Below are 53,509 nucleotides of genomic sequence, written 5' to 3'. Positions count from 1 at the left end.
CTGACTCCTGCCGGTTCAGCTGTGCCTTTCAGCACGGGTTACCAGCTTTACCTGGCGTTACCGGCAGGCCTCCCCGGGTAAGAGCGTTAACCTTCGCCCCGCGCCCGCCCCATATACTCTACCGCCCCTTGGCAGCCTGGGATTTCGCTGTGTTATGCCAGCTCATCCGAACGGTCTAGCCTCCTATGGGGTTCTTGTTCATCAGGCCGTGGCTTTGCCTCCAACTTCCTTCAGATTCCACCTCGCAGTGGACACCCTTGCCTTCGGCTAGCAGGCTAGTGCTGCCTCGCCTGCAGTGGACTTTCACCACCGAGTTAACGCCCATGCCGGGCGCACATAAAAAGAGCAGGTTAGATTTTAACCTGCTCTTTTAAAAATCGATTATCCGCTCCCGGAAGTCCCGCTGAAGATCCTTCTGCAGGTAGGTTATAAACCTGTTTAAAAATGCGGCGGATTCGGCCCTGGTTACCGGGTCGTTGGGCCTGAAGCAGCCGGCCTCGTCTCCCCGGGCGAGTCCGATTTCCCTTCCGACGTAAACGGCATCTTTTGCCCATGCCGGTATTTCCGCATCGTCCCTAAAACCGGTGTGATACGGCACCGGCGGGGCGTTGTTTTCGAGGCCCAGGGCCCTCACCAGAATGGTTATCACCTGGGCCCGGGTCAGATTTTCCTGCGGGGAGAACCGGCGGAGCGACGTGCCCTCCATGATTCCCATCCCGGCAAGGCTTGTTATCTGTTCGGCATCCTCCGGCTGGACCTTTATGTCATCGAAGGGCAGCGGCTCCGGTTCCTGCTTCACCTTCTTCCTGCTTCCGCTATCGGAAGCCCCGGACCACCTCCCGGCGCGGGAAGCTGCATCTATGAGCCTTCCGACCGCTAGCGCAAAGGCGAGCCTTTTTCCGCTATCCCGGGCCAGAAATAATTTCCGTCCCCTTTGATGATCCCTAGGGCCAGGAGTTTTTCCGCGTCCGCCTGAGCCCAGTGCCCCGTCAGATCCAGCACCTTGGGGATGGAAGCCATCCGGTTTACCGGTGTAAGAGCAAGGCTTATTTTTTCAGTGCCCCTGTTTCTACCGCTCCCCGGCATTCCGTTTTTATCGAACCGGGGCAGGTCGTAGTAGTAGCCGGCCACCGATTCTTCTTTGACGACTTCCATGTACCCGCCTTTAAAGCTGATCAGTCTGGGCTCGTTGGCCACGTATGAAATTTCTCTGGTCCTGCTGCAGGATACCTCGGCCTCGACCCTGCCTGTCCACTCGTAAGCCTCGGTGCCTTTTTTGGCATCGGCCCTACGCTCGGCGGATATCAGGAATAACTGCCTGCGGGTTTCGGTGGCACCCCATGAGTGGTCGTAACCTACACCGCTGCCGGTCATCTCAACGGTAACGGTGCCCTGGCCGCCGTTCACGTCGTATATCTTCCTGCCCCTCATGACCAGAGTGTAGTAGTCCACTGCCGGCGTCACGTCGGTTACAGTGGAAGCCGACAGGTTGTAATTCTTTAAAGTATATCTTTCCTGGCTGGCCCGGTCCTTTTTCACGCTGACGGTCTCGCTGGAGCGCACGATTTCGGCAGTGGTAGTAACCTGCCTTTTGTCCCTCATTTCCTGAACCCTGATCTCCAGGGTTATACTCCTGGAAAGGCTTACGGTCCTGTCGTCGCTGTAAAGGCTGTAGCTGATCCTGTCCTGCCTTTTGCCGTCCTTCATCCTGCCCTGGGATACGGTAACCTTCCCTTTTAAAAGCACCGGCTCCCCGGTAATGAACAGGATTTCCGCGTACTCAACCTCGCTTTTTATGCCGCCTTCGTAACCGGGGATTTCGACCGCGAGAGCGGGGAAGGCCGCCATGTTTACCAGAAGTGCTGCGACCAGCAGTTTTACAAATGTTCTAATAAGCCCTTTTTTCAAAAACACCACATCCCGCTTTAAAACTCAAAGACGAAGGCCAGCAGGCCCGCGTTGTTCTCCCTTATGACATACAGAAGCTGCCCCGGCCTGAGGTTGTGCTTTTCCGCCGCTTCCCCGCGCTCCATAACCAGGGCGCCGCTCATGTCCAGCTCGAGCCTGTCCGGCAGTTCGGTGTTCCACCTTTCCCCGAACTGGCTGTAATCCAGCATATTTGCCAGGGTTACCCTGCTCCCGTCGTCAGCCACGGCCTCTATGGTCCCCAGGCTCACGGTATCGTCGTCCCTGCCGCCCTGCTTTATTATCATCGCCAGGATTTTGTCTCCCCGGCTGATCATATACGCGCTCCTGTAATAATAATTTTCAATGTACCTGTCTTTCAAGAAATCCTGCCTGGATATCTCTTTAGGGGAGCTGCCCGTGGCGTCGATGATCCGCACGTCGTCGGCCAGGGAGTACTCGTATTTATTGCTCTTGCTGCCGCTTGACCACAGGCTGCCTTCCAGCACGCTCCTGTACCTGATGACAAGCCCGTCCCGGGTTATCTCATAAATCTGCCCTTTCAGCACCTCGAAGGATTTATCGTAAAATTCCGGCTGATAGAGGATTGCGGCTTTTGACGCTGAACCGGACCTGTTCACCACTATGAACACTTCCCTGTCCTCTTCCAGATAATCGGGGTATACCGAAGTCCCCCTGAGGACGGATATCGTCAACCCGTCGAAGAGGGCCTCCACATCACCCACCTCTATTTCGCCGGTGGACCACCTGACTTCATCGATGGGGCCGTTGGCGACGTACTCGTCACCCGATTTCACCAGGATCTTTACGGCTTTTTTAACCCCGTATTCTTCGTTCAGCGCCGCGTAAATCTCCCGGCCCGTGTAGTTTGCGATCAGATCCTCCGGCGTCGCCGCCCCGGCCCCGGTGTACACTTCCGTATCCTTTGATAGGTTTACTTTCATTATACCCGCCTTTTTAAAGAAGGTGCCGAAATAGAATTCCATCACGTCGGAAAGAACTATACCCTCGCCGGGGATGCCTTCCACCAGCCTCCCCCTGACGATTTTATTAACCCTGCCGCCGGATGCCACCTTCACCCTCTCGGGGGCGGTCTGGCTTTGCGGCCCGAAATACGCCACGATGCGGTCTCCGGGCCTTATCTCACCGGGTTCCGCCGCCGCCCCGTTTTTGACCACTGCGGTGTCGGGGGCGAGGCTGATTTTAGTCTCTCCCTGCCCCGGGACTCCCACGGTTACTTCATACCATCCATCCTTTTCTCTTACTTCCTTTACCGTACCTTCCACAGGACCCCGCGCGGCGGGCATTCCGAAATCGTCCCTGCCGGATGAGACATCCAGCCTGTATACCGTTCCGTTCATCGCCGCAGCCGAAACTTCCACGCCCGGCAGCAGGTCGCTGAAACTGCTCTTTTTCCCGTCCACGTATACTTCGGGATAGGCTGCCAGCCTGAAGGAATGGACATTGCCCCTCGGGTCCTTAATGTATATCCGATCGCCTTCGGTCCCCATCAACTCCCCGGAAACCGCCTGCCTGCCGGCTCCGGTGACTTCAGCAAAGAGCACCTCGTCGTGTCTCAGGGCGAGCAGCACGTAATCGCCCTCTGCCAGGGCCCGGGAGTCGTATACCACCCCGCTTTTTATCACCGGAAAATCGATTTCGCCCCGGATGGCCTTCAGATCGTATACCGGCCCGTCTTCGGTCCGGACCGCATACACCGTATAAGGGGGCATCGCTGCGATGGAGGAAACCCATCCCCGTTTCACTATTACACCGCCGGGTATACCGGCCTTTAGCCTGTCCAGAAGGGCGGCCAGTTCGCCGCGGGTCATGGTTTTGTTAGGGTAAAACCGGCCGTTCCATCCGGAAGCTATCCCCTTCCCGGCCAGAGCGGCGATATACGGGAGCCTCCGGTTATCAATTTCCCCGTAATCCGCAAAAGCCGCCGCCTTCAGCACGTCGCTGCCCTTCAGCGGCTCTATCTTTAGAGCTCTGCCCGCCCACGTGAACACTTCCTGCCTGCTGACCCTTGCCCTAAAATCCATACCGCTCAATTCGGTCTGATCGAGCAAGCCGGCCCGGGCGGCGGCTTTTATATAGTCCCGGGCCCAATCCGAGGACTGGAAGTTTTCGGTGCCCGCCTTTCCGCCGGAGGTAGAAGCCGCCTCCATCCCGGAAAGTCTTACAAGGGCCGCCACAGCCTCCTCCCGGGTAACCGGCCGGTCGGGGAAAAACCTGCCCCTTTCGCCGACCATGACCGCCATGGCGGCTACCCTGGCGATGGAACTTTTTGCCCAGTGTCGGGCGGTGTCCGCGAAATTTATATTTTTAATCAGAGAACCGGCGTAGGCGGTGCCCCGGTATTCGACGCCCTGGGCACCCGCCGGATTTATGGAAATAAGGACGGCAATTAGAAGAAGAACGACAGTCCTGATAGCCCTGTACCGGATTTTCAGCACGTTATCAGCTCCCCGCACGCTTATCTGCCGAAGACCGAGTACCATCCCGGCGACTGGATGTATCCCCCCGAAGTGGAGTAGGGAACGAGGCCGCCGGCCGCTACCTCCCACCGGCGCTTCTCCGGGTTGTAGCGGTACAGGCCCGCGTCTTTGACTTTGCCGGAATAGACGGCGTCGTGATCGAAATCGATGTAAAGCCAGGCTTTCATGTACTCCAGCCTGCCGGTTTCCTTGCCTATCCTGTAGGAAAACTCGACGCAGACTATTTCTCCCAGCTGTTTCATGCCCTTTTCCCTGAACTTCAAAAGCTCGTCTTTCTTGGCCCCGTCAGGCCGCCGGACGGTTATCAACAGGGCCGAGTCCTCCTTTTCCCTGCCGGTGAGGTCCTGGAAAGCAGGTATGTTCAGGGAAGAGGGTGATATTCTCAGGCTTACTTCATCAAAGGCCAGAGTTAAGGAATTAACTTCAGACATAAGGCTGTAGGGCAGAACCGCCGAGTACTCCCTGTATTTGCCGATACCCCCGGTTTTTACAGTGACCCTGTAATCCTCTTTTTTCAGGTACTTCACATCCTTGACGATCACCGAGGCCCTGCCCCCGGCCCTATCTACCACCACGTCCGCGGGCAGTTCTACCAGCTTTTTCACTTCGCCCTCGTCGGTGTAGGCGTAATCGGCGTAGGTATAGCCGGAAAATCCCAGTTCGTTTACGGCCCTTATTCTGAAGTAGTATTTGGTGTCGGGCTCCAGGCCGGTGACGATATAGTGGGTATCAGCGGTCTTGTCGATGTACTTAAAAGGACCGCCGGAACTGGTGGAGCCGTAAATTTCGTAATAATTGGCGTTCAGGGATGCCGACCAGGAGAGCATTACAGCCGTCTCGTCAATGCGCCTGGCCCAGAAATCCTCGGGCGTATCGGGCCTGGTCCTGGGGGGTCTATAGTAAAACCCGTCTTTCAGGGTGGCTTCGCCTCCGTCCGGGTTTATAACGGTCACGTCCTTGTATCCCGCCGAATGCGGCGGCGTTTTTGCCTTTATAGTGGTATCGCCGATTACGGTGACGTCTGAAGCGTTTTTCCCGCCAATGAGCACCACGGCGCCGGGGTTGAAAAGTTTACCGGTGATGGTTATCTCGGTGCCGCCCTCCACGGGCCCTTCGGCAGGCTCCACCTTTTCTATTTTTGGATAATCCACGTAGGTGAAGCCCTCCTCCAGAACGTCTAGACCTGTATCGGGGTTAATGACTATGACATCCTTGGGGCCCAGAGTGCCCTGGGGCAGGATTATCCTTATCTGCCCCGGCTGCACCATAAGCACCTCCGCCCGGTTTTCGCCTATATATACTGCCGCATTGCTCAGGAAGTTCTCCCCGTATATGTTGACCTCGATGCCGCCGTAGGCGGGGCCCCGGTTGGGGTCCACCTGGATTATTCGCGGGTATTTTTCCGGCACCTTGTACTCAAAGCCGTCCTTTAAGGCCCCCGACAGGCCGTTGCCGTTCAACACCACCACGTCCTTTTTGCCCGGGGTGTTGGCCGGGGTTCTGCCGGTTATCGTATTGGAATCCACAGCAGTGGCCCCTTTTGCCTCTTCGCCTCCGAAATAGACGGTAACCGGGTTGACGAAACCGCTGCCCTTGATGGTGAAGGGAGTGCCGCCGGATACGGCCCCTTCCGTGGGATTTATGAAATCCAGCGCTATCTGGCCGGTAATGCTTAAGTATTCATAGCCTTTTGAAAGCACCGCCAAGCCCCCGTCGGGGTTTATAACCCTTACGTCCACCTTGCCCGGGGTTCCCGGCGGCGTTACAGCCGTTATCCTGGTGCCGGTGACGAAGGCCGGGTCGCCGGAAAGCCTGCCGTTTTCGTCCTCGATCTTTTCCACCAGGGCTTCGGCGTTCCCGAACATGACCGCAGCACCGGGGCGGAAATCAAGGCCTTCAATCGTCACCAGCGTGCTGCCCGAAGCAGGCCCCTTGGCCGGCGCTATACCGGTGATCTTCGGGCTGCTCTCCGGAATCGTGAACTCAAAGGCGCCGTCGAAGGTGACAAGGCCGCCGTCGGGGTTCACCAGCACCACCTTCACCGGGTACCTGCCATCTACAGCCGTATCGCCGCTGCCGGTTTTGTACGCCGGGGTTACGGCAGTGGCGAGGGTTCCGGTGTCGTCCACGGTCACCTCGGGGGCTTCCACCCCGCCGAAGTACACCTTTGCGCCTTTAACAAACCTGGCGCCGGTTATTTTCACCAGGGTACCGCCGTATATGGTGCCCTGTTGGGGGGTTATACCGGAAATCACCGGAATCGTAGCGGGCGGCACGTACTCGTAGCCGTTTTTAAGGGTAAACGTGCCGCCGTCCTCGTTGACGACCACCACGTCCTTTTTGCCGTAGCTTTGGGCTCTCGGCGTCACGATCCGGATTTCGGTGGGGCTTATGAGGTTTACATCTTCAGCGGGCACCTCCACACCGCCTATTATTACCGATATGTTCTCCCGGAAGTCTGTACCGGTTATGGTCACCGGAGTGCCTCCCTCGGAGCTGCCCACCGGCGGTGTAACTTTTGTTATGGTGGGGCTGCTCCTGGGCAAGGTATAGGTGAATCCTCCGGCTTTCACCGCAAAACCGCCGTCCCCCTGGTTTATGACCTGTACGTCGGCGGAACCCTCTTTGCCCGGCGGGGTTTTCGCCGTCAGTGTGGTGCTGTCGACGTACTTCACATCGGTAGCGAAGGCGTCCCCGATGGCAACCAGGGCGTCGCTTTCAAAATCCTGGCCCTTGATCGTTATTTCGGTGCCTCCCTGCACCGGCCCCCTGTTAGGGGTTATAGAGAAAATATGGGGTTGCGTATAAGTATTTTTATAAAGGTATGCGCTCTGCTTTACCCCCCTGCCGCCGTCGGGGTTTATTACCTCCAGGTCCACGTAACCCGTATAGCCGCCGGGCGATGCGGGCACCTTCGCTTTTATGAGGGTATCGCTGACAACCTTGACATCCTCTAAAGGTATATAGTTGTTACCGCCGTAGACGAAGTTGCCTACAAAATGAACATCGGCCTGAGTCTCAAAGTTTTTACCCCTGATTTCGATAAACATGCCACCGGTCACCGGGCCCCGGGCCGGAGTGACCGATTCTATCACCGGGCTGCTGATGTATAAAAAGCCTCCCGGCAGGACGGCGGTGCCTTCGTCGGGGTTGACCACAGTCACATCCCGGTAGCCGGGGGTACCGGCCGGGCTTCTGGCAGTTATCTCCGTGGTGCTCTTCACCACCACGCCGGTAGCTTCGACCCCGCCTATCAGCACTCTGGCACCGCTCATGAAATTCTCTCCGGTAATCGTCACGAGCTCACCCCCGGCGGCGCTACCCCTGTCGGGAGTTACCGCATCTATCGAAGGCCTGCTCTGCTCAACGTAGTACTGAAACCCGCCCTTTAAGGTGGCACTGCCGTAAGCGTTGGACACCACCACATCCTTGGTACCCGGAGTGTTCGCCGGCACTATCAAGGTGATCCTGGTGGAATCCACCACCGTCACGTTGAGGGCGGCCTCGCCACCGATGGTGACCTGGGTGCCCTGGATGAAGTTGGCGCCGGTGACGGTGGCGTAGACCATTCCCGTCACGGTGGCGCTGTTCGGGGTGATGGATGTTATCACCAGGTTGTTGCCCTTGTATATGAACCCTCCCCAGAGCACCGCTTCGGCGCCGTCGGGGTTCACCACCTTTACGTCGACGGCCCCCACCTGAGTACTGGGCGGTGAAACGGCCTGGATCAGTCCGGGATTGACCACCTCCACGATGGAGGCTTTCCTGGTGCCGAAATAGACTTCCAGGGTCTTTCCGCCGGACTGGGCTATAAAGTCGCTGCCGTATATCCTCACGATGCTCCCGCCGCCGGTGGGGCCGGTCGGGTCTTCTTCCTGTTTTGTCTGGGGGTTGTAAATCTTAACGTAATCTATTTCCGGCCGGCTCTTCGGCAGCTCGTAGGTGAAGCCGCCCTTTAACACCGCCTGGCTTTCGATTTCAATTTCGGTCTCGGGACTTGAGGATTCGTCCATCTTCACCACCTTAACTATGACGTCCTGGGGGCCTACCCTGCCGCCCGGGGTGACGGCGGTGAGAGAGGTCAGGTCGTCGCTCACCACCACGCCGGAGGCTTCGTTACCCCCGATGGTGAGCCTGGTCTCCCTGTATACCGAATCCGAAAGCTGGGTCCTCTTGACGAAGTTGGCGCCCTTCACGGTTACCTGGGTGCCGCCCAGCACAGACCCCTTGTTGGGCGTGATGCTGGTAATCGACAGGGCCTTCTCGGGTATCCTGTACGTGAAGGGTTTCGGCGAAACGGCGTAATTGCCGTCCGGGTTCACCACCTTTACTTCCTGGTCGCCGGCGCTGCCGGCGGGGGTAATACCCTTCAGCACGCTCTTGTAAACTCCGTCGATTTCCTGTACCTCAACGCTGATGACCGTAGCCGGATTTCCGCCGATATACAGTTTTGCCCCGCTCCTGATGTCGTGCCCTATTACCGTTATCTCCGTACCTCCGGCGGTGGATCCCGAGGTGGGCTCGATGCTCTCGATGGAAGGGTTACTCGGGGGCAGCACGTAGGTAAAGCCGGACTTTTTGACAAAACTTCCGTAATCGGTGAGGTTGATTACCGCTACATCTTTCGCCCCTTCCGAATTGGCCGGGGTCATCACGACAATCTGGGTGGAGGAGGCGGAAAGGACCTCTGCCTCGGCCCCTCCGAAGAAAACCTTGACCTGGTTCGGGTCCGTCGCAAAGCCTGTGCCGTCGATGACGACGGTGGTACCGCCTTCGGTGGTGCCTGTATTGGGGGTTATACCCGTTACCGTCGGAGCCACCACGTACCTGAAGGTCGTGCTGGCGCTGCCGCCGTCGGGGTTTGTCACGACGAGGGTCTTGTCTCCCACGTCGTTGGCCGGCGTCGTTGCCGTGATTATATGTTTATTGGAATCTTCCTTAACAACCTTTACGTTGGCAGCGGGTTTGCCGCCTATGGTCACCTGGACGGCATTTGAAAAATCCCTTCCCTCTATGCGAATGGGGGTCCCCCCGGCGGTGCCGCCGGTGTTGGTCTCTACGCCCATAAGGGATTCTATATCGACGTTTATCACTTTGTCGATCGCCGGATTGCTTTTCTCGTACTGGAATTTGGTCGCGGCCGTGGCGGTGCCCTGGTCGGGGTTCACCACCTTGAGGTCCACCAGACCCGCCGACGAAGCCTCCGGTATGGTGGCTGTTATACTGGTTCCATCCGGAGATACAACGACGTTTTTGGCCTCCAGGACGCCAAAGTACACCTTTGCGCCCTCCATAAAATTCTGGCCGTTGATGGTAATAGTGTCCTGCTTCACAGTGGACGAGTTTTTGGGATTGAAGTCGTTAATGGCGGGCTTGCTCCTTATATACGTAAAATTGGCAGTGGCGGTTCCGCCGTCCTTATTCACCACCTTTAAAGTCGTAAGGCCTTCAGCCGTACTGGAGGGTGTTACCGCCGAAATTATGTCCTCCCCCGTCCCCTTGTTGAGGACCACGTTGGTGCACAGTTTACCTCCTATGTATACCTTAACCTCATCAGGGTAACCGTCGGAGCCGAAGCCGGTCCCCTTTATGTAAATCGTTTCTCCTCCGAGGACGCTTCCCTCGGCAGGGCCGGTGCCGTCGAGGGTGTTGGAGATGGACGATATCAATGGGGAGCTTTGGGTATATGTAAACCCGTTGTTCAGCACAGCCGTACCGCCGTCGGGATTCGTCACTGTCACCGCCACACTGCCGGGCGTTGAAGTGGCCGGTACCGTGGCGGTAATTACGCTGTCGCTCTTCACCGATATGTTTTGCGCCAAAAGTCCGCCGAACTTCACCTGAGCCCCGGCCATAAAGCCGGAGCCGTTAATAGTGACTGTGGTCCCGCCCAGCACGCTGCCCTGGGAGGGACTTACTCCCTGAGGAGTATCCGACAGTGAATTGATAACCGGCTTTGAGATGAAAGTAAAACCGTTTTCTTTAATGGCATTTACCCCGTCGACCGTCACTATGACGTGCTGCGGGCCGGTTATCGATATATTGGACGGGGTCTTGGCCGTAATGGTGTTTTCGTTCACCACCACCACGTCGAGGGCGGGCTGGCCTCCAATGGTGACGGTGGTAACCGGCGTGGAAGTGTCGGGATAATTGCCCGCGATAAAATTTGTGCCCTTTATAGTTATGGGAGTGGCGGTATTTACAGGTCCCTTATTGGGATCCACGCTGGTTATCGTGGGAGTGCTCTTCTGGTAGAAGAATTTCTTGCTGTCCTCGACGGGAAAATAGGTATACGATCCACCGTCGGGGTTTTCCACCCTTATCTCCTTGTAGCCGGACACCTGGGCGGGAACAACCGCTTTAATGGTCGTCGGACTGACGAAGGTGACCTTGGTAGATAGTATCCCGCCGATCAGCACCAGCAGCTTTTTGCTTGAGTCGATGTCCTTCATGAACTCGTTGCCGGTTATGGTTATTTCCGTGCCTGCGGTGCCGGAAAGCGGCGATACACCGGTTATTTGGGGTGAGCTCTGTTCGTATTTGTAGCCGTTAGTTACTACGGCCGTCTCGGTCTCGGAGTTTTTGACAGTGACATTGACATGCCCCAGCTGGGGGTAAGAAGGTGTGGTCACGGTTATGACGGTACCGTCGGAACTTACCGAAACCACCTTGCCCTCGGCGCTGCCGAAAAGCACCTTTACCTGGTTGGCCGGGGCGAAGTTTGTACCCTCTATCGTCACCAGAGTGCCGCCGGCTGCGGTGCCGCTGGTAGGGTTGATGCCTGTAATAGTGGGAGCGGCGGCCATAACGCGCGCCGCCGGCAAACTATTGAACACGAAGGAAATAGTTATAAAAATTATAATAAAAGCTCTTAACCGCCTTGAAAGCATCTATGTTCCCCCGTTTCCTATCATCGTTTCACCCCTCATAAATTCGACAACCGCTCTCCAAAATCCTCCTCTTTTGACAAATTCGGGATAGGTCTTCCTGGGTAATTTGTCGCATAAAAATTTAGTTCTTTTTATCCACGTTATCCACAAAGTTATCCACAGGTGTTGATAAGTGTATTGCCCTGTCCCCGGCGAAAGACATAAATTCGAGGCATTTATCCCCATTGGGGATAACTTATCCACATTAACCACATACCTCTGTGAATCATGACCCTGGCCTTAATACCTGGGTTTCGGGACAAAAAAATACCGCCCGCAATTGCGGCGGTCAGAACTTAAGGCATTTTTACGATAACCGGTCATGCGAATAGACCGATGGCATATTCCGCCATTTGCCCTCAATTTCAGGCCGATCCGGCCATCTCCAGGAAGAACCTGTGAAAGCTCGGATCTTCCGTCACTTCCGGGTGAAAGGCTGTCGCCAGCAGGTTCCCCTGCCTGGCGGCCACTATTTTCCCGTCCACTTCCAGCAGGACCTCTACGCCGGGACTGACTTTTTCCGCATAGGGAGCCCTTATGAACACCAGATCCAGCGGTTTTTCCGAAACGCCTGGAACCGGCCGCCTCACGATGAAACTATCCAGCTGGCTGCCGTAGGCGTTCCTCCTCACCCATATGTCCATCAGCCCCAGGTGTACGTAATTCTCGTTCACTATGTGCTTCGCGAGCAATATCATGCCGGCGCAGGTCCCCCATACCGGCATACCGCCCTCCGCTCTGCTGACGATGTCCTCTCCAAGTCCCGTCTCCTGGAGGAATTTCCCGATTACGGTGCTCTCTCCGCCCGGCAGGATAAGGGCATCCACGGAGCAGAGGTCTTCCCTCCTTTTTACAGCTACTGCTTGGGCACCGGCCATCGTCAGCATCCTCAAGTGTTCCCTCACGGCGCCCTGGAAAGCCAGGACTCCGACCCTCATATTACCACCCGCGCTCGGCATAGCGATCCTCCAGCCGGTCTATCTCCAGGCCCGGCATGGCTTCTCCCAGGTCCTCGGAAACCTCGGCCAGCACTTCGGGATCGTCGTAGTAGGCCACCGCTTTAACTATGGCCTTTGCCCTTTTGCCCGGATCTTCGGACTTAAAAATCCCCGACCCCACGAAAACGCCGTCGCACCCGAGCTGCATCAGCAGGGCCGCATCGGCGGGCGTGGCCACTCCTCCCGCAGCGAAGTTTACCACAGGCAGCCGGCCGTGCTCGGCCACGTAAAGCACCAGTTCGTAAGGCGCTCCCATCTCCTTGGCGGCGGTAATCAGTTCTTCCCGCGGCGTGTTCTGAAGCTTCCTTATTTCACCCATGATCGTCCGTATGTGGCGCACCGCCTCCACCACGTTGCCGGTACCCGCCTCGCCCTTGGTCCTTATCATGGCGGCCCCTTCCGCAATACGGCGCAGGGCTTCTCCCAGATTCCTGGCCCCGCAGACGAAGGGAACTTTGAATTTTTTCTTGTCTATATGGCAGAGTTCATCGGCCGGGGTCAGCACCTCACTCTCGTCGATGAAGTCCACTCCCAGGGCCTCCAAAATCTGGGCCTCCACAAAATGCCCGATCCGGCACTTGGCCATAACCGGTATGCTCACCGCCTGTTTTATGGCTTTTATCACCTTGGGATCGGACATGCGCGCCACACCGCCCTGTTTCCGTATATCCGCCGGCACCCTCTCCAGGGCCATAACCGCCACGGCTCCGGCTTCTTCGGCAATTCTGGCCTGCTCAGGCGTGGTGACGTCCATTATAACCCCGCCCTTAAGCATCTCGGCCAGGTTTTTGTTGAGAGCGTAGCGATCGGAATTCGCATTGGTGTCCTGTTGATATCTTTCCTGTGGCATAATCGCGCCTCCTTTTTAAATTATTAGTTTCAGGATCGGTACTTTTGTGGTATAATTGTAATTGTTTCGTAACAATATTTTGGTAAGGGAAAAATTGTATGTACTTATTATGCCATTACAAGCAATTGTTTGTCAATACAATTTTTAATTAAACCAGGGAGGTAATTTAATGGATAGTTATGTATCGATACATTTAGACCGCAGTTCCAGCAAGCCCCTTTACGCGCAGGTTTACGAAGGCATGGTCCGTCTGATAAGGGAGGGAAAGCTGGCCCCCGGCGAAAAGCTTCCCCCCATCCGCAAATTGGCGTCGGCGCTTCACGTAAATACCGTGACTATCATAAACGCCTACAGATTGCTGGAAAGAGAGGGTTACGCCGTTTCGCGCGTGGGCAGCGGCACTTATGTGAGGCCTGCCGCCGGCGCTGTCGATGAGGAAGGCTTAAAGGTGCAGGACGGCGGCACCGGCAAAACCCCCGGCCCGGGGGGAGATTCCGCCTTTGCAGCGGGCGTTCCACAGCCGGGAGGCAGCGGGTCCCGGGAGGTGGATTTCGACTTCGCCGGCGCTTCGGTTTCTCCTGAATACTTTCCGGTGGAGATCTTTAAAGAATCCCTGAACCGGGTGCTGGACCGGGACGGAGGGTATGCCTTCGCCTACAGCGAAAGCCCGGGTTACCTCCCCTTCCGGCAGTCCCTCAGGGAATATCTCGCCCGGGAGTACGGAATAGAAGCTCCGGTGGACTCCATACACGTGGTGTCGGGAGCCCAGCAGGGCATCGACATAATATCCAAGGCCTTCCTGGACTTCGGCGACGTGGTGTACGTCGAAAGCCCCACCTATCCGGGGGCCATCGACGCTTTTAAATCCAGAGGCGCCAGAATAGTGGAGATTCCCATGGCAGAAGACGGCATTGACCTGGAGGATTTGCATTCAAAACTCCGCTCAAAACCGCCGAAACTCTTTTACACCATGCCCAATTTCCAGAACCCCACCGGACGTTCCTATTCAGAACAAAAAAAGAAAGAGCTCCTGGCTCTTTCTCGCAAGTACGATTTTCTGATAGTGGAAGACGACCACATGAACGACCTCTACTACGTGGAAAAACCCGTGCCCTTAAAGACTCTGGACGGGGACGGCCGCGTTTTTTATATCAAGAGCTTTTCCAAACTGTTCATGCCCGGTCTCAGACTGGGCTTTATCGTGACGCCCGCCCGTTTTTCGAAAAAGATAGCCGAGGTCAAGTATTTCTCGGACATTGCGTCGTCGGGCCTGACCCAGCGGGTACTGGACGTAATACTTCGGGACGGCACTTTTTACGAACACGTGAAAAAGATAAGAGGCCTTTTCCGGGAAAAGTGGAATCTCATGAGGCAGGCCCTGAAAAAACACATGCACCCGGAGGTATCCTGGACCGAGCCGCAGGGAGGGCTGTTTTTCTGGGCTGCACTCCCCGACGGCTGTTATTCTATGAACCTTTACGGCAACGCCCTCAGAAAGAGGCTCTTAATCCTGGCCGGGGACTTTTTCTACCCCGACCGCCGGCCGTCACCCGGGTTCAGGCTCAGCATAGCACAAGTCCCGGCGGACAAACTGGAAGAAGGTATAAAGCTGCTTTCCAAGACCGCCGGGGAGCTGTTGGAAGAATTCCGCATACACCCCATCAGGGGGAACGAATACCGGCCGCTGCTCTAGAATATACCTAGGTACTGGTCCAGTTCCCACTGGTGAACCTGGGTCCTGTAGGTATCCCACTCGATGAGCTTGGCTTTTACGAAATGCTCGTATACGTGGGGACCGAGGGCCTCTTTGATTACTTCGTCCTTAGACAGATACTCCAGCGCTTCCTTCAGGCTGCCGGGCAGGTCTTCTATCCCCGCCGCCATCCTTTCTGCCGGCGTCATCTCGTAAATGTTGTCGAAGGTTTGGGGCCCCGGGTCTATGCTGTTCTTAATCCCGTCAAGGCCCGCCGCCAGAATTACGGCCAGCGCCAGATACGGGTTAGCCGACGGGTCCGGACTCCTGAGCTCGATCCGGCTGGCAATCCCCCGGGCTGCCGGTATCCTGACGAGAGCGCTGCGGTTTTTGCTGGACCAGGAAATATATACAGGGGCCTCGTATCCGGGGACCAGCCGCTTGTAGGAATTCACCGTGGGGTTAGTCACTGCCGTAAAACCTTTCACGTGGCGCAATATGCCACCAATGAAGTACCTGGCCACTTCGGAAAGGCCGGTTTCCCTGTCGTTCTCATCATAGAAAGCGTTTACTCCGTCTTTAAACAGCGACATGTTCAGGTGCATGCCCGAACCGTTTTCGCCGAATATGGGTTTCGGCATGAAGGTGGCGTAAAGGCCGTGTTCCATGGCGATGGCCTTGGTGACGAACTTGAAGGTGACGATGTTATCGGCGGTCCTCAGCGCCGGTGCGTATTTAAAGTCGATCTCGTGCTGCCCTGGCGCCACTTCATGATGGGCTGTCTCCACCTCGAATCCCATTTCCTCCAGGGCCAGCATTATGTCCCTTCGAGCATTTTCGCCCAGGTCCACCGGCGATAGGTCGAAGTAACTGCCTTTGTCGTTGGTCCTGATGGTAGGCCTGCCGTTTTCATCCATCTCGAAAAGGAAGAACTCCGGCTCCGGCCCCACGAAAAATTCATAACCCATTTCTCTGGCTTCCTGGCACACCTTCTTTAAGATCCCCCTAGGGCAGCCGATGAAGAGTTCGCCGTCGGGGGTATAGATGTCGCACATCATCCTGGCCTCAGCGCCCTTCCTGGGCTTCCAGGGCAGTATGGCAAAGGTGTCATAGTCGGGCTTCAGGTACATGTCGGACTCTTGAATTCTGGTAAATCCTTCTATGGACGAGCCGTCGAACATGATCTTGCCGTCAAGGGCGTCCTCCAGCCGCTCTACGGTAATAGTCACGTTCTTAATTATACCAAGAATGTCGGTGAACTGAAGGCGTATAAACTTGACATCCAGCTCCTGGGCTTTTCTCAGGATGTCGCTCTTGGTGAACTTCGGCATTAAAGCTCCTCCTCCGCGTTTTTTTATTCCACGGAAATACTATCACAGCCAGAGAGTTCATGTCAAATGTTTGTAAGGTTTTTCAAATTTACTCTAAAAACCTTACATAGTCATTGACCGTGGTATTAATTTTTGTTAGAATAATGTTAAAAATGGGGAGGTTAAATCCATGACTTCCGCGGAAAAGGACCTTTACCCAATAGGCACCGTCGAGAAAAAGACAGGGTTGTCCGCCAGGCAGATCAGGTACTACGAGAGCATGGGACTCGTTAATCCGGTACGCACTAACGGCGGGCAGAGGCGCTACACGGAAAACGATGTATTAAGGCTCATCCGGATAAAACAGATGAGGGACAGCGGGTTTGACCTCAAATCCATAAAGGAGAAAATACAGGTCTTCGAGCAGAAGCTGGAGGAGATTTCCCTTCCCAGCGTTAATCCCGCCCAGGTGAAGCTCTCTTCGCTCTACCCGGTTTCAAACAGGGCGGTGCTGATGAAGCTGCTGGAAAAAAAATAAAATCCTTGCTTTTTCTGCAAGGACTTTAATAAACTTTATGACCTTCCAGATAAGGGTGGAGGTTGATCCTGGCCTTTTCTACGTGTTTTATCATGGCCTTTTCCGCCGCATCGGGGTTCCGCGCCGCCAGAGCGTTGTAAATCTCTTTGTGCTCTTCCAGCGAAACCGGTGCCCTGCCGCCGCTTTTGATGGATACCAGCCGGGCCCTCTGGATAAAGTGATGAAAATTGGTGAGCACCGATTCCAGGGGCCTGCTCTTGCACGACCTGAAGATGATGTCGTGGAACCGGGTGTCCAGTTCCGAAACTTTGTCTATTTCCCCTTTTGCTGTGTAAAATTCCATAAGGTCCAGCACGTCTTTAAGTTCTTTGAGCTGCTCGGGGGTTATCTTTTCGGCGGCCCACCGGGCGGCTAGTCCCTCAATCATTTTTCTAATCGTATATATGTCTTCCACGTCCTGTTCGGTGACGCCCTCAACTATTACACCCTTGTTGGGGATGCTCGATACCAGACCTTCCAGCTCCAGCTGCCTTATGGCCTCCCTCACCGGAGTACGGCTCACACCCAGTTCCCTAGCTATCTTCATTTCTATAAGGCTTTCACCGGGCTTATAGACGCCGTTAAGAATGGCGTTTTTCAGGTGCTGGTATATTTTGTACCTGAGGGAGTACCCGGCTTCCTGGGTTTGGGTTAACATAGAATTTGCCCTCCTCGCTCCACACCTTCTATTACTATTTTACTACAGTTTTTTTTATTTTGAAAGCAGGGATTTTCCGGGGCCCGAAATGGTATAATTATAAAGGCATGTGCCGGCGGTCGTGCCGGCACATAAACATCCCATGAACATATCTATAAGGAGGATACGACATGAAATCCTATATATTCGCCCTGCTCACGGCTGTGTTCTGGGGAGCCGCACCCATTCTGGGAAAAATGGGCCTTGCAAAGCTGCCGCCCTTTCTGGCCCTGTCACTGCGTTCCTTTACGATAAGCGCCGTCCTGCTCGCCGCCGGTGTGCTTTCGGGCAGTTTTAAAAACCTCTCAATAGAAACCAGATCCTTCCTCTTTATCGCCGGGGAGGGTTTAATGGCCTCATTGCTCGGACAGCTGGCCTATTATTACGCCCTCAAGTACAGCGAAGCTTCAAAGGTCGTCCCCGTAAGTTCTTCTTTTCCGCTGGTTACGGTTGCCCTGGCCTTTCTCTTCCTGCACGAGAGCCTGACGCTTAAAAAAATTTTCGGCACCCTGCTGGTCATACTGGGAATTATCCTTATAAGGGGTTAGTCCTCATCCTTCATCCTGACAGCCAGTATCTCCCCGGAATAAAGGACGTGATAATCCCCGGTGCCGTAATATAAGGTCTTTATCTCGACCGGAATCTGCTCGGGATGAAGGGGGGACTTGTACAGGATGCCGCATTCCAGGTGAATGTCGCATCCGTCTATAATCGGGGTGTCCACCATTTTACCGGGCAGGAGTGAAAGGCCGCACTCCTTGAACTTGTCTACGTGCCTTCCCGATTTGGTGCCGCATAGGTTCAGGGCGTCCCTCATCCGGTCGTTCAGGGGAAAACTGACGGTGAAACTGGTGGCCTTTTCTATGAGGTCAAAGGTATATCTGGAAGGCCTGACCATGGCCGTGAAAACGGGCCTGTGCCAAATGTAGCCGATGGTCCCCCAGGCAATCGTCATTGTGTTTATCGTGTCGCCGCTTTTTACGGTTAAAAAAGCGCCCTTTTTCAGCTGTTCCAGGATCTTTCCTGCTACTTCTTCGATATGCACGTCTTTATACACCGGTCGTTCCCTCCCGTGACATCCTGATTGAGCGGCATTCCAACGTAGTATGTCGGTATTTGCCGCAGGTAAATCAAAGCCTTGTTTTCAGTGCAAAAATTTTCTTACGGTCCTCTTGCCGCTTTCGCCATTATAAAGTTTCTGCGGTAACACCGGTATTTATCAGTTTAGTGTGTTTTAAGATAATTTATTATCTCCCTCATGAAAGCCGGCAGATCCGGTGGTCTGCGGGAGGTTATCATGTTCCTGTCTACAACCACCTCCCGGTCCACGTATACGGCCCCGGCATTTACGAGATCATCCACTATAGCTTCCACGCACGTCATTGTGTATCCCTTTACGACGCCGGCGGATATGAAAACCCAGGGCCCGTGGCAAATGGTAGCCAACAGCTTTTTTTGCTCCGCAAACCGTCTGACCAGATTCTTTACCGTATCATACCTCCTCAGGCGGTCAGGCGCCCAACCTCCCGGAACTATTATGCCGTCGTAATCATCGGCTGAGATTTCGCCGGAGTTCCGGTCAACCTTCACCGGAACTCCGTGCTTGCCGGTGTATGTATCGCTGCTGCCGCTGCCAGCTATCGTCACTTCGCAACCTTCTTCCCTCAGCCTCAGGACCGGATACCACAGCTCCAGGTCCTCAAAGGCCTCTTCAGCGAGGACGACTATTTTCCTGCCCTTTAAATCCATCGATCTCCCTCCTTTTTTAATCATGCCGCCCACGGCAGTGGGATACGGCCCTGATGTATATATTGTAGCATTTTTTTGAAAATAACACAAATGCATATAAAAAACCGACCGGAATCCGGTCGGGTCGGCTGAACCATAGGAACCTTCGAAAGGCAAAAAAACCCGCGCTGCCGAAGGGGGATGTGGATTTGCTTTTATTTATTTCAAATAAATAAAAGCACCTCCGGCAGCCCGGCTGCCATAGCTATAAAAGCTTTAGATCCGCAGCTTTGCGCCCCAGCCTTCGATTGGTTTGCCGTTGCTGAACCTGTCCATCGTGATTTAATTATGCCATATATTGAAAATTTTGTCAATATCCACCTATTAACTATATAAATTTTTTGATATTTATGCCTGTATGCTAAGGCTTTTGTAAAATTCATTCACCAGAACCGATGCCGCCTCTTTCATAGAACCTTTCCTGATATTTATCAAGGGCTTTTAAAAGACATTCCTCCAGTTTTACACCGGTAACGTTTGCTAAGGAGATCAGGGAAAAAAGCACGTCTCCCATTTCGCTTTCCCAGCCTCCGGTTGTCTCAAAGGCCCTCTCGCCGTAATCCGTAGCCTTGAGGAATTCCTTGGACAGCTCTCCCACTTCTGCCACGAGGTCCATCAACCTGACGCCGGCCGGAACTTCTGCACCCAAAGTACCTTTTATAAATGCATCCACTTTCTCCTGCAGGTCCATCAAATCCATAATAGCCCTCCAGAAATAATTTATTAAACCGCCATATAAAAGCCTGTTCAGAGCATCGACCGGACGTGCGGTCACCTTTATTTTACCCGCTGACACCGGTTGTGATTCGGATTTCCCGCACCCGGGCAATTTCCGCAGAACCCTAAACGGATCGGTCTACAGCCCTGATGCCCACCTTAACATCGTACAGCGCAGCACAAGCCCCCATTTCGGTGGCGCGGGAAGGTACAAGAAAATTGGGACACGCACCGCTTTCCACGCTCCAGCCGGACTCCAGGCTGAGGGTGTCTTTTCTCATCATGGGGTCGAAATACACCCTGGTTCTTATGCTACCCGTGTCGTTGTAAACTTCCACTTCCTGGCCTTCTTTTAATCCCAGCCGGATCCCCTCTTCGGAATTGATATACACTTTGGGGAAGGGATTTAATTTTTTAATATATTGGGTCACCTGGAATTGAGAATGTATGCGGTACCGGGAATGAGGGGTTATGAAATGGTACGGGTAACGGTCGTCCTCGCACGCCGGCGCCACATAGGCGGCCGTGGGAGACTGCCCTTCGGCCAGGGCTTTTTGCGAATAGAACTCGAATTTGCCCGACGGCGTGCGGAATTTTTTGTCCTGCCAGGCCACCTCCGGCACAAAGGGGTTTTTTATATGCCCCTTTTTCCTGAGAAGGGAAAGGTCCACCCCGAATTTCCCGAAGGCCTCTGCAGCGTATTCCAGGAACTGCTCCCGGCTCTCCCAGGGGAAATCCTTGAGTCCTATTCTCCTTGCAAGCTCAATGAAGATCTCCTCATCGGGCCTGGCATCCCCGACGGGCTCGATGACCTTAGGGCAATAGTAAATCCAGGGGCTCCAGGAGCTTACCTTGACGTTTTCCTCCTCGAAAAAGGTGGTACACGGCAGCACCACGTCGGCCTCTTTCGCCGTGTCGGTCATGAACACGTCTATAGCGACGACGGTGTCGATGCTGTTCAGGGCTTTTCTCATCATGGCCGTGTCCGGCACGTTTACGACGGGGTTTGCATTGGTGATGAAAGCCATTTTTACGGGCGGGTCTTGGGCATTTAGAATCCCCCGCGCCAGATCCCACATGTAAATAGTCCGACCGGCCCCGGCCGGCGCCGCCCCCTTCACATGGCTCCCTACGTGCCAGTAGGTATCGCTGCAGTAGGATACCCCGGCCCCCGGCTTTCCGATGTTGCCCGTAACCGCTGCCAGGGCGTCCACGGCTCTTACGGCATTGCCGCCTCCCCTGTACCTCTGCAGCCCGAAACCGAGCAGGGTGGTGACGGGTGTATTTTCCGCGTAGAAGAGCGCAAGGCGCACTATGTCATCAACACCCACGCCGGTGATCTCCGAAACCCTCTCGAGCGGGTAATCTTCCAGAGCCTTCCGGAATTCGTCAAATCCATAAGTATATTTATCGATGAATTCGCGGTCGATTTCACCCCGTTCTACGAGGTACCGGCACGCCCCCAGAGCCAGGGCGGCGTCGGTGCCGGGTTTCGGCCTTACCACCAGCTCGGCGATGCCCTCCATCCCGGTGGGGAGCGGATTTACTACGGCGATCTTCCCACCCCGCCGCCTGCACTCCTTAATAAAGGGAAGCGAGTGGGCGTTGGTTGATTTTACGTTTCTGCCCCAGAGGACGCACCCCCGGGCGTTCGGCAGGTCTTCGATACTGTTCTGCATAAGGCCGCCGAAGTCGTAAATCTGTGCCGCCAGGCCACCGCTGAAGCAAAGATCTCCCGAGACCTTGGTAATGCCGTCCAGGGCGTTGAAAAACCTGGTGTCAAGGTGTTTCGTTGCGACTTCCGACCCGCTGTAGTGGTAGTGAAGGACGGCCAGAGGGCCGTATGTATCGACGACCTCGGTAAGCCTTTTCGCTATGAAATCCAGGGCTTCGTCCCAGGTCACCCGCCTGAATTCACCGTTCTTTTTCATTAGGGGATAAAGGAGCCGCTTCGGGTGGTAGACCAGTTCCACGTAAGAATTTCCCTTGGGACAGAGATACCCCCGGGTAACCGGATGGTCCGGGTCCCCCTTTACGCCGGCCAGCCTTCCGTTTTCATCCACGTAAGCCAGGAGGGAGCAGCAGTCCGTGCAGTCCCGAGGGCACGCGGTGCGGTAGACTTTCATTTTTGCATTCCCCCTTTACTTGCAGGTGTAGCGTTAGACATCAAAAAATGGAACCGAAAATATCAGTTCCGCCATTTAAGCATACCGTTAGCAAGAAGAACCAGTTTATTTGTATAAATGTTTTCAACAATTTCCAAACCCTTCATTTTTTCACCCTTGCCAAACAATTTAAACTCCTTTGTTTCCAAAACATTTACATACCTGCGGGGTTTGTACAAAATTGCACTATGCTATCTCCGTTTGAGACGGATGATTCCAGTATCTTATAGTAATCTTCGTAATAATTTGTGCCAAATATGTCACAACATTCCTTGAGATTGTTAAAAATGTCCTCACAGGCATATGGAAATACTTATCCAATAGGTCAAGCAAATCCCTGTCGTCCACCATCTTAATTAGCCGTTCCTTAATAAGCTTGTCTAGCAAATCTGCTGCTCCTTGTGGCCATTCTACTTCTTGGCGGATATGACAGTGTATGTAGAATTTACCGCCCACGGTCAGAATTTTTTCTAATAAAGTTGGTTCATGAGGAGAAGGGGAGACAGCTGATTTAACGATAAAATCCGTATCAAGTACGCAAATATTTGATTTACTCAATTTTCTCACCTATCTCCTCAAAAACTTCTTCCATGCTTTTCTGGATATAGGATAGGTCTTTTTCGGCTTTGGCTTTTGGAATGAGTTCCTCATCATTGTTATCCATAATTAATGCTTTCAAGTTTCCATATTTTATTATCCTGGTACGCTCCTGCCACCGCAAACCGATTTCGTGTTTCCTTATTTCATATAGCACGCCTTCATTTTCGTCTCGGTCTGGAACCTGCAACCACTTATCCGCATCTTTGTCTCTTAAAAACCCCGTTTCGTACAAACGTAATATCATTGTTTTATAAGGAACGGCAAATACATCCATCAACCGAATTATATCCAGCAAATTCAATTTCGCGGGGTCTATCTTTAAAATCTCGATCTGCTCTTTCAACAAAGTTCTGGGAACAAGCAAAAGGGCGGCAAAGAGGTTAGCTGTCCGCTCCTCCTGTTTGCCGTCAAGGTCATCCTGTTTGATCATGTGGCTATAACCGTTTTCCAGCTGGTCTCGGTTAAACAGAAGGTGGTAAAGCTCATGGGCTGCGGTAAAAATTTGCTTTTCCAGCGGGAGGTTGGTGTTTACATAAATGAAAAGTTTACCTTTATAGTTGCAAATAAAACCGCAAATTTCGTCGTCAGGAATGGGAAAAAGAAGCAAATTAACATCCTGCTCGTAATTTTTAATAATATTAAAGATATCGTCCTGAATAATCACACCGCTTCCGATATATCGATCAGCAAAGCCAATCGCCTTATCTTCAATATTATTGAATTGTTCTTTATCGTTTCTAAAAACACATTCTTTTATAAGATCGTGCATATTACGCATCCCATTCCTTCATCAGTTTGCTCTTGTTTTCCCGCACCTGGCTGTGGAACAAAATCATATCCATGATCTTCTGGGCGTGAAGCAAGCCTATTCGAGCCTCTTTTGTGCTGACTTGACCCATAAAAAGTTTTATCGGCTTAACGTTCTCTTTTACCGAACCCTCTTTTACCAATTCCTCCATGGATACATTTAAGGCATCAGAAATCTCCTTTAATTCCTTTGCCGTTACATTCTTTCTTCCATGGATTATTTTATTAACGTCCTGTCTTGTCCAGCCAAGTCTTTCCGCCAGGGCAGCCTGTGTCAAAGATTTTTTATTAAGTATTTCAAGGATGTTCTGTCCGATAATTTCGTTGGTTGTAAGCATTTCAAACACCTCCCTCTGATTTATATTATATGTCATTTTTGCGATTTTAGTCAACAAAATAGATACAATAAGTCTTTTACCATAGTGTTTTGTATCTTATTATGCAACTAATTGTGAGGTTGGTTCAGAGAATTTAAAGAGATAAGCTAGACAAAAGGTTTACCGAAAAATTACCCTTCTTTTTTCTGAAGTTAATTTTAATGCAATTAAGTAAAAACTCAGATGAGCAAAAAGCGTATGAGGTCATTTATGGTACGGTTCGCCCCGAATTATTTTGAACCAGCGGTAAATTTGCTCCAAGAGTACCAGGCGCATGAGCTGGTGGGGCAGGGTGAAGTCGGAAAAGGAGAGTTTAAGGTCCGAAGCCTTTTTTACCTCTTCGGAAAGGCCCCAAGACCCGCCGATAATGAAGGTTATATCCGACACGCCGGAAAGGGCGAGTTCGCCGATCCTGGATGCCATTTTCTCCGATGAGAACCTGTCTCCTTCCACACAGAGGGCGATGTTGAAGCTGCTCCGGTTCATTCTGCCCAGTATGCGCTCCCCTTCTTTTTTCATTACCCTCTCCTTTTCTGCCGGTCCGGGATTATCCGGAGCCTTTTCTTCGTCGACTTCGACTATCCTCAGACTGCAGTAAGACTTGAGCCTTTTTTCGTACTCCCGTATACCTTCCCGCAGATAATTTTCTTTTATTTTTCCTACAGCTATAATGGTGATGTTCATAGGCATATTAACTTCCCTTATTTTCCAGTTATATTAACTATATCACAAAAAGCACCATAAAAATCAACCCCGCCCTGGACGGAGCTGTATTTAAAGATAGCCTATCCCCTTTCCTCTTCCACTACTAGTGTTTTTATCATTTTCCTGCCGCCGCGGATCAGTTCTACCTCGATTTTACGGCCCGGACCCAAGCTATACAGCACCTGACGCATTTTGGCCACTGAATCTACGGGCCGGTCAGCTATTCTGGTTATCACATCGCCCTCCTTTAAACCGGCCAAAGCTGCGGGGCTTTTTTCCGTCACCTCGAGCACGTATACCCCGCCGTCCACGGGCACATCCACGTCCATGAGCCGGGCTATTTCCCTGTCGATGCCCTTCACGCCTATATACGGTTTTTCAAACCGCCCCTTTTCGGCAATGCTCTTTAGTATGGGCTTTGCGATGTTAATGGGTATGGCAAACCCTATTGCCTCAGCCTGGGAGGCCTTGACGGTGTTTATACCTATTACCTCGCCCCGGCCGTTTACCAGCGGGCCTCCGCTGTTGCCGGGGTTAATCGAGGCGTCGGTCTGTATCAGGTCCTGCATAAGCACGTTTCCCTGCTCACCCTTAAGGACTACCGTGCGCTTCAGGGCGCTTATTATCCCGGCGGTCACGGTCCTCTGCAGGGTGAGGCCCAGGGGATTTCCTATGGCAACGGCCAGATCCCCTACCACCACCCTGTCGGAGTCTCCCAGCCTGGCTGTCGTGAGGTTTTCGGCATTTATTTTTATTACGGCCAGATCTAGCCCCGGATCGCTGTAAAGCCTTTCAGCCGGGAAACTGCGCCCGTCGCCGAGATACACTTTTATGCGGTCGACCCCTCCCACCACGTGGTCGTTGGTGAGGATGTAGCCCTTTGGGTCGACAATGACGCCGGAGCCCACGGCCTCACTCCTTATGGGCCTGAAGAAGAAATCCCTGTCGATGCGAACGGTGACTATGCCCACTACGGCGGGAGCTACCTCTCTTGCAATGTCGGGTATCGGTGACCGGCTTTCCTCCTCCACCCGCTGTGCCTGCCGGGGGAGCCGCTCGGGAGCACCGGTCCTCTGCCCGTAGAGAATCGAGGTGGTCACGGCGGTGGCCGAAAGGGCCCCAATAAGTGCGCACAGCACCGCCACCAGCAGGATTTTTTTGAGCTCCGATCTCCGGCCTTTGTCCTGTTCCATCCAGGTTCACCGCCCTTATGTTTTAAGGCCGGTGACCGGGATAAAAAGGAGCGTTGCAAGTTTAGTGGCCCGCTTCTCCTTCGGGAATATGCTTTTCGGTTACCTGGATCAACTCGTATTCCTTGCTGCCCATCCCCAGTTCATGTGCGGCGTCTATATGAAGTTGCGCGTTCTTCCCGGTCACGGCTTTGAGTATATTTTCACCCTTTTTTACGTTTTTATCCGCCGCTTTTGACCCGGGAAGGGGTTCGGCGCCGTTTATCATATCCAGAGACGCCTGGTCTATCGCCACTATGTCGTGGGATACCAGCACGCCCTGATCCTGCACCAGCGGGGTGTCGGCCATGGGCATGCAGTCGCACTCGGGCTGGACTTCGGTGATGAAGTTTATGTAAAGGATCCTGCCCTTTTCGAAGGTGGAAACCACCGCATAAGCCGATTCAGCAAGCCCCTTCTGGAAGGTCTCTTCATCGATGGGCACCACCAGGGCCTTGACCGGACAAACTCTGGCGCACCTGGCGCACTTTACACACACGGTTCTATCTATGACGATGCTGTCGTCAACCAGCTGCAGGGACTTATGAGGGCAAACGTCCACGCACTGCCCGCACCGGGTGCACCGGACTTCTATCCATTCCAGGTGCTTGCCTTCATAAAAGTGTATCCTGCCCCTCTCGGCTTTGCCGTGGTGGTCCTTGCAGCTTATGCAACCCATAGCCAGGTTCTTTATGGCCCCCCCGAAGCCGGAACCGATATGCCCCTTGCAGTGGGACACGACGATCATAGCCGGAGCGTAGTATATGGCCGAGGCCACCCCTATTTCTCCCAGGATGGGTCCCGCCTTGACTCTGATCTGGTCCCTGCCGAAAATCCCGTCGGCCATCACCACCGGGGCTCCTACCGAAAGGTGGTTGATGCCTTCCATATTGGCCACTTCCAGGTACTCGAGGCCCGGTATTCTCACCGTATCGGTGACAAAGGGATGCCCTCCCACCTCTTTTACCCTTTCAACCACTTTCCTCAAAAACAAAGGCCTTACAATGCGGTGGGCTCCCTGGGACCCGAAATGGGTCTTTACAGCCACATAATCCCCCTTTTCTATAAACGACCGGAAATCTACCATCTGCAGGATCTGCTCAAATTTGGCCACGAAGCTGTACTTGTAGTCATAGCTTTTTACTCTGGCATCGGCAAAGAAGATTTTGCTCTTCATTGGGCGAACCTCCCTGCGTGATTTTTTAATAGCCGGATCTCCCCTTTATTATTTGCCGGTTTAATTCCACCGTATACTCCTAGGGCCTTTTGAACTTTGCTGGTTTGGGCCGGTAACGGTTTTGTAGACCCGGTAAAACACGAAAGCCCCCTCCGTCATTTCTTACTCTTCTATTATACCATACTTTTCCACCGGGAGGGTAAAAGAAAAAGCCCCATTTAAAATCGGGGCTAAAAGCAACAGGTATGATTCTACAATATTTTATTTCCCGGGAAATATTTCGCTTCTATCCGACAAGAACGGGTACGGCGGTTGAAGCTGCAGGCACCACATAGGCCTTGAAATCGTATCCGAGCATGTTGCTTAATATTTCCAGCACCTGGCTGGTGCCGGCAGCCGGCACCATTCCCATCTCGGAGACCATTCCAGTATCGAGTTTCGACACCAGCACCACCCGGAATCTCTCCAGAGTCAAGGTGAGCATGTACCCGACGCCCTTGGCTATGGAAAATTCCCTCCAGAGTTCCTCTTCTCTCTGCCGGCGGGTCGGGAAGTCTTTTATGATCCTGTAAAAGTCGGCGTGCCCCACCCCCTCGGGACACTCCGCTAGCAGCACTATAACACCGCCGTCCTTCAGCACACCCTGGCAGTTTTCTACAGCCTTTGTGGCCTGGTAGAGATCGATATCCCTCGGAAACCCACCGCAGGATAGAAAGAGGGCGTCGGCAGGAATCTCCACTTCAAGACTGAAGAACTCCCGGGCTTCACGGCAACCTTCTTCGAAGGCCTCCCTATAATCTCCCGCTACAACCCGGGCGATTTTCCCCTCACCGTTCAGGATTACATTGACCATGAAGGTGGGATTTACCATCGCCGCAATTTCGGCCATGTCCTGAGCCATAGGATTATCGCATACTCTGCCGGGCCCCACGCACGGATTGAGGCCGCCGCCCCTGTCCAGCGGGTTGAGCATCAGCTTGTGATTGTATTGAATCGTCTCGTAGCCCGACACCCCCGGGCATACGGCCTTTCGTCCGCCCCCGAATCCGGCCATCGAATGGTACACAATGCCGCCGGTTATTATCACTTTATCGGCTTCCGCCACAAGACGGTTTACCCACACCGGCGTTCCCCTGGAGGTGACACCGAGATAGACCAGCGATTCCCGGTCCCTGCAGTTGTGGTCGACTACCCGGACCCGCTCCAGCACTTCTCGGCCGAACATGAATTCTAACTCCTGCCTGGTATGACCTCTGTGGGTGCCCGTTGCCACCACTACGGTGATATCTTCGTAAGGAATTCCCGATTCCCGAAGTTCCTCCAGTATAGTGGGGATTACCACCGGATTCCTGACGTTCCTGGTTATGTCGCTGGCTATCACGACGACCGAATCGCCTTTTTTAACCAGTTCCGAGAGCGGCGGAGAACCGGTTGGGTTTCGCACCGCTTCCACCACCGCCTCTTTTTCGTCGGGTACCGCCGGCACCGCCTGAGTTTCGAGGACGCCCAGAACGTTTCTCGCCGGGATTTTAAGCGTCATCGTCCCCCTGCCGTATTTTAAATCAAAGGTTTTTATCTCCATTCAAGCCATCTCCTGAAAATATTTTTTATTATTATATTTTATTGCCCGGATTTTGACAATGCCGCAATAACGTTTGGACTCTCGCCCAATTTAGGGCATCCAAAAAAATAAAAAATCCCGGCAGAAACCGGTATTAATTAATTATTGATAATATCTGGGTTATTTATGACTAATTAGAAATGGATAAATAAATAAACGCCCTACATTCTCAAATCAAGTCAAATCCAGGGATCGGAAAAAATTCTATTACCACACCGCTGATGTTCTCCGGTGTTGCAGCGCCGGAGAACATCTTTATTTTATATTATTATGCTCTTCGATAAAAAAATTATTCTACATGAATATAAACATATAGTTTTACGTAAATAAATTTTTCTATGTAACAATATTATATTAAAAAAATCCAAATGACAAGGTTTTTTTAAAAAAAAGCACTAAAATGTCATAAATCAACTTAAAACATCATTAAAGAATCAAAAAGTATGCCTTGTGAGCTATGACGGGAAAGAAACGAAATATATATCAGCTCGATTAACTCTATCTCTCCAGTTCCCCGGTATAGGCATTTACGTAATAGATTTCACCGTTTTCCAGTTCCACCTTCCAGACCGGGGCCGCCTGCCACCGGTCGGCGTTGTAAAATTGCGAGTAAAATCCCTGTTCCACCTTTTTTATTACCACTGGTTCCCCGGATTTCCTCTCGGCGTCCACCCTCAATATGGCCGTTATAGGCGGTATTACTTCCCGCTTCTTTCCCCTGAACCCCAGCGGTTTCAGCCAGCTCATATAAAAATTCGTAACACCGCAGGGCGTAACCAGGAGGTCTATATAACTGTTGGCTATAAAGAATCCTTTGTAATACCTCACGTACTCGATCAGATACCCTCCGCTCTTGGGGTCGTATGTGATAGCATTGAGCCTCGCGTCTTTTGGAAAACCGCCGTGAGTTTTTAAAAAGTCTTCGGCCGCCTTAAGGGCCTTCCCCTCATCCAGGCTTCCAAAAGTCTGCTCGGACCCTTTGTCTATGTACGTAACAGTGCCGTTCTCCATTACGACCAGCTGCCGTTCTCCCAGCAGAAATTTTTTTCCCCCGTTGATCTCCTCGACCCGGGGCGCTTTTCCGCCGAAAAACTGCCGGATGACGCTTTCCTCCTGGACCGGCTGATAGCCGATCTCCAGAAAGGAAACGGGCACCCCCTGCGGGGGGATTTGGGCTTTCAGGATTATTCCCCTGCTTTCGAGAAAAGTCTTGATTTTCTGCTGTTCGCTTTCTTTAAGAGTAAAAGCTCGCGGCGGTATGGCCTTGATATACAGGTTTACCGCCAACATGACGTTGAGCACAAGAAAAGATACAACGAGGATCCCTACGGCTTTCCTCCAGTCCATGCTTAATCCATCTCCGAGTCAGTTTAAATTCATAACCATGCCGTTTCTCGCATCTATAAAAATCTTCCTGTCCTTTGTGTCCACGGTCCAGACCGGGATAAGGGTGTTTCCTACCGAGGTATAAACCAGTCGCAGGGATTTTATTTCTTTTTGACCTCCGGCTACAATGGCGGCATCGAGAGCCTGTATCGGCGATATAGGCTGGATTTCTTCCAATACCCTGTCTTCCCTGACGAGTCTCCGGTAATACCTGGATACCTGATTACCTTCTACGGTCACGGTCAGGTAGTCCTTTTGCTCTACCAGGGGAAGACCTTTCACCCGTACTCCGAAATTAAAGGTATACGCAGGGACCTGGTTGCCGGAGATTTTATAACCGGAAAGATACCCGCTCCTAGGCCATCCACCGTGGGCGTTAACGAAATCAACGGCTAAGTTCAGGGCTTCGTAAAAACCCAGCTTGTGCTTCTGATCCCGGGGCACGGGCCTGCTGTATTCAACGGCACCGTCCGGATATATCCTGAGGCCCCGGCTCCCGTCGGTGTATATTACGGCCCCGTCCTTTTCCTCGATCCTCCGGGTTATGGAAAAGTCGGAGAAAAATTTCGCGATGTTGTTCGGCCCAGGCCTTTTTTCAAGTTTAAAGGTAAATACAGGCAGATGGTTTTGGGTGTCCGGAAGCGGCACGTACATACCTTCCTCAAGCTTCAGGTTTACCTGGGCGGGTGGAAGATAAGCGAAAAGAGGCGGATTTTCGGCGCTCACATCTTCCAGGATCTGTCTGATATCGGAGCTGTCCGGTTTATTTTTGAGCCTGAAAAATCTTCCGCCGGCTTCCTTTAAAAATACGGAAAGGCCATCGTCCTCCACTATTACGATTGAGTCTACCAGGCGGTCCTGGGGGATGGCCTGCTCATCTCCTTTTATATTCAGAACTTTTGTCAAAAAATCAACGGGCAGGGGTGTGGCAAAAAAAAGCTCGAGCCCTCTTTTCAGTTGAAATTTTTCGGGGCTGATACCGGCTTCTTTAGCTCCTGCGGGCCACTCGTCAGAAAGAGACTCTCTCACGTAATTCCATATTTTTTCATAATGAGGGGAAGAATGGTTTATAAAGCCGTGGGTGTTCTGCCCAAAATGCAGTACGACCCTGTCGGGCGCGACCACATTAGACAGGTCCACGACCTTCAGAGCGGTGATTCCGGCCTCCATGGCGTCCGTCCCGTAGGAGAGCCGCCACCAGGTGAGGTTAGAAAGCAAAAGGCTGGTGCCGACCAGGATTATGAGCAGCAAGCCCAGCAGGAAATCCCTGTTGTTCACGGCAGCACCGCCTCTCACTTGAGGATGAGCAGTTTCAGCGCCTGGATTATGGAGCCTATACTCTCCATATTTATCGAGCTGTCAACCCTGTATACGCTCCGGGAAACGGTCTTTGTTTCCCCTGAGGGGAAAACCGCCTTTACGGTTATCACATTCTTGCCGGTTTCAAGGTTAACCCGGGTCACAAACAACCCGGACGCTCCCACCGTAATGCTCTCTTTCTTATCGCCGTTCACCAGTACTACCACCGATGTGTCGGCAAGGGTTTCGCCCGAAACGACCGTAAAGTCCCGGGTGGTTATAAGATCTTCTTCGGGTTGGTTGAGGACGAGCGTATCTCCGGCGGCGGCGAAAGAAACCAGAAGAAAAGTTATCAATACGGCTGCCGCTATAATGCTGATTAGCCTTTTCATGTTCTTTCTCCTCTTTAAAGTAAAATCTCCCTAATTACAGTCTAACTCATAAATATTACAAATTTATTACACGGAAATTACGTTTAATTTACACTATGGCCGGGAGTTTAATAATGACTTCGGTGCCCTGCCCCAGCTCGCTCTGTATGCTTATCTCGCCCTCATGGGCCAGAACGATCTCCCGGGCTATGGAAAGCCCCAGGCCTGTCCCCCCTAGCTCCCGGCTGCCGGTCTTGTCAACCCGGTAAAAACGCTCGAAAATGCGCGGCAGATCCTCCCTTGGGATTCCTATACCGGTATCCCTTATTGAAACCTGCACCCGGCTGCCCAGGTTTTTGGCTTTTACGAAAATCCTGCCGCCCTGCGGGGTGTATTTTATGGCGTTGGAGAGGATGTTCTGAAATACCTGTTCCATCTTGTCCCTGTCGGCAAATACTTCCGGCAGATCCTCAGGCAGGTCGTATTCCAGCTCCAACCCCTTCTTTCTGATGTTTACCATCATCTTTGATATTACGGCGGTTAATATCCCGTCTATCCTGATAGGCTTCCTGTCCCAGTTGGTTTCCCTGTTGTCCAGGTGGGAAAGTTCTAAAAGGTCGTTCACAAGCCTGGTCATCCTGTCCGCCTCGTCGTTTATCACGCTCAAAAACTGCCGGGCCACCGATGAATCATCCAAGGCTCCATCCAGCAGGGTTTCGGCGTAGCTCTTGATCGTGGTGAGGGGAGTTCTCAGCTCATGGGACACGTTGGCCACAAATTCCCTCCTCATTTCATCCAACCGCTGCTGCTTAGTAATGTCCTGCAATAGCAGGATGTAACCCGCAACCCTGCCGTCCCCGGTCAGGGGCGCGAAAATGGCCTTCAGGGTGCCGTCTCTTACCTTGACCAGTACCTCCAACTGGGCTAGCTCAGCCTTTTGGAAGTCCTCCGGATTTATATTAAAAATTTCCCTGAGTTTATCAACAAAATCCTGGCCCAGCTGCTCTCCTTCCAGCTGCAGCATTCGCCTGGCGGCCGGGTTGATGTGTATCACCTCGCCCCGGCCGTTCAGGGCTATGACTCCGTCGGCCATATTGGTGAGTATCGCTTCCATCTTCTCCTTTTCTTCCGATATCTCCTCAAGGGTAGCTTTAAGGCGCCCGGTCAGAAAGTTGAACATGTCGGTGAGTTTGCCTATTTCGTCATTGGATTTTACCTCTATCCTCTGGTCAAAGTTGCCTTCAGCCAGCAGCGCCGCTCTTTTTGTCACTTCTTGAATGGGTCCGGTTATTGTTCTGGACAGGCCGTAGCCTAGAAAACCGGTGATTGACAGCGCCATAAGCGTAGCCATAAAGAGGATGGCCTTTATATTGTTCAGGGTTTCGTAGATGTCCTCCATGGAGGCTATGAGGTAGAGTATTCCTACCACAGTGCTGTTGTTCTTAATAGGATAGGCCAGGTATTTGTAGCTTTTCTTGGTATCCGTATCCTGCCGGATGTCCTCCGCCTGCTCCCCGAAGGTAGCCCGCATTATTTCCGGCGCAAGGATCCTTAAGCCCTCGCGAAACTTCTGTTTATCGGTGGAGGCTATTACCGTGGCATTATCGTCCAGCACGACTATGTATTTTATAGTGGGGGCCACCTGTTTAATGTACTCCTCTATTGTGGAGTCGTTATCTGAAAGCTTCCGCTCCGAAGTCAGGTGCCTCACCAGTAGAAAGTCGGATATGAGCTGGGCGCTTATGGTCAGGTTCTCTGTAAGTTTCCTGTCGTGATACTTCTCCAGCGACTGCATCAGGTAAAAGCCCACCACTTCCATGGCGAGCAGGATAAGCAGTATATATATTGTAACCAGCTTGCCCTGTATGCTCCTGAACAACCAAAATCACCCTAGTTTCTGATAAAATAATATCCCACCCCTCGCTTTGTCATTATGTACGAGGGATTTGACGGGTCATCTTCTATCTTTTCCCTGAGCCTCCTGATGGTTACATCGACGGTGCGGATATCGCCGTAGTATTCGTATCCCCAGACTTCCTCCAGAAGCTTCTCCCTTGAAAACACCTGCCCCGGCTGGGAGGCCAGGAATTTCAAAAGCTCGAACTCCCTGAAGGTAAGCTCCACGGGGTTACCGTTCTTTCTCACCTGAAAGCTTGCAAGATCTATCTCCAGGTCCTTCACTTTTATTACCTTCTGTTCTTCAATGGGATTTGAAAGCGTCAGCCTTCTTAAGTTTGCCTTTATCCGGGCCATGAGTTCCCTCATGCCGAAGGGCTTGGTTACATAATCGTCAGCCCCGAGCTCCAGGCCCAGGACCTTGTCTACTTCCTCGCCCTTGGCCGTCAGCATGATAATGGGACAAACGAGTTTTTCCCTCAGATTCTTGCACACTTGAAATCCGTCCTTCTTAGGCAGCATTACATCCAGCAGTATGAGGTCCGGATTCTGAGATAAAGCCACCCCGACGGCCTCTTCGCCGTCGTAAGCAACGATCACTTCGTATCCTTCTTTGGTGAGATTGTACTTCAGTATATCAACTATGGGCTTTTCGTCGTCCACTACCAGTATCTTCTGTCCCATAATATCACCCCTACACTCCTATATTCGCCACCTGATTGTATTTTTCCTTCAGAAAATAGATATAAGTTCAGCCGGCCCTGGTGCCGATGAGAACGAGTAACACACCCGTGAAGATTATCAGCAGCTTTGCGGGGGACACTTTCCCCGCCATCCCGAAAAGGCCGATCAAACTCACGGCAGTGAAAACCAGGGGACCGACGAGCCCCAGCAGGGCGTTTATTCTGAGGGCAGCTTCCAGGCTCTTAAGCCTGAGAAATATCATTGCGGCGGTAAATTCGACGGCGGCGGATATAAACCTCATTAAAGCCATGGCGAAGAGGAGTTTTTCCATGGGCTGAACTCCCCTTTATAATTAATTATAAAAAGGCGCGCAGGTACTTTAAATATACGCTCGCCCGCGCGCGGTAATGATAAAAAAGTTTACCGGAGAGTGGCATCAGCCCATTTGAGCCTGACGGCAGGCTCCCTTACCGGCTCTTCTCCAGCACCGGCCTCCTCTCCTATCATCCGGCTGACTTCTGCAAAAAAGTTTCTGTAACCGGCATCTTCGCACTGCCTCGGTCTTGGAAGGGGATTGGCAAGGATGGCTTTGAGACTGCCGGAGGCGAAAACCAGAATCCTGTCGGAAAGTTTAATACACTCGTCGATGTCGTGGGTCACAAATACGATGGTGACCCCGGTTTTTTCCCACAGTTTCAAGAGCAGCTCCTGCATGGCCCTGCGGCCGAAGGCGTCCAGGCTACCGAAGGGTTCGTCCATGAGGAGCACCCTGGGATTGACCGAAAGGGCTCTGGCCAGGAAGGCCCTCTGCTTCATGCCCCCCGAGAGCTGGTACGGGTAACAGTCGGCCCACCCCGAAAGCCCCACCAGTTCCAGGTAGTAACCGGCCCTTTCCCGGAGCTCCTTCGGGGTCATGCCTTTATGTACCGTTTTCATGGCGAAGATGACGTTGCCTCTCACCGTGAGCCACGGGAACAGCTGGTCGAGCCCCTGGAACACCATAAACCTGTCGGGGCCGGGACTGCAGACTCTTTTACCGTCCAGGAAAATTTCCCCGCCGTCGTACTTCTCAAACCCCGCAATGCACCTGAGCAGAGTGGTTTTGCCGCACCCGGAGCGCCCTATCACGCTCACCAGTTCCCCTTCCATTACGTCGAAATTCACGTCTTTTATCCCGGCAACCGTCTGACCGGAGGTGCCGTATATTTTTGTAAGGCCCGTTACTTTGATAAGCGGTTCCAATTTCGCTTTCCCCCTTCAGTCGGCCACTACCTTCCACTTTCTTACGGTCAGGTTTTCCACCGTAGTGAAGATAAGGTACTCCACAACCAATCCTATGGCTATAATCACCAGCATCCCGGCGAATACCCCCGGGGTCTCCATCATAAACCTTTTTTTATAAAGATACCATCCCAGTCCCCCCTGGCCCCCGGCGGCACCGAATACCAGCTCCGCCGCCACCGACGCCTGCCAAGCCCTCGCCCACCCGCTGCGGAGCCCTCCTAGGATGTGAGGGAAGGAAGCGGGAAGCATGACGGACAGAGCCAGTTTAAGTCCGGACAGCCCGAGATTCCTGCCGATCTCCAGCTGGTTTCTCGGTATGGACCGGAAGCCGGTGTAGAAGTGGTTGGCGAGCGGCCATACTGCTGAAAAGACTATTACAAACAGCACCGATTTAACCCCTATTCCGAACCAAAGAATCGCTACGGGAAGTATGGCTATCCCTGGCAGAGGATGCATTATAGCCATAATATCGGTTATTACCCCCGGAAACAGCCTTCCGTTCATGCAAAGCAGTGTAAGCAACATGGCCAGGGCAACCGCCGTGGAAAGACCGGTGCCAATTATCCTGAGGGAAAAGAGGGCGTTCTTGAGAAGCTCTGCCCTTTCCGCCCAGAAAGAAGAAGCTACGCTTAAGAGGCCCGGCAGGAGAAGTTCGGAGTAACCGCCTGCAATTCTGACCGTTTCCCACAAGACCGCCAGTGAAAGTATGAAGGCAACTTTTGACAGCATTGTTTTCATAATCTTCCTCCTACCTGGGAAGCTGCATCTTCTCGAGCTGGCACGGCTCTCCTTCTCTCTTGCCCACAACTGCCAGCACGTTTTCCCAGGCTATTTCCGAGAGGTCCCGGGGCACTTTGGAAATATAGCCGGCCTTTTTCATGAATTCAGCAAACCCTAAAAGGCCGTAAGGCGCTGTAGTGAAATTTAAACCCTCGCTGGTGAGGTAGCGGTAAAGCTTTTCTTTTTCAATTTTAAATTCCGGGGCTAGAAGCTCGGCGGCCTCCATCTTATGTTCGTTGAGCCAGTTCATGGCGTCGTTCAGTCCCATAATGAAGGCGGCGTAACCGGCCGGATGCCTGTCGTGGTAGTCTTTCGTCACCAGCAGCACGTTGAAATTGAATTCGCCCCCGAAAGCTTCAAAGCCGTCCAGCACCACGCGGTATCCCGGCTGGGCCAGTTCCTCGAAAAGGTACGGCGGTGTCGTGAAGTGAGCCACCACATCCTTTTTGGCAAGCATGGCCTGGGTTCCGTCAGGGTGCGGCAAAGCCACCAGGTTGTCGTCCAGGGCCTTCGGATCGCCCAGCTCCTTTTCCAGGGCCATGGCCAGCAGGATGTGCTGAACGCTCCCGGGCGATGGAAGGGCTATTTTATGCTCCGGCCTGAAATCCTTTATGCCCTTGATGTTCTGATCGTAGGTCACGAGCTGCACCGGGCTTACCGTGTATCCCGCCGCAATCTTTGCGGGAAGTCCTTTATCCCATCCTATAAGAAAAGGGGGTATGCCCATGAACGCCGCGTCCAGCTTGCCGGAAGCCATGGCTTCCCTGACAGCGCCTCCCGAACCCAGGGTTACCCACTCAACTTTCAGGCCGTATTTGGAGAAAAATTCCTTTTTTTCGGCTACCATAAGGGGTGCGTACACCAGTCCAAACTGCTTTGCCACCCGGATCACTTCCCCACCGGAGGAATCCTGAGCTTTCCCGGTGGACCCAGCCTGGACCCTATCGCCGCAGCCGGATAGTATAAAACCCGCGGATGATAAAAGCAGCAGCACCAGCAGCAGTGACATGGCTCTGAAAATTTTTTTCCGCCTCATCAATATCCCTCCGCAAAAAAATCAATCTATTTCCATATTATTTTTTGGGCTCCCTTTTGGTGAATTATTTAACGGCACCCGAAATATACTTTATTAAAATCCTGTCGGGGGGGCTTGCCTTGAAACCCTCTTCGATAATTTTTTTAATCCTGCTGCTTGGGTACCTCGGCAGAAACCGGCTTATCCTGGTGTCCTCAGGAGTACTCCTTTTATTCAAATATCTGGGGCTTCTGCCCCGATCGGCGGCTTCTCAGAACACCCTGCTGGATCTGGGAGTGATATTACTGGTCATGGGCATTCTCCTGCCCCTGGGCACCGGCGAGGTTTGCGTGAGAGACGTTTACAGAAGCATTTTTACCCTGGAGGGGCTGGTTATCTTCCTGGTAGGCATCGCTTCGGCGGTAATGGCGCGGGACGGTGTCGACCTTTTAAAAGAAAACCCCGGCATAATGATATGCCTCCTTATGGGTTCCATAGTGGGCACCGCTTTTTTCAAAGGCCTGCCCACAGGCCCTTTAGTGGCGGCGGGCCTTGCCGCATTCATCATAAACCTGCTGAGGAGAATGTGATTGCCTCATCAAGAACGTTGACCTTGCGTGGTGGCACAAAAAAACCCGCTGAGGTCTTTTTGACCCAGCGGATACGCTATAAAAGGGCCGCAAATATGCAGCCCTTCACGTCCTATTTACCAAGATACAGCAGCGGGTTTTTAGGTGCTCCGTTCACCCTCACTTCGAAGTGCAGGTGCGGCCCGGTGGTCCTCCCGGTGGTACCGACGGTACCCAGAACCTCTCCTTTTTCCACCTTTTCCCCCACCGACACAGATATAGTGTTAAGGTGGGCGTAATAGGTTTCAAAACCTCCGCCGTGATTTACGATGACCAGCTTTCCATAGCCGCCGTTCCTTCCGGCAAAGGTGACAACTCCGGCGTTGGCAGCCCTCACCGGTGTCCCCGGACTGTTGGCTATGTCAAGACCGGTGTGGAATTCGCCCCACCTTGTGCCGAATCGTGAGGTTATCTGCCCGGTTACGGGCCAAATAAATCTCCCGCTTCCCCGGAAGGCTACTTCGGACTTGGTACCGCGTGCCACTATCCTGGCTGTCGGCTCCTTTATTACCTTTTCCCCGAGAGGCTTCTCACTCACCTGAACCCCGTTTTCATAGACCAGTTCGGCCGAAACCTGCTTTACGCCGTTTTGGCCGGGTTGCTTTACAACCTGGTCCCATTTCCAGAGCGAGCTATCCTGCACTATCTGGGTCTTATAAGGTATCGGTTTTTCGTATGTAACCCTTTTAACAACGGTGACGTTCAATAAGGGTTTTGCTTCCTTCAGGTAGATCACGTCGCCCGGTGAAAGGCGATCGGCGGATTCCAGCTGGGGATTGGCCTCGATCAGTTTGTTGAAGGGAATGCCGTTCTGCTTGGCTATGCTCCAGAGGTTCTCCCCCTGCCCAACGGTATGGGTCCTGGTCTCGATGGTGCCGTTTAAAATCAGGTTTTTGGCGTCTTCTAAGGTCATGACCTGCTTTATATCCACGTACTTTTCGGCCAGCTTGATCCGGTCGGGTACCTCTACGCGGACCAGTTCTCCCGGAACCCGGCTGACGTAGTGGTCCTTTACGGCCTGCAGCACTGATTCAGCGGTCTGCCTGTCTTTAACAGCGGCCACTTCGCTATCGTTGATCAGTATAGCCACGGCTTTTATTCTTACCGAGATGGATTCTTCCAGTTTCTTCAGCAGCTCCTCTTCGCCGAGCATATCACCTTTTGCCGGTTTCCCCGGCGTTACCTCGATGTTTTGGGCCAGCTGGATTTCACTTCCAAGCTTTTCCCGGTAGCTTTCTATCAGCTTTTGCTTCGCCGTCTCAACCACCTGTTTACTCTTTACGTTGCCCAAAAATTTACCGTCGACGCTTACCGCATAAACTCTGCTGTTTAAAGCGGTGATAAGGATGATTAAGGCCACCGCAGCCAGGGCGCCGGCAACGGCCAGCGGCTTCTTGCCTCTTAGCCCTTTCAGGTCCGGTAAATTCATCCCCCTACTCCTTTCTAGGTTTTATTGCATCGCCAGCGGGATTTGCTAAAATTTTGTAATAAAGTTGTAACATAATCGTAATATATTCTATTCTACGAATAATTATCTTTTCCTTCTGCTCGTTCGAATTTTTGCCCCGGTATTTTCTACCAAGACCAAAACCAGCCCCGCAAACATTATCAGTATGCCCGCCACCGTGGTTTTACCGGGGGTCTCGCCGAAAATCAGCGAACCCATCAGCACTCCGCCGGTAATTTCCTGGGTTGAGATCAGGTTGGCGTACGCCGGGTGGATATGCCTGATACCGGCGTTGTACAGCGTATGCCCCAGGGTCGTCGGCAGGAGCCCCAGCAGAGTCAGTGCCGCCCAGCTGGTCCAAGAAGACGGTGTCACGAAAGATGGCAGAGCCCATGCCAGCAGGAACAGTGCTGACGTGAAATACACCCAGAAGACGTACTTCAGGAGCGGGTAATTGTCCCTCTCCCTGCGGCCCGCCACCGAATATACGGCCAAGCACAGCGCCGACAGAAGAGCCATAACGTCCCCCAGTACCATTTCGGGCGTCAGCACCGGTTCGAATCCCGTCAAGATAATAATTCCCAAAATTACTATAATTATGCCTAAATACTTATATCTGGGTATTTTTTCTTTAAGTAAAACGGCCGTCATCACAGTTATCATTATGGGAGCGGTATAGACCAGGCTCAGAGAATGGGCGATGGTGGTATAAAGCACAGAGCCTATATAAAACAGGAAATGGAAGGATGTTGCCAGGCCGTACAGCAGGAATTTGGGCAGGTCTCTCCTGCTCAGCCTCAAATCGACCCCCGTTGCTTTTGCGGCGATGAAGATAAAAAGGCTGCCGAACAGCATCCTGAAAAAAGCTATCTCACCCACGGGCAGTCCGGCAGCGAACCTTGTCAGTATGGGGCTTGTACTGAAAAACAATGTGCCCAGGGCTGAAAGCAATATGCCCCGTCGCTTATCTTTCAAGGCGCTCTCTCCCCTCCGGTTAATCTCACGCGGCATCACTCTCCTGAAGGCGCCCGGATTTCTTCAGCATGTCGTAAATAATATTCCTGAAATCGGTGCCCATTACGCGGTTCACTGTTTTCACGAAATCCTCGGTGGTTGCGTTGCCGTACGCGTTCTCCCGCAAATAAAGGCGAAGCACTTCCCGCAGCTTGGTCTTTCCAAGGCGGCTCTCCAGCTCCTTTAACATTATCGCCCCCTTTTTATAGACGGTGGCATCGTACTCGCCCCAGCTGGCGAATTGGGGCAGGGACCTGAGTATGGGCCCCGGGTTGTTCCCCAGTTCGAAGAAGCGGTAAGGATATACGATGAAGTCCTGATAAACCTCGTTTCCCTTTCCCTTACCGTATACCCCCTCGTAGTAAAGCACCGTGGAGTACTCCGTCATTGCCTCATCCAGCCACGGCTCCCTTACCTGATTGTTGCCCACCAGGCCGTACCACCACTGGTGAGCGGTCTCGTGGGCGACTACGTATTCCAGGAGGGTTTCGTCATCAAAGAGGTGCCGGTCGATCAGGACCAGATTGGGGTACTCCATGCCTCCGATGTAAAAGTCCGCCGCTACGATGGAGTATTCCTCGTACGGGTAAGGGCCGAAATAACCGTTAAAAAACCGAATGGCCTGCTTGCCGAATTCCAGGGCCTTTTTCGCCGCCGCTTCATTATTTCCGAAATAGTATGTGGATACCTTTACACCGTCAACCTTACCGGACAGCACCTTAAATCCGGAACCGGCTACCCAGGCGAAATCCCTCACCAGGTCGGCCCTGAAGGTCCATTTGGTCCGGTCTCCTTCCTGGGTTTTTTCCACGAGCTTTCCGCTGGCAGCAATCGTATAGCTGGATGGAGCGGTAATGCTCACGGTGTATACAGCGATTTCGCTGTAAAAGGGATCCCCGATGGAGTAATAGGGGTCCTTGTTCCAACCGTTTTCATCGTAGACGCACAGGATAGGGTACCAGTTGCCGAAATTGTAGGTGTTTTTACCGTGGCCGAAGCGCCCCAGGGAAAAGGGGATCTTCTCTTCGAAATCCATTTCAATTTTGATTTTCTCCCCGGGTTTTAACGGTTCCGGAAGTGTCACTCTTAAAACGGTGCCATCGGTGCGGTACTCAAGGTTTTTCCCGCCGGCTCTCATGCCGGTCACTTTTAAGTACCCTTCCGAAAAACCTTCCGGGTAGGCGTATTTCAGTTCTTCCGCCGGAAAGGGCGCGCTTTCGATTGACCTGAAGGCGTTGGGGTAAAGGTGAAAGTATACTTCGCGAAGCTCGACGGTGGTGTTGTTGCGAAAAACAGTGGTTTGCCGCGCAGTGACCATTTCCCGGGCGGGATCGAAAGCCACCCGGATATCATATTCCGGACAGGTTTCCCTTACCTGCCGGGCGCGGGCATCGTAATAACCTTCGAACATTGAGCTATTCTGATAAATTATGTAAAAGGCAAAAGCTGCAACGGCCAAAAGCAGCGCTGCAGTTATCAGCAGTTTCTTTTTGCTCACATCCATCTACCCCGGTTTAGTTATGTTTTATACTACAAATTATATTTGATAGGATGCGGTTATATTCTCCCTTTATTTTATCAGAACGCTAATCCAACTGCAAAATCTATCTTAAACGCATAAAAATTCTTTCTCCAGAATGAACAGCAGCTTTCCCTGGGGTGTTCTTTTTCGCATTCTTACTATAGGGCCGCCTAAGATGTACACATATTCACAGAGTTATCCACATATGTGTACAAAAAAAGATCCGGAAAAGGCATATTCCGCAACCCGGTATCCTTGAAATCATTTCATTCTACTCCATTTTTTAATTCTTTTAATACATTCTTCTTTGGGAAGAAACCGTTGTTGTTCCAGCATTAAACTCAGTGATTCTATAGCGGTCTTGGGAGATATTATTTTATTTTTCACCATTTCATCCATTACCCACAGAGTTCCGTGCAAACTTAAACCTTCCTTTCTTGCTAAAATACGCAAATTTTTATCTCCCGTAAGTAGTGCTATGTGTTTGTATTTTGCTAAAACAAAAATCGATAAATCAGGAATCGATAGTTTAGGATATTGCTGCCTTAACTCATATATCTGTCTAATATGCGAGCCTGACAGTCCTTCAACATTTAGACCGTACTTTACAAGATCCATATTATTACGTCTTTTAAATTCATTATAAACTAGATCAGTTGTTATAAAGCTATAGGGACAAATAAACAATCGAGATAATAAATTGCCTTTTTCTATATCCACCAGAACTGTATTATCAATCACTAAACTTCCCATTGATGCTCTATTCCAGCTTCTCGCCAGAATTCTTCCAGCGGCCTGCCGACAATTTCTGCTGCTTTCGTCTCTCCAATAATTTTTTCTGATAGTGCTTTTAACACCAATCTTTCTAACCTTTGCGGCTTTTCTGGTGGATACGGGTCTCCGGGCTCTTGCTGATGCCACCCTTTCAATTTAAACAATTTAAAAAGTTTTGCAGCTAATTTATCTGATATTATGTTTAAGTCTTTGGCTCTATAGATCCAACCCTGCACGCTTAATCCGTATTTGTGTTTCAATAGATGCAGTTCATAAAGGTCAAGGGAATGACGCTTTCTCCCCAACTCTTGAATAACCATCTTTTCTGGAACTAAAAAAGCACCCGCGAAACGATGTGCAGCTTTTTCTAAATCTATGCACTCATCGACCTCTATTATTAAGTGTCCGAGTTCGTGGGCTAAATTAAAACGTTGCCTATCCCCGGGCAAGTCTTTTCTGGTCACTATGATAGGCCCTGTTTCCTTTTCTAAAATTATACAGCTGTCAAAATCATCTAATCCTTCAATTAAACCAACTTTTATTCCTTTTTCCTCTAATAATTCGGTTAAATTATTGATAGGACCTGTACCCAATTCCCACTCATCCCTCAGAGTTTGAGCCAATTTTTCTATGTCGTCCATTTTGTTAATTCGCTTAGATAATGTCGAGGGAACTACAAAATTTGGCACATTAATTCCTAATATTTCCTCTATATCTAAATACCTTTCAATCCAATCCCTGATCTGATTAGTTACGCGTTTCTCATTCTTTTTTGATAGACTTGCCTTTTTGCGATAAGCGTAGACGCAAAGCTTTACATTTTTGCTCCTGAAAAAATAGTCGACGTTTACATCGAGAGCCTCTGCCAGTCTTATCAAGACAGCGGAGCTAGGAATATCTCTATTTTTTTCATATTTAGCTATAGCCGTATGGCTTACGCCAATTTTTTTAGCTAAATCTCTCAAACTTAATCCGGCAGCTTGACGAGCATACCTTATCCGTTCACCGATCATAATTCTCACCTGCCTAGTTTACATTTTATTATAATTTTTTCTTTTTGTAAACCAATTATTCAAAAATAAAAAAGCTCCGGCATCGTAAAGAATGGCCGGAACCCTTTTTCTTCAAAAATAAAAATGGAGCGGAAAACGGGATTCGAACCCGCGACCCTCGGCTTGGGAAGCCGATGCTCTACCACTGAGCTACTTCCGCCCATCGACCTGAATTCATTTATATTATATACCAACTTTAAAACCCAAGTCAAGATTCCAAAAAAAATGGTGACCCCGAGGGGAGTCGAACCCCTGTTACCGCCTTGAAAGAGCGGTGTCTTAACCACTTGACCACGGGGCCACAAAAATGGTGAGCCATCCGCGACTCGAACGCGGGACACCCTGATTAAAAGTCAGGTGCTCTACCGACTGAGCTAATGGCTCACACAGCTTATTTGCTGCCGTTAAAAGCAAACGGCAAGTTATATACTACTATAAAACAAAAAATATGTCAACCCCCTAAACTTTCTCCCTGCAGTTTAAAAAAGCCTTATGAGTTCGAAACCCTGACTCCTCTTCGGTCCCACCGATATAAAGCAGATATCCACACCGGTGAGCTCCTTGATGCGCTCTACAAACTTCAGCAGGTTGGCAGGCAGCCGGTCGTATTCCGTGATGTTTGATACGTCTGCATCCCATCCGTGGAGCTCCTCGTAAACCGGCCGGCATTCTCCCAAGACCTTGAGGCTCGCCGGGAAGTCATCTATTACCTCTCCGTTGTATTCATAGGCGGTGCATATTTTGACCTTTTCCAGGCCCCCCAGAGTGTCCAGCTTCGTTATGGCAAGGTACGAAAGCCCGTTCACCCGGACGGCGTACTTAAGCATCACCGCGTCCAGCCAGCCACAGCGCCGGGGCCTGCCGGTGGTGGTACCGTATTCGAACCCCCGCTCCCTTATATAGTCCCCGGTGAAGTCGGATAGTTCGGTGGGGAAGGGACCTTTGCCGACCCTTGTGGTATAGGCCTTCACCACGCCCACCACACCGTCTATCATAGTAGGACCTATTCCAGCGCCTATGCAGACCCCACCGGCTATGGGGTGGGAAGAGGTGACGTAAGGGTAGGTCCCCAGGTCCACATCCAGGAGCGTGCCCTGGGCTCCTTCGTAGAGGATGCGCTTTCCGGCCCTGGCTCCCTCGTATATAACAGCGGTGGTGTCGCATACCATACCCCGCAGCTCCTCAGCGGCTTTCAGGTAGGTTTCCAGGATTGGGCCCTTTTCCAGGCCTTCAGCGGCGTACACCTTTTCCAGAAGGAGGTTTTTCCCCTCCAGGTTCAGATCCAGCTTTTCCTCGAACACTTCCGGGTCCATGAGGTCGCACATCCTGATGCCCATCCTCTCGGCCTTGTCCACGTAAGCGGGCCCTATTCCCCTCCGGGTGGTGCCCAGCTGGTACTCTCCTTTCTTATCCTCTATCAGCCCGTCCAGCAGCTTGTGGTAGGGCATTATTACGTGAGCCCGGTCACTTATCCGCAGATGTGATTTCACGTCTATACCATGGCCCTCCAGGTACCTTATTTCGTCTATAAGGGCCAGGGGGTCGACCACCATTCCGTTGCCTATTATACAGATTTTACCAGGGTGGAGGATTCCGGAGGGTATGAGGTGAAGCTTGTACTTTACGTCGCCGACTTCCACCGTATGTCCGGCGTTGTTACCCCCCTGATAGCGCACCACGATATCGGCCCTCTGGGCCAGGTAGTCGACTATGCGCCCTTTACCCTCGTCCCCCCACTGGGTGCCTATTACAACAACTCCTGGCATTTTCTCACCCCTTAAGATTATGTCCCGGTCCTGTTCAATTTCCTGTTCAGGATTTCCCGCGCAACAATGACCCCGGAAACCGACGCCTGGGCCAGTCCCCTGGTAACGCCCGCCCCATCTCCCGCAGCAAAAAGGTTCCTGATCTGAGTTTCCAGGCTTGAATTCAGCGCAGGCCTGGCGGAATAAAATTTCACCTCTACACCGTACAGCAGGGTATGGTGGGAGTAGACGCCCGGTGCCAGTTTATCCATGGCCTGGAGCATTTCCAGGATGCTTACCATGTGCCTGTAGGGGAATACCAGGCTGAGGTCTCCCGGCGTGGCCTCCTTGAGTGTGGGCTCCACCAGTCCCCTCTTTATCCTCTCGGGGGTTGAACGCCTGCCCGATAGAAAATCTCCCAACCTCTGAACCAGCACGCCGCCTCCCAGCATGTTTGCAAGGGTGGCTATATACTTGCCGTAAGAGATGGGTTCACGGAAGGGCTGGGTAAAGGTCTTGCTCACGAGCAGGGCAAAATTCGTATTTTCAGTTTTTCTGTCGGCGTAACTGTGGCCGTTTACGGTGATGAGCCCGCTGTTGTTTTCTATTACGACTTCGCCGTAGGGGTTCATGCAGAAGGTCCTCACCCTGTCGTCAAAGGACTTGGAGTAGTAGACCAGTTTTGACTCGTAAACTACATCGGTTAGGGGTTCCATGACCACCGCCGGGACTTCCACCCTCACCCCTATGTCAACGGGATTTATCACCATGTCAAGCCCCAGTCGCTGGGCTTCCCGGGCGAACCATTCAGCCCCTTCTCTTCCGGGTACGGCCACCACGTAATCGGCTGTATATTCCTCTCCGCTCTCGGTAAAAACTCCTATAACTCTGCCGTCATCAACCTTAATGGTCTTTACCGGCGTGGATGTCTTTATGTCCACCTTTCCGCCCAGGTAATTCCTCATTTCCTTTAATATATTCCAGCACTTTTCGGTGCCCAGGTGCTTAACCCTGGCGGGTATCAGTCTGAGGTCGGCGGTAGCCGCCTTCTGCTGTAGTCGCTTTACCTTTTCTTGGTCGGTACCGTGCACTATTTCGGTGGCTCCGAAGCTGAGGAACACCCTGTCCACGTATTCGATCAGTTCTGCCACTTCTTCTTTAGGGATGTATTCGTCCAACCATCCCCCGAATTCCGTAGTCAGGGTGAGCTTACCGTCGCTGAAGGCTCCGGCTCCTCCCCACCCGTTTACTATGGAACAGGGCTCGCAATGAAGGCATTGGATCCTTTTTTCCTTGGAAGGGCACAGCCTTGCGTCGATATCCCTACCCTTTTCCAGGATCAGTATCTCGAGGTCCCTGTCCTTATCCACCAGCTCCAGGGCGGTAAAAATCCCTGCAGGCCCCGCCCCGACTATTATGACATCGTAGTGTCTTGGCATATTACCACCACCCTGCCGTTGATGAAGTCGCACATTATAAAATATTATTCGCATCCCCCGGGAATATTAAAAATTTTCACAGCCTAAATTATAATAACAGAGGAAGCCGGCAATGTCAACCTAATGAGCGAATATTTAACGTAATAATATTACATAACATTCGTGTTATTCCGCACTATATCCCTGTTATGGCCTATTTGATTCCGATTGCAAAAGCGCGGCCGGAAGGCCGCGCTGTTATTCTCTTACACATCTCATCAGTTTCTGCTCGTTTATCACTATTATCTTTTGCCTATCTATGTCTATTATGCCCTCTTTTTTCATCTGGCCCAGAATCCTGGTCACCGTTTCCCGGGAGGTACCCACCAGCGCCGCCAGCTCCTGGCGTGTAACCGGCAGGTCTATCTCGATACCCCGGGATGTCCTCTGCCCGTAATTCATGGATATCCTGTGAAGCAGACAGGCGGTACGGCCGTAGGTGTCCTTCAAGGCCAGGTCTTTTATTTTGTCCTGGGAGTCCCGGAGTCTGGAGGCCATTACTCTTATAATCTTCACGGCAAGACCCGGAGTTTCGCTTATCAGGCGCTCCAGGTCCTCGTTTTTTATAAATCCTACAGTCGTATCCTCCACCGCTTCCGCAGTGGCTGGGTACGGCCCTCCCCCCAGGAGCACAACCTCGGCGAAAACCTCGCCCTCGCCAAAGATGTGAAGGATATACTCCTTGCCTTCATCGTCGGACTTGTACACCTTTACCTTGCCCGACTTTACAAAGTACACCGCCTCGCCCGGTTCTCCTTCGAAAAAGACAACGGTGCCCTTTTTATAATGCCTTGTATTTACAAGACCCCTGATTTTGGCTAATTCACCTTCGGAGAGGCCGGAAAATATGTAAACCTTCTTCAATACTTCTTCGACCCCGGTATCCCGATCACCTCTTTGTGCAGGCACCGCTTGACCCTCCTTCCGAAACCGCATTTTAAGCGTACTTCGCCGCATCGATCTGGCGGTGTTTTTCTATGCTCACGAACTTGGTATACTGGGAAAGCCATACCAGTTCCACTTTCCCCGTCGGACCGTTTCTCTGTTTTGCTATAATGACTTCGGCGATATTCTTCCTGTCGGTGTCGGGATTGTAGTAATCCTCGCGGTATAAGAACGCTACCAGGTCCGAGTCCTGCTCCTGGCTGCCCGATTCGCGCAGGTCGCTGAGCACCGGCCGGTGGTCGGCCCTGACATCCGGGGCTCTGGAAAGCTGAGACAACGCCACCACCGGGACGTTGAGCTCCCTTGCCAGAGCTTTTAAGGACCTCGAGATCTCCGAAATCTCCTGCTGCCGGTTTTCCGACTGCCCCCTGCCTGCTATGAGCTGCAGGTAGTCGATCACAACGAGCCCCAGTCCCTTTTCAGCTTTGAGCCTTCGAGCTTTGGCCCTGATCTCCAGGCAGGTGATGCCCGGGGTGTCGTCTATGTATATAGGGGCTTCCGACAGCGGGCCCATAGCCCGGGCCAGCCTGGGCCAGTCGTCCTCTTCAAGCCTTCCGGTGCGCAGCTTGTGGCTGTCCACATTGGACTCGGCACAGAGCATTCTCTGCACCAGCTGCTCCTTGGACATTTCCAGGCTGAAAATGGCCACAGGGATGCGGTGTCTTATGGCCGCGTTCTGGGCTATGTTCAGAGCGAAGGCGGTCTTGCCCATACTGGGCCTGGCGGCCACCAGTATGAGGTCCGAGGGCTGCAGGCCGGAAGTCATGGCATCCAGGTCGGGGAATCCGGTGGGTACCCCGGTTATTCCGCCCTTTGAATTGTAGAGCTGCTCGATGCGCTCGAAGGTAGATAACAGCACGTCTTTTATATGGTGGAAGTTCTCCACCCTGCGCTTTTGAACTATGCTGAATATCCTTCGCTCGGCCTCGTCCACCAGTTCCTCCACGTCATCCTTCGGCTCGTAAGCCAGCGATAGAATCTTGGACGCGGTCTCGATAAGGCGCCGCAGTAAGGCTTTTTCCTCGACGATCTTGCAGTACTGGGTTATGTTGGCGGGAGTGGGGACCACCTCGGTAAGGGTGGTAAGGTAGGTGACGCCGCCCACTTGTTCCAGCATCTTCCTGTTACGCAGTGTTTCGGTGACGGTTATAAGGTCCACGGGCTCCCTGTTCTCGTGGAGCTCGGCAATGACCTCGAATATCCTGCGGTGAGCCTCGATATAAAAATCTTCACTTTTCAGGCGTTCCAACGCCACGTAAATGGCCTCCCTGGAAAGCAGCATGGACCCCAGAACCGACTGTTCGGCTTCCATATTATGCGGAGGCACCTTCGGAGGCATCAAATTCATGAATATCACCCTTCGGTTACCCTGACGATAAGCCTCGCCTCAACTTCCGGGTGCAGCTTTACGGTAATCTCGTAGCTGCCCAGAGATTTGATGGGTTCATCCAGCTGGATCTTTCTTTTGTCTATATCCAGCCCGTGCTGTTTGTTTAAAGCTTCCGCTATGTCCTTTGAGGTAATCGACCCGAATATCTTACCCTGTTCGCCGGCCTTGACTTTCAATGTTACGGTGCTGCTTTTGATCTTCCCGGCCAGCTCTTCGGCCTCTTGCTTTTCCCTGGCCAGTTTGTTTTCCCTGGCTCTTTTCTCCTGCTCCAGCTTAGCCAGGTTTCCCGGAGTGGCCTCTACGGCCAAATTTTTTGGGAAAAGGAAATTCCTGGCGTAACCGTCGGCGACATTTACCAGGTCGCCCTTTTTGCCAAGGCTTTTTACGTCCTGAAGGAGTATCACCTTCAACTGGAATCCCCCTCTTTCATAAATTCCTCGATGGCATGTTTCAATCGGTTTATAGCTTCTTCCATAGTAACGTTCGGAATCTGGGCTCCGGCCACGGCCATATGACCTCCGCCGCCCAGCTTCTCCAGAATTCTCTGGACGTTAATATCACCAAGGGACCTGCCGCTTATTGCTATGCCCTCGTCTATAGGTACCAGTACGAAAGCCGCAAAGACGCCTTTTATCTCAAGTAACGTGTTGGCGGCGTGAGCAGCGGCAAGCCGCGGATTTTCGGGCTTATAGTCGTAGTAGGATACAGCTATGTTGCCGGGCAGGATTTGCGCCCTTCTCACCACTTCGGCCCTGCGGTTGAATTCACCCAGTTCTTCCTGAAAGAGCCTGTGCACCACAGTGGGATCGGCGCCGGACCTCCTCAGGTAGGAGGCTGCGTCGAAGGTCCTGACACCCGTTTTGAAGGCGAAATTTCTGGTGTCCACACAGATGCCGGCTAGAAGCGCCGTGGCCTCCCGCGGAGTAAGCTTCACCTCGTCAATGTATGACAGCATCTCCGTGACCATCTCGCTGGTCGACGAAGCGTAGGGTTCCAGGTAAACCAGCAGGGCTTTCTCGATAAACTCTTCGCCCCGGCGGTGATGGTCTATCACCACCACCCTCTCGGCCCTCTTAAGGAGCTCCTGGGAATAGCAGAAGGAGGGTCTGTGGGTATCCACGATGACAACGAGGGTTTTCCTGGTCAGAAGGTTAAGGGCCGCCTTCTCGCTGATAAAGGTCTTCTTTATTTCCTCGTCTTCCAGCAGCAGGTTGAGGAGCGATTCCACCGCATGGCTCTGGTCCGGGGAGAGCACGAAGAAACTTTCCCTGCCCAGGCACCTGGCAGCCTTTACTATGCCCACCCCGGCACCCAGGGCGTCCATATCCAGAAAAATATGTCCCAGCACCAGCACCAGATCCGATTCTTCCATAAGGTCCCGCAGGGCATGGGCGATCACCCGGGCCCTTACACGGGTGTACCTTTCCACTTCCTTCGTCCTTCCGCCGTAAAAGTAAGTCTTTGACTCGGTCTTCACCACCGCCTGGTCCCCGCCCCTGCCCAGGCAGAGCTCCAGAGCGTCCTGGGCAATCCTGCTTAACTCCTGCAGGCTCTTTCGCCCGTAAGACGCGCCTATACTGAGAGTGACGGGCATGGCGCTGGCGGTTCTGATCTCCTTGATTTTCTCCAGGATTCCGAACTTGTCCTCCTCCACCTGGTGAAATTTGTTCAGCGTGACTGCTGCCAGAAATTTGTCGTCGTCGAATTTCTTTATAAACCCATCCAACCCCTGGACCCACTGGGTTAATACCTTGTTTATCCTGGCCATCAGCTCGGGGCGGTTTTCTTCGGGGGTAGCGGCTATGACCTCGTCATAATTGTCCACCTGAATGTACATAAGTACCAGATTGGCCTCAATCGGACATCCAAAAAGCTCCACCCTGTCTGCGGCCTCTTCGGCCGGTTTTTTCCGCTCCCGATTCCGTAAATAAATATACAGCAAAACGAGGACAAATAGAACACAAAACCCCACAGCGGCCTTCAGGCTGGTCAAGGCCGTCGCCGCAAGCTGGAGGACGATCAGACCGAGAAGCAGGCTATTTTCTTTGATAAAGTCAAAGAAATTTCGCCGCATAAATTACTCTCCCTGAATCACAACCCGCGGAAATTGAAAAAAGTATCCATCATTCCGGCCAAGAGGATCAGCTGGGCAAAAAAGGGGTTGGTGAACACAAAAAGGACGACCAGCGCCCTGACGGGTTTTGAGACATTGTACTTGCCCAAGTAAAAGCTCAGGATGGATAATCCTTGGACGAAAAAAGCGAAGATGAATATCATCTGCAGGTTAAACCCCAATTGCTTTAAAATACCCGCCGGCCAGTAAACTTCCAATATTACGGCGATCTGCCCCAGCAGGAATAAAAATACGGTGTAGACCGGCATCCGCCACTGCCAGAAAGGCGGAAAGTCCTCTATTCCGTATCCCAGGCGCTTTAGCACCAGCCTGGAAATCTGGTAGCTCAAAAAAGCGCTGGTGACCGAGGCCAGTACCAGGATCGCCGGTATCACCAGGGGCATTATATCCAGCATTTTTTCGTACATCTCGATCGCTGTTTTGACCGTTTCGGGATTAACGCCCATGCGGTTGTAAATCTCCGCGGCAGCTGAAAGACCTTCCCTGTAAGCAGCTATCTCCTGGAGAAAGGGGTTTATGCCCATTATCATAAGGGATAACAGGAAAAGGGCCACGTTCGACGCCAGGGCGGCCACCGCGCCCACGGCGAAAACCCTGAATGGCGGGTAATTTTTCTTCAACGCCCACCCCATTCCGGTGCCCATCAAACCAAAACTCAGCACGACTGTGAGGGCTCTAAGGGGGCCTGAGAACATGGCGGTCACCAGTCCGGTAACCGCCACCGAAAGCAGGCTGATCTTGAGGCCGTGCCTCATACCCAGTATGATTACGGGCACCGGCAGCACCAGGTCGAGAAAGAGCCCCAGGGCGGGTACGTACATGGAAAAAAGGCTGAGTATTATGGCTATCGCCGATAGCAGCGCTCCTTCCACTACAGCTTTTGTGCTGAAGCGTTGCATTGATTTCCTCCTCACCTTTACAAAAAAGAGAGGGTATACCCCTCTCTTACTCGCTCGTGAAAGGTAACAGGGCTATGTTACGCGCCCTCTTTATGGCAACCGTGAGCTGCCTCTGGTGTCTTGCGCAATTACCGGTTATACGCCGGGGCAAGATCTTGGCCCTCTCGGTTATAAACTTTCTGAGCCTTGCAACGTCCTTGTAGTCGATGGAATCTATCTTATCCATGCAGAAGCTGCATACCTTTTTCTTCTTGTTCTTCTTGGCTTTCAACCCTTTCCCTCCTTTTCATCAAAAAGGTACATCGTCGCCTTCCGAGATGCTCTCATCGAAATTGAAATCAAAGTCTATATCTTCTATTCCCTCGTTGGCTGCACCCAAACCGGGATCCTTTTCGTTCGCTCTGGGTCTGTCTAAAAACTGCACTTCATCGGCGACCACTTCGGTAACCCAGCGCCGCTGCCCGCCGGGCGTTTCGTAGGATCTCACCTGAAGCCTCCCGGATACGCCCACCAGCCGGCCCTTTTTGAGGTTGTTGGCGCAGGTTTCCGCCAGCTTCCTCCATACCACAACGGGTATAAAGTCGGCTTCACGCTCCCCCTTTTGGTTTAAAAAGGGCCTATCCACCGCCAGGGTGAAGGTGGTCACCGCCACTCCGTTGGCAGGGGTGAACCGCAGTTCGGGGTCTTTCGTCAACCTCCCTATTAGAATAACCTTGTTCAAGGTTTTCACCCCTTTATTTATCCTTTCGGAAAATGATGTACCTGAGCACTCCGGTGGTTATCTTGAAAACCCTCTCCATCTCCTGGGCCGCGGAAGGGTCCGAAGCGAAATTCATCACCACGTAGTAACCCTCTTTGCGGTGGTTGATTGGATAGGCGAGTCTTCTCTTTCCCCACCGGTCGATTTCCCTTACCTCTCCCCCTCTTTCCTCAATGAGAGCCTTGAACTTGTCCACCAGGCCGTTGATCGCCTCTTCATCGAGTTCGGGGTCGAGGATGTACATGGTTTCGTACTCCCTCATTTTTTCACCTCCTCGGACTATGGCCCTAGATCATTTCTAGAGCAGAGATGCTTCTTGCGTATTATATCATTTATCA

General features: G+C 52.3%; 49 protein-coding genes, 3 tRNA genes and 1 riboswitch (1 of these 53 only partly in view). Of the genes, 4 read left to right on the top strand and 48 right to left on the bottom strand.

The window, feature by feature from the left end:
* Window positions 1-175: 175 nt before the first annotated feature.
* The 7 genes from LZ11_RS12330 to pdxS all read right to left on the bottom strand — a co-directional run bounded on the left by LZ11_RS12330 (window position 176) and on the right by pdxS (window position 13,204).
* Complete coding sequence (locus tag LZ11_RS12330) at window positions 176-325, bottom strand: hypothetical protein (protein ID WP_170240234.1); 150 nt, start codon at window positions 323-325, stop codon at window positions 176-178.
* Between the two features lie 45 nt (window positions 326-370).
* The gene (locus LZ11_RS03850; protein ID WP_148866588.1) at window positions 371-799 is read right to left on the bottom strand and encodes an S-layer homology domain-containing protein; all 429 of its coding nucleotides are present in this window, start codon (window positions 797-799) and stop codon (window positions 371-373) included.
* Window positions 800-876: 77 nt separating this feature from the next.
* A complete protein-coding gene (locus LZ11_RS03845; protein WP_148866587.1) occupies window positions 877-1,908 on the bottom strand; it encodes a hypothetical protein in 1,032 nt (343 codons plus the stop codon).
* Window positions 1,909-1,925: 17 nt separating this feature from the next.
* Window positions 1,926-4,385: an S-layer homology domain-containing protein gene (locus LZ11_RS03840; protein ID WP_170240278.1), complete on the bottom strand. Its 2,460-nt coding sequence runs from the start codon at window positions 4,383-4,385 to the stop codon at window positions 1,926-1,928.
* A gap of 20 nt (window positions 4,386-4,405) precedes the next feature.
* A complete protein-coding gene (locus LZ11_RS03835) occupies window positions 4,406-11,317 on the bottom strand; it encodes an IPT/TIG domain-containing protein (RefSeq protein WP_148866585.1) in 6,912 nt (2,303 codons plus the stop codon).
* Window positions 11,318-11,721: 404 nt separating this feature from the next.
* Window positions 11,722-12,294, bottom strand: a complete 573-nt coding sequence (pdxT, locus tag LZ11_RS03830) for a pyridoxal 5'-phosphate synthase glutaminase subunit PdxT (protein WP_148866596.1) — start codon at window positions 12,292-12,294, stop codon at window positions 11,722-11,724.
* 1 nt (window position 12,295) lies between these two features.
* On the bottom strand, window positions 12,296-13,204 hold the full coding sequence (pdxS, locus tag LZ11_RS03825; RefSeq protein ID WP_148866584.1) for a pyridoxal 5'-phosphate synthase lyase subunit PdxS: 909 nt from the start codon (window positions 13,202-13,204) through the stop codon (window positions 12,296-12,298).
* Between the two features lie 169 nt (window positions 13,205-13,373).
* On the opposite strand from pdxS, the gene pdxR reads away from it, so the two are divergent.
* Entirely contained in the window at window positions 13,374-14,897 is a 1,524-nt protein-coding gene (gene pdxR / locus LZ11_RS03820) for a MocR-like pyridoxine biosynthesis transcription factor PdxR (RefSeq protein ID WP_148866583.1), read from the top strand.
* Here pdxR and glnA read toward each other — a convergent pair.
* Window positions 14,894-16,228: a type I glutamate--ammonia ligase gene (gene glnA, locus LZ11_RS03815; RefSeq protein WP_148866582.1), complete on the bottom strand. Its 1,335-nt coding sequence runs from the start codon at window positions 16,226-16,228 to the stop codon at window positions 14,894-14,896. The two genes, pdxR and glnA, sit on opposite strands and share 4 nt — an antisense overlap.
* Before the next feature lie 169 nt (window positions 16,229-16,397).
* Between glnA and LZ11_RS03810 the strand changes: the two genes are divergently transcribed.
* The gene (locus tag LZ11_RS03810; RefSeq protein ID WP_148866581.1) at window positions 16,398-16,745 is read left to right on the top strand and encodes a MerR family transcriptional regulator; all 348 of its coding nucleotides are present in this window, start codon (window positions 16,398-16,400) and stop codon (window positions 16,743-16,745) included.
* Between the two features lie 25 nt (window positions 16,746-16,770).
* Here LZ11_RS03810 and LZ11_RS03805 read toward each other — a convergent pair whose 3' ends face one another.
* The gene (locus tag LZ11_RS03805; RefSeq protein WP_148866580.1) at window positions 16,771-17,442 is read right to left on the bottom strand and encodes a GntR family transcriptional regulator; all 672 of its coding nucleotides are present in this window, start codon (window positions 17,440-17,442) and stop codon (window positions 16,771-16,773) included.
* A 170-nt stretch (window positions 17,443-17,612) separates the two neighbouring features.
* On the opposite strand from LZ11_RS03805, the gene LZ11_RS03800 reads away from it, so the two are divergent.
* Window positions 17,613-18,029 (top strand): EamA family transporter, encoded by a 417-nt coding sequence (locus LZ11_RS03800; RefSeq protein WP_148866579.1) that lies wholly within the window; start codon window positions 17,613-17,615, stop codon window positions 18,027-18,029.
* On the opposite strand, the gene LZ11_RS03795 is transcribed toward LZ11_RS03800, so the two are convergent.
* From LZ11_RS03795 to LZ11_RS03700, 20 genes are all read right to left on the bottom strand, one after another.
* Window positions 18,026-18,538 (bottom strand): flavin reductase family protein, encoded by a 513-nt coding sequence (locus LZ11_RS03795; RefSeq protein WP_148866578.1) that lies wholly within the window; start codon window positions 18,536-18,538, stop codon window positions 18,026-18,028. The genes LZ11_RS03800 and LZ11_RS03795 overlap by 4 nt on opposite strands.
* Before the next feature lie 167 nt (window positions 18,539-18,705).
* Window positions 18,706-19,230 carry a type 1 glutamine amidotransferase domain-containing protein gene (locus tag LZ11_RS03790; RefSeq protein ID WP_148866577.1) on the bottom strand — a complete coding sequence of 175 codons (525 nt, stop codon included), beginning with the start codon at window positions 19,228-19,230 and terminating at the stop codon, window positions 18,706-18,708.
* A 222-nt stretch (window positions 19,231-19,452) separates the two neighbouring features.
* A riboswitch (cyclic di-GMP riboswitch) is annotated at window positions 19,453-19,537 on the bottom strand.
* A gap of 111 nt (window positions 19,538-19,648) precedes the next feature.
* Window positions 19,649-19,969, bottom strand: coding sequence for a MazG nucleotide pyrophosphohydrolase domain-containing protein (locus LZ11_RS03785; RefSeq protein ID WP_222927175.1), 321 nt, complete (start codon window positions 19,967-19,969; stop codon window positions 19,649-19,651).
* Between the two features lie 142 nt (window positions 19,970-20,111).
* The gene (locus LZ11_RS03780) at window positions 20,112-22,112 is read right to left on the bottom strand and encodes a molybdopterin-containing oxidoreductase family protein (protein ID WP_148866576.1); all 2,001 of its coding nucleotides are present in this window, start codon (window positions 22,110-22,112) and stop codon (window positions 20,112-20,114) included.
* 225 nt (window positions 22,113-22,337) lie between these two features.
* The gene (locus LZ11_RS03775) at window positions 22,338-22,718 is read right to left on the bottom strand and encodes a hypothetical protein (protein WP_148866575.1); all 381 of its coding nucleotides are present in this window, start codon (window positions 22,716-22,718) and stop codon (window positions 22,338-22,340) included.
* On the bottom strand, window positions 22,702-23,520 hold the full coding sequence (locus tag LZ11_RS03770; protein ID WP_170240277.1) for an ImmA/IrrE family metallo-endopeptidase: 819 nt from the start codon (window positions 23,518-23,520) through the stop codon (window positions 22,702-22,704). Before LZ11_RS03770 ends, LZ11_RS03775 begins: the two co-directional genes overlap by 17 nt.
* 1 nt (window position 23,521) lies before the next feature.
* Window positions 23,522-23,896, bottom strand: a complete 375-nt coding sequence (locus tag LZ11_RS03765) for a helix-turn-helix domain-containing protein (RefSeq protein WP_170240276.1) — start codon at window positions 23,894-23,896, stop codon at window positions 23,522-23,524.
* Window positions 23,897-24,139: 243 nt separating this feature from the next.
* Window positions 24,140-24,619: a 23S rRNA (pseudouridine(1915)-N(3))-methyltransferase RlmH gene (gene rlmH / locus LZ11_RS03760; protein ID WP_148866572.1), complete on the bottom strand. Its 480-nt coding sequence runs from the start codon at window positions 24,617-24,619 to the stop codon at window positions 24,140-24,142.
* Window positions 24,620-24,720: 101 nt separating this feature from the next.
* Window positions 24,721-25,833 carry a S1C family serine protease gene (locus tag LZ11_RS03755; protein ID WP_148866571.1) on the bottom strand — a complete coding sequence of 371 codons (1,113 nt, stop codon included), beginning with the start codon at window positions 25,831-25,833 and terminating at the stop codon, window positions 24,721-24,723.
* 61 nt (window positions 25,834-25,894) lie between these two features.
* Entirely contained in the window at window positions 25,895-27,046 is a 1,152-nt protein-coding gene (locus LZ11_RS03750) for a DUF362 domain-containing protein (RefSeq protein ID WP_148866570.1), read from the bottom strand.
* 286 nt (window positions 27,047-27,332) lie between these two features.
* Window positions 27,333-28,628: a nickel-dependent lactate racemase family protein gene (locus tag LZ11_RS03745; RefSeq protein WP_148866569.1), complete on the bottom strand. Its 1,296-nt coding sequence runs from the start codon at window positions 28,626-28,628 to the stop codon at window positions 27,333-27,335.
* A gap of 537 nt (window positions 28,629-29,165) precedes the next feature.
* Window positions 29,166-30,014: a two-component system regulatory protein YycI gene (locus LZ11_RS03740; protein WP_148866568.1), complete on the bottom strand. Its 849-nt coding sequence runs from the start codon at window positions 30,012-30,014 to the stop codon at window positions 29,166-29,168.
* An 18-nt stretch (window positions 30,015-30,032) separates the two neighbouring features.
* A complete protein-coding gene (locus LZ11_RS03735; RefSeq protein ID WP_170240275.1) occupies window positions 30,033-31,331 on the bottom strand; it encodes a YycH family regulatory protein in 1,299 nt (432 codons plus the stop codon).
* A gap of 14 nt (window positions 31,332-31,345) precedes the next feature.
* Window positions 31,346-31,744 carry a hypothetical protein gene (locus tag LZ11_RS03730; RefSeq protein ID WP_148866566.1) on the bottom strand — a complete coding sequence of 133 codons (399 nt, stop codon included), beginning with the start codon at window positions 31,742-31,744 and terminating at the stop codon, window positions 31,346-31,348.
* Between the two features lie 88 nt (window positions 31,745-31,832).
* Window positions 31,833-33,602, bottom strand: coding sequence for an ATP-binding protein (locus LZ11_RS03725; RefSeq protein ID WP_148866565.1), 1,770 nt, complete (start codon window positions 33,600-33,602; stop codon window positions 31,833-31,835).
* Window positions 33,603-33,613: 11 nt separating this feature from the next.
* On the bottom strand, window positions 33,614-34,303 hold the full coding sequence (gene yycF / locus LZ11_RS03720; RefSeq protein WP_148866564.1) for a response regulator YycF: 690 nt from the start codon (window positions 34,301-34,303) through the stop codon (window positions 33,614-33,616).
* Between the two features lie 67 nt (window positions 34,304-34,370).
* Window positions 34,371-34,634 carry a YqhV family protein gene (locus LZ11_RS03715; protein ID WP_148866563.1) on the bottom strand — a complete coding sequence of 88 codons (264 nt, stop codon included), beginning with the start codon at window positions 34,632-34,634 and terminating at the stop codon, window positions 34,371-34,373.
* Between the two features lie 89 nt (window positions 34,635-34,723).
* Window positions 34,724-35,545 (bottom strand): ABC transporter ATP-binding protein, encoded by an 822-nt coding sequence (locus LZ11_RS03710; protein ID WP_148866562.1) that lies wholly within the window; start codon window positions 35,543-35,545, stop codon window positions 34,724-34,726.
* Between the two features lie 15 nt (window positions 35,546-35,560).
* Window positions 35,561-36,325 carry an ABC transporter permease gene (locus tag LZ11_RS03705; protein WP_148866561.1) on the bottom strand — a complete coding sequence of 255 codons (765 nt, stop codon included), beginning with the start codon at window positions 36,323-36,325 and terminating at the stop codon, window positions 35,561-35,563.
* Window positions 36,326-36,335: 10 nt separating this feature from the next.
* Entirely contained in the window at window positions 36,336-37,403 is a 1,068-nt protein-coding gene (locus LZ11_RS03700) for an ABC transporter substrate-binding protein (RefSeq protein ID WP_148866560.1), read from the bottom strand.
* 119 nt (window positions 37,404-37,522) lie between these two features.
* Between LZ11_RS03700 and LZ11_RS03695 the strand changes: the two genes are divergently transcribed.
* Window positions 37,523-37,972 carry a DUF441 domain-containing protein gene (locus LZ11_RS03695; RefSeq protein ID WP_170240274.1) on the top strand — a complete coding sequence of 150 codons (450 nt, stop codon included), beginning with the start codon at window positions 37,523-37,525 and terminating at the stop codon, window positions 37,970-37,972.
* A gap of 112 nt (window positions 37,973-38,084) precedes the next feature.
* Here LZ11_RS03695 and LZ11_RS03690 read toward each other — a convergent pair whose 3' ends face one another.
* The 19 genes from LZ11_RS03690 to LZ11_RS03600 all read right to left on the bottom strand — a co-directional run.
* Entirely contained in the window at window positions 38,085-39,440 is a 1,356-nt protein-coding gene (locus LZ11_RS03690; RefSeq protein WP_148866558.1) for a M23 family metallopeptidase, read from the bottom strand.
* Window positions 39,441-39,542: 102 nt separating this feature from the next.
* On the bottom strand, window positions 39,543-40,433 hold the full coding sequence (locus LZ11_RS03685) for a DMT family transporter (protein ID WP_170240273.1): 891 nt from the start codon (window positions 40,431-40,433) through the stop codon (window positions 39,543-39,545).
* A 25-nt stretch (window positions 40,434-40,458) separates the two neighbouring features.
* The gene (locus LZ11_RS03680) at window positions 40,459-41,976 is read right to left on the bottom strand and encodes a M1 family metallopeptidase (RefSeq protein WP_148866556.1); all 1,518 of its coding nucleotides are present in this window, start codon (window positions 41,974-41,976) and stop codon (window positions 40,459-40,461) included.
* Between the two features lie 279 nt (window positions 41,977-42,255).
* A complete protein-coding gene (locus LZ11_RS03675; protein WP_148866555.1) occupies window positions 42,256-42,747 on the bottom strand; it encodes a PIN domain-containing protein in 492 nt (163 codons plus the stop codon).
* The gene (locus LZ11_RS03670) at window positions 42,735-43,781 is read right to left on the bottom strand and encodes a helix-turn-helix domain-containing protein (protein WP_148866554.1); all 1,047 of its coding nucleotides are present in this window, start codon (window positions 43,779-43,781) and stop codon (window positions 42,735-42,737) included. Before LZ11_RS03670 ends, LZ11_RS03675 begins: the two co-directional genes overlap by 13 nt.
* Before the next feature lie 124 nt (window positions 43,782-43,905).
* A tRNA-Gly gene (locus tag LZ11_RS03665) sits at window positions 43,906-43,980 on the bottom strand.
* 66 nt (window positions 43,981-44,046) lie between these two features.
* Window positions 44,047-44,121, bottom strand: a tRNA-Glu gene (locus tag LZ11_RS03660).
* 7 nt (window positions 44,122-44,128) lie between these two features.
* Window positions 44,129-44,204: transfer RNA gene (locus tag LZ11_RS03655), tRNA-Lys, on the bottom strand.
* Between the two features lie 95 nt (window positions 44,205-44,299).
* Window positions 44,300-45,586 carry an adenylosuccinate synthase gene (locus LZ11_RS03650; protein WP_148866553.1) on the bottom strand — a complete coding sequence of 429 codons (1,287 nt, stop codon included), beginning with the start codon at window positions 45,584-45,586 and terminating at the stop codon, window positions 44,300-44,302.
* 17 nt (window positions 45,587-45,603) lie between these two features.
* Window positions 45,604-47,004, bottom strand: a complete 1,401-nt coding sequence (locus LZ11_RS03645) for an NAD(P)/FAD-dependent oxidoreductase (RefSeq protein WP_148866552.1) — start codon at window positions 47,002-47,004, stop codon at window positions 45,604-45,606.
* Between the two features lie 237 nt (window positions 47,005-47,241).
* Window positions 47,242-47,952: a Crp/Fnr family transcriptional regulator gene (locus LZ11_RS03640; RefSeq protein WP_148866551.1), complete on the bottom strand. Its 711-nt coding sequence runs from the start codon at window positions 47,950-47,952 to the stop codon at window positions 47,242-47,244.
* A 28-nt stretch (window positions 47,953-47,980) separates the two neighbouring features.
* Window positions 47,981-49,336, bottom strand: coding sequence for a replicative DNA helicase (gene dnaB, locus LZ11_RS03635; RefSeq protein WP_222927174.1), 1,356 nt, complete (start codon window positions 49,334-49,336; stop codon window positions 47,981-47,983).
* Between the two features lie 5 nt (window positions 49,337-49,341).
* The gene (gene rplI / locus LZ11_RS03630) at window positions 49,342-49,788 is read right to left on the bottom strand and encodes a 50S ribosomal protein L9 (protein WP_148866550.1); all 447 of its coding nucleotides are present in this window, start codon (window positions 49,786-49,788) and stop codon (window positions 49,342-49,344) included.
* Window positions 49,785-51,452, bottom strand: coding sequence for a DHH family phosphoesterase (locus LZ11_RS03625; protein WP_148866549.1), 1,668 nt, complete (start codon window positions 51,450-51,452; stop codon window positions 49,785-49,787). The genes rplI and LZ11_RS03625 overlap by 4 nt, the downstream gene beginning before the upstream one ends.
* Window positions 51,453-51,469: 17 nt before the next feature.
* Entirely contained in the window at window positions 51,470-52,411 is a 942-nt protein-coding gene (locus LZ11_RS03620; RefSeq protein WP_148866548.1) for a YybS family protein, read from the bottom strand.
* A gap of 46 nt (window positions 52,412-52,457) precedes the next feature.
* Entirely contained in the window at window positions 52,458-52,682 is a 225-nt protein-coding gene (rpsR, locus tag LZ11_RS03615) for a 30S ribosomal protein S18 (protein WP_148866547.1), read from the bottom strand.
* 18 nt (window positions 52,683-52,700) lie between these two features.
* The gene (locus LZ11_RS03610; protein ID WP_148866546.1) at window positions 52,701-53,132 is read right to left on the bottom strand and encodes a single-stranded DNA-binding protein; all 432 of its coding nucleotides are present in this window, start codon (window positions 53,130-53,132) and stop codon (window positions 52,701-52,703) included.
* Between the two features lie 13 nt (window positions 53,133-53,145).
* Window positions 53,146-53,433 (bottom strand): 30S ribosomal protein S6, encoded by a 288-nt coding sequence (gene rpsF, locus LZ11_RS03605; protein WP_148866545.1) that lies wholly within the window; start codon window positions 53,431-53,433, stop codon window positions 53,146-53,148.
* 66 nt (window positions 53,434-53,499) lie between these two features.
* A protein-coding gene (locus LZ11_RS03600; RefSeq protein ID WP_342782587.1) for a DUF951 domain-containing protein crosses the window boundary here: on the bottom strand, window positions 53,500-53,509 show its end. Its footprint extends 176 nt past the window's final position; 10 of the gene's 186 nt are visible here — the last part of the coding sequence; the start codon falls outside the window, past its right edge; the stop codon is at window positions 53,500-53,502.

Source organism: Thermosediminibacter litoriperuensis, assembly GCF_008124715.1.
Classification (GTDB): Bacteria; Bacillota; Thermosediminibacteria; order Thermosediminibacterales; family Thermosediminibacteraceae; genus Thermosediminibacter; species Thermosediminibacter litoriperuensis.
This window is presented reverse-complemented; position numbering and strand designations above follow the sequence as displayed.

Excerpts from the sequence above, each read along its gene's own strand:
- LZ11_RS03770 (WP_170240277.1), bottom strand. The coding sequence starts at position 23,520 with ATGCACGATCTTATAAAAGAATGTGTTTTTAGAAACGATAAAGAACAA.
- LZ11_RS03765 (WP_170240276.1), bottom strand. The coding sequence starts at position 23,896 with ATGCTTACAACCAACGAAATTATCGGACAGAACATCCTTGAAATACTT.
- LZ11_RS03670 (WP_148866554.1), bottom strand. The coding sequence starts at position 43,781 with ATGATCGGTGAACGGATAAGGTATGCTCGTCAAGCTGCCGGATTAAGT.
- LZ11_RS12330 (WP_170240234.1), bottom strand. The coding sequence starts at position 325 with ATGGGCGTTAACTCGGTGGTGAAAGTCCACTGCAGGCGAGGCAGCACT.
- LZ11_RS03835 (WP_148866585.1), bottom strand. The coding sequence starts at position 11,317 with ATGCTTTCAAGGCGGTTAAGAGCTTTTATTATAATTTTTATAACTATT.
- LZ11_RS03745 (WP_148866569.1), bottom strand. The coding sequence starts at position 28,628 with ATGGAGATAAAAACCTTTGATTTAAAATACGGCAGGGGGACGATGACG.
- pdxT (WP_148866596.1), bottom strand. The coding sequence starts at position 12,294 with ATGAGGGTCGGAGTCCTGGCTTTCCAGGGCGCCGTGAGGGAACACTTG.
- rpsF (WP_148866545.1), bottom strand. The coding sequence starts at position 53,433 with ATGAGGGAGTACGAAACCATGTACATCCTCGACCCCGAACTCGATGAA.
- LZ11_RS03700 (WP_148866560.1), bottom strand. The coding sequence starts at position 37,403 with ATGAGGCGGAAAAAAATTTTCAGAGCCATGTCACTGCTGCTGGTGCTG.
- LZ11_RS03650 (WP_148866553.1), bottom strand. The coding sequence starts at position 45,586 with ATGCCAGGAGTTGTTGTAATAGGCACCCAGTGGGGGGACGAGGGTAAA.
- dnaB (WP_222927174.1), bottom strand. The coding sequence starts at position 49,336 with ATGAATTTGATGCCTCCGAAGGTGCCTCCGCATAATATGGAAGCCGAA.
- pdxR (WP_148866583.1), top strand. The coding sequence starts at position 13,374 with ATGGATAGTTATGTATCGATACATTTAGACCGCAGTTCCAGCAAGCCC.
- pdxS (WP_148866584.1), bottom strand. The coding sequence starts at position 13,204 with ATGCCACAGGAAAGATATCAACAGGACACCAATGCGAATTCCGATCGC.
- LZ11_RS03785 (WP_222927175.1), bottom strand. The coding sequence starts at position 19,969 with ATGGATTTGATGGACCTGCAGGAGAAAGTGGATGCATTTATAAAAGGT.
- LZ11_RS03675 (WP_148866555.1), bottom strand. The coding sequence starts at position 42,747 with ATGGGAAGTTTAGTGATTGATAATACAGTTCTGGTGGATATAGAAAAA.
- LZ11_RS03740 (WP_148866568.1), bottom strand. The coding sequence starts at position 30,014 with ATGGACTGGAGGAAAGCCGTAGGGATCCTCGTTGTATCTTTTCTTGTG.
- LZ11_RS03805 (WP_148866580.1), bottom strand. The coding sequence starts at position 17,442 with ATGTTAACCCAAACCCAGGAAGCCGGGTACTCCCTCAGGTACAAAATA.
- LZ11_RS03800 (WP_148866579.1), top strand. The coding sequence starts at position 17,613 with ATGAAATCCTATATATTCGCCCTGCTCACGGCTGTGTTCTGGGGAGCC.
- LZ11_RS03680 (WP_148866556.1), bottom strand. The coding sequence starts at position 41,976 with ATGGATGTGAGCAAAAAGAAACTGCTGATAACTGCAGCGCTGCTTTTG.
- LZ11_RS03790 (WP_148866577.1), bottom strand. The coding sequence starts at position 19,230 with ATGGATTTAAAGGGCAGGAAAATAGTCGTCCTCGCTGAAGAGGCCTTT.
- LZ11_RS03780 (WP_148866576.1), bottom strand. The coding sequence starts at position 22,112 with ATGAAAGTCTACCGCACCGCGTGCCCTCGGGACTGCACGGACTGCTGC.
- LZ11_RS03750 (WP_148866570.1), bottom strand. The coding sequence starts at position 27,046 with ATGAAGAGCAAAATCTTCTTTGCCGATGCCAGAGTAAAAAGCTATGAC.
- LZ11_RS03690 (WP_148866558.1), bottom strand. The coding sequence starts at position 39,440 with ATGAATTTACCGGACCTGAAAGGGCTAAGAGGCAAGAAGCCGCTGGCC.
- yycF (WP_148866564.1), bottom strand. The coding sequence starts at position 34,303 with ATGGGACAGAAGATACTGGTAGTGGACGACGAAAAGCCCATAGTTGAT.
- LZ11_RS03705 (WP_148866561.1), bottom strand. The coding sequence starts at position 36,325 with ATGAAAACAATGCTGTCAAAAGTTGCCTTCATACTTTCACTGGCGGTC.
- LZ11_RS03755 (WP_148866571.1), bottom strand. The coding sequence starts at position 25,833 with ATGGAACAGGACAAAGGCCGGAGATCGGAGCTCAAAAAAATCCTGCTG.
- LZ11_RS03645 (WP_148866552.1), bottom strand. The coding sequence starts at position 47,004 with ATGCCAAGACACTACGATGTCATAATAGTCGGGGCGGGGCCTGCAGGG.
- glnA (WP_148866582.1), bottom strand. The coding sequence starts at position 16,228 with ATGCCGAAGTTCACCAAGAGCGACATCCTGAGAAAAGCCCAGGAGCTG.
- LZ11_RS03810 (WP_148866581.1), top strand. The coding sequence starts at position 16,398 with ATGACTTCCGCGGAAAAGGACCTTTACCCAATAGGCACCGTCGAGAAA.
- LZ11_RS03620 (WP_148866548.1), bottom strand. The coding sequence starts at position 52,411 with ATGCAACGCTTCAGCACAAAAGCTGTAGTGGAAGGAGCGCTGCTATCG.
- rlmH (WP_148866572.1), bottom strand. The coding sequence starts at position 24,619 with ATGAACATCACCATTATAGCTGTAGGAAAAATAAAAGAAAATTATCTG.
- LZ11_RS03625 (WP_148866549.1), bottom strand. The coding sequence starts at position 51,452 with ATGCGGCGAAATTTCTTTGACTTTATCAAAGAAAATAGCCTGCTTCTC.
- LZ11_RS03730 (WP_148866566.1), bottom strand. The coding sequence starts at position 31,744 with ATGAAAAGGCTAATCAGCATTATAGCGGCAGCCGTATTGATAACTTTT.
- LZ11_RS03715 (WP_148866563.1), bottom strand. The coding sequence starts at position 34,634 with ATGGAAAAACTCCTCTTCGCCATGGCTTTAATGAGGTTTATATCCGCC.